Consider the following 44,246-nt stretch of genomic DNA (forward strand, 5'->3'; position numbering starts at 1 on the left):
GGGTAGTCGCAGGCAAAAGCTCAGGAACGAGAAAACGTAAAGCAGAACGAGTGGCGGCGCGAAAGCCGGGACCTGTAGATATCGTGCACACCATACTGACATCGGCAGTACCGCCACTTGCAGTTAGCAGAACAATTTAGCGGACGCCCAGAGGAGTTTCGGGATCAGACTAGATCGATATCGCGCGTTTGCGCGCGGCATCGATCTAGTAATCGCTATACCTCATCAGTGTCTTTAGCTGACCAGGCGAGCCGAGTGGGGATCGTAGACCACATCGGTAACCGACCCATCCCGAATGCGCTCAACCGCTTCGTCAATTACATGGAGAGGTACTAAAAACCACTCCCTTGGCTTGACCGGATGGCCGAAGCGATCTTCGATGGTCAAGTCGAGCTGAGCCCCACCGAACAGACGGTGGAAGATGTTTTCTAGCCTAGTGCGGTTCAGGTTATGCAGCTTGTAGGTGGCGACAACCTCAACGTCGGCCAGCAGATAGGTCGCATCTTTTTGCGCGTTAGCAATGCGCGTCTCCACTTTGCCGCCGGTCACGCCGATCTTGTGGATCAGCTCGCGGTGCTCGGCGACAAATGGGTGGCTAGACAGGCTCCGCAGCACATAAATTGTCCCGTTTTCAATATCGTCGGGCTCTGAAGCATTGCCAAACAACGGTCCCATGTCCGGATCGGTTACTCGCCGACCGGTTTCATCTTTGTAAAGCGCCCGTTGGAGCGAACGACGCAACAAGTTGCTTTCCGTTCCGTTGGCGTAGATGACACGCAGGCGTGCATCGCTTTCGCCATTGGGCGCCTTGATGGTTTCGCCGATTTCCGCCACGTAGGCCAACTGCCCGCCGACAATGAAGTAGTTCCCCGATTCAATGCTGGCATCGCGACCAAAGCGCAAGGTTTTGCGAACTTCATATTTCAGATCCCTTTCAGCCAGCTCGAACAGTGGTTGAAACCTGTCAAAATCCGCACATGGCGTACGATCGGCGATTTCCTCAGCTGCACGTTTTTCAGTGCTGGAGCGTACGTGACGAAGCACGGTGATGTCGTCCTGGTCTGCGGGTTCACCGCCAATACCCAGCTCGGCCAGCAAGGCGTCCTCATCTAGGTCATTCACATCCAGCGTTACGGTCCCGGTCAGTAGATCGGGGCCATCCAGCTCAGCCAGTAGTATTTGCGCTTCCGGTAATTTGCGCAGCTGATCCAGGCGTACGGCGTACAAACGCTCGAAAACATCACGGTCTTCACCATGCAGTGGCGCGCGACCGTGGGTCTGATAAAAGCGCAGAATGTCCTCGAAACCAGCGATGATGCGTTCTTCACGAGCGGTTCGAGTGACTGTTTTGAGAGAGGGAACCTCTACCCCTAGAGCATCCAGTAGGTCGTCATCATTCATGTTAGCGCTCCATCTTTAGCGGCTTCTTTTGTGGTGCCGAACGATTTGGAGGGTTCATACTCTTCAGGGTAGTAGCGAGAGAAGTAGTTTGCCGCATCCTGCTCAGCCCGGTCAGCAAACCTAGGGTTCTCCGGAAAAATGCTGGTAGGCATATACTTATTTAAAATATTGCTCTTCTGTTTGTGCAGCAGTGTGCGCTCACTATCTATTTTCTGAGCGTACATGCTTCCGTCCGCAACAGATTGCCACTTATGCTCAGCCTCAATAAATAAAAGCTCAAGATCTTTAAGCATCAACGAAAACGTTTTGAGACGATCCGCGTAGGGGAGTAAAGGGTAGATGACTGAGAGCACCTGTGAGCCTGCGATAATAGCACCCCAGAGCACAGCCAGTTCTTTCCAGACAACCCAAGCACCGATACTTGCGCTAGAAGTTATTGCTATGACTGCTTTAATGAGGCGCTCTTTTGCCTCAGCTTCAAGCAAGAGCCGCTGAACGAAACCAATATTGAACTTCAATTCATGAAGTTCTTTCCAAAATCGCTCTTGCGCCATCCTTTACATCCCCGACACCGACATTAATAAAACCAATCAAGCTAAAACAAGTCGCTAATAAGCTTTTCTGCTCGGCTATTTTTCCGTCTTTTTAGGCGCTGCTACTTTTGGCATAGTTGGTGTTTCTTTGGGTATTGGTAGCCCCTTTTGGCCTGCTAATGCCTGAGCACGATAACGTGTTAAAGCAGCTACACCTTCTGCCATGCGCTTTTCCCAGCCATCAGCGGAATTAATGTCTGGCAAGCGTCCACGCTCGTTCTTGAACTGCAACGCACGCTTCGCCAGGTCGCGTGCTTCGTCTTCCGGGATGCTAACCTTCTTGGCAGAAATGCTGGCTTGGACTTGACGCAGTGATCTTTCATCCATCGCTTTCGCCAGCACAGCATAGGCGGCATCGAAGGGATTGATGCGATCGATTAAATCAATGTCCAGCTCGCGCACGTTAACGAACTTACGCACACCATCCAACAGCGCCGTACTGCCCTGCACTGCATCGCCACCGTTTACATCGGCCTGGCCCAAGGCCAACTTGGCCTGCTGAGTAATGTTCATGGCGGCGATGGCGTGCTGGCGGATGGCTTCCTGATCGACGTCGCTCAAGTCTGGGTAACGCTCACGTACGATCTTGCCCATGCGCAACTGGGTCAGCTCTTCGGGCAGGGTATTTTCCTTGTCGAAAAGGCCGCGTTCCAGCACGGTTTTGTCCTGCAGGAAGTTGGTCACCACTTCATTCAAATCTTCCTTGCAGATGCGCGTTGCCTCTGCGCTTTGCGGCGTGATCAGCCCCTTTATCTCGACATGGTACTGGCCTGTGGTTTCATTTACACCCAAGTTGGTGCCGCCTGGTTGATAACCATCAGGCCCATAAGTGAAACCCTCTTTCGGTCCTGTATCTTTCGGGGTGAACTCATAGCGCGGGGCTAACACCTGTTCCATCAGCAAGCTGGCGGAAATGGCCTTGAGCATATCGTTCACCGCCTCAGCAACAGCGGCTTGATCGGCTGCGGGCTCTGCGATCAGGTTGGTGAAGCGTGAGCGCTCCTTACCCTCAGCATCACGCGTTGCACGGCCAATGATCTGCACAATTTCGGTCAGGCTGCTGCGGTAGCCAATGGTCAGTGCATGTTCACACCAGATCCAGTCAAAGCCTTCCTTCGCCATACCCAATGCGATGATCACATCCACGTGGTCGCGGTTGTTCTTCTGCGCCGGGTCTTTCAGCGCGCCGAGCACTTTGGAGCGTCTGGTCGCGTCGCTGTCATCCACCAGGTCGGCCACTTTCAGCGTGCAACCGTCCTTGGTTTTGATGAGGTGGAAGCCGGTCGCCGGGTCGACACCCTGCCAATCGCCCAGCGCACTCATGATTTCGTTGACCTCGCGCTCCTTGTCTTTGAGGCTTTCGCGGGCATTCACATTAGGGATATGGATGATGGTTTTCAGCACTGGGTCCAGCACCTTGGCGACGGCATCCACATACTTACCGGTGTAGAAGAAGTAGCCGATATCCAACGACTTGAGCCAGCGGTAGCCGTTAAGCTGCTCGTAGTAGGTGTAAGTCACCGTCTCAAACCTGGCTTCTTCCGCCGGGGCCAGCACGGCCTCGCTGTCGCCACGAAAATAAGAGCCAGTCATGGCCACCAAATGCACTTTATCGCGGCCGATAAACGCGCTTAGCTGGCCGCCCAACTTGTTGTCCGGGTTGGCTGAAACGTGGTGGAATTCGTCGATGGCAATCAGGCGATTGTCGAAGGCTTCGATACCTAGCTCTTCCACGGCAAAGCGGAAGGTGGCATGGGTGCAGACCAGTGTCTTGTCGGCGCTTTTCAGGAAAGCGCGTACGGATTCCACCTTGGATTTGGCCACACGCGGCTCATCGATGCCAGGAGCATTGCATAGGTTCCACTGTGGAGCCACTTGCCAGTCCCAGTAAAAACCAAACTTGCTCAGCGGCTCATCGGCGAAGCTGCCGCCAATGGAGCGCTCCGGTACCACGACAATTGCCTGTTGCAAGCCCTGGTTATGCAGCTTATCCAGCGCGATAAACATCAGGGCGCGGGACTTGCCTGATGCGGGGGGCGACTTGATCAGTAGGTACTGTTCGCCGCGCTTGGTATAGGCGCGTTCCTGCATGGTACGCATACCCAACTCATTGGCTTTGCTGGAAGCCCCGGTATGCGCCGTGGTGATGGATACCGATGGCACCGTGTAAGAGTTGGTTGGGTTGTGGTTCTGTTCGTTCATTGCGAGTCATCGTCCATGGATGCGTCATCACTTGCCAGTTCGCGCTCGATCTGTTCGATGCTGGGCAGGCTGGTTTGCAGCTCTGCCGGCAGGGACTCCACCAATTGGTATTCGGCCACACCGATGGGGCGGGCGTTATCACGCAGGGCGTATTCGGCCACTACCTTGTTCTTGCTCTTGCACAGCAGCAGACCGATGGTGGGGCCGTCCTGTGGGTGCTTGAGCTGGGCATCCACTGCAGTGAGGTAAAAACTCAACTGGCCCAGGTGCTCGGGCTTGAACTTGCCGGCCTTGAGTTCGATCACCACATAGCAGCGTAGCTTGAGGTGATAGAACAGTAGGTCGATAAAAAACTCGTCACCGCCCACATCCAGCAGCACTTGCTGACCGACGAAGGCAAAGCCTGCACCGAGTTCCAACAGGAACTCGGTGACATGCTTGACTAGAGCGTTTTCGATCTCACGCTCCTGCGCATCAAAGGTCAGGCCAAGGAAGTCGAAGCGGTAAGGATCTTTCAGCGACTCGCGGGCCAAGTCGGACTGCGGTTTGGGCAGATGGCTCTCGAAGTTACTGACTGCCTTGCCACTGCGCTCCAACAGACGAGCCTCGATCTGCATCACCAGAATGTTACGCGACCAGTTGTGCTCTATGGCCTTGGCGGCATACCAGCGGCGGGTTTCCGGGCCGGGCAACTTGTCCAGCAGCACCAAATTGTGACCCCAAGGCAATTGTGCAGCAGCCTGTTGCACAAACTCCGCGTCAGGCCACGCCTCGGCAAAGGCACGCATGTACTTGAGGTTGCGTGGCGAAAACCCATTCATATCGGGAAAGGCTGCGCGCAAATCCTGCGCCAAGCGCTCGATTACCTTGGCACCCCAGCCCTGCTGTGCTTGCCGGGTCAAAATATCGTGACCGATCTGCCAGTAGAGCTGCACCAGTTCGCGGTTCACCGCCAGCGTGGCGCGCTGCTGAGCATTATGGATGCGGCCTTTGAGGTCGGTCAGCCAGTCGCCGTAGCCTTCGGGTGGCATACTCAGGCTAACAGGGGTGTCGCTCATGCCTTTATCCCTCGTGGCTTTTTCGGCGCGGCCTTCGCTGCGTTTGCCGCCATCTTGGTGTAGAGGTCAAACAGCTTTTCCAGCCGCTCGGTGTCGTTCTTGAAGCGACGACCAATATAGATGCGCTCCAGCACTTCATCGTTGCGCTCGTGGGCACGGCGTAGGTTGTCCGGCATGCTGTCGGGGTTGTACAGATCGGCAATGGTGGCGGGGAAGTGCGCCTCTCGGGCCAACAGGATGTTTTCAGCGCAGGCGGTTAAGTCGGCCTTGTTTTGCTCTGTGAGCAGGGGGATCGGGAAGGTATTCCAACCGAGGGTGTTGGAGTAGCGAAAGTCTGTTTTCATTTTGCCACAAACAGTACCAATCCAAACCAGGTGCAAACGGGAAGCGATAAGGGCCATATTCCAAAGAGGTGCATCGTAAAGAGCAAAGGCTAAGTCTGTGACGATTGAGCCTCTGGGAAGTAATCCTACGGGAAGATATTCACGGGACTCCGACGAAACCTTCGGAACAATCGTTACGACTTCATTGCCTACTTGTTTAACCTCTTCAAACTTGTGAGGCCATGCGGCGCCTTTCTTAGTGGCAGCCTTTGGGCTTTTTAATCGAAAAGCAGCAACCGCATTTAATTTGCAACTGATGTCACGATTAGACTTAGCCTCTTGCTCTTGGCTGTCAGAAATCCACAAGCAGAAACGCACTTCACCTCGAATATACTCACTTGCACCATATACGCGCTTAAGAAATTTAACTACATCCACATTACCTTCTACTAGCCTTTGCTTTTCTTCCTCTGCGAAAAGCAAATTCCCACCTTCGACCGGCTTACCACCGGCATCCATCTGGCTTCTTTCATCGGCGGGGTACGTCTGTTTATCGACTATGACGTCTGCGCCGGATACCAAATAAGCATTGATTCTATCGACCTCTTTAACCGCCACCTCTCCATTGCTATTGGTCGAATAAATCCGCCGACTCCTCTCAGGGTCGTTAGAAATACAGACAATTACAACGGTCACACCTGCATTGTGACTTGCAAGATTTGCCCACTTAAATGAGGTGTATGTAAATACGATCTGGTAGTTTTTTGCAAAAATTAACGGCCAGAGAATCGGTACTTGCTGACCCTGACAAATGGAGTTGGTAGATACAAAAGCAGCTTTTGCCTTGGTTTTGACACCATAGTCGGCAGCTTTCATAAACCAGCCCGCCACATAGTCTAGCGATTTCCAGTTTTTTGTGCGGGAGGCAAAGATGGCTTCCAAATCTGCCTTCTGCTCATCAGTCTGCCAAGTTGAACCAAGATAAGGCGGATTACCACATATGTACGTCTCGCCACCTTCGTTCTCGAAATCGATTTCCGCCTGATTTAGTGGCGTGCCAAATAAGTCATCCGCAATTATCTTGACCGCCGTACCCGTAGGCCGGCAGACACTCAACCAATCCATTCGCAGCGCATTGCCACAAACAATCCAGTTCTGCGCATTCAGCGGTAAAAACTCCGCCAGAGCATCCTGCTGGCCGCGATAAAGCACATCGCATTGGAACTCGGCGATGATCAGCGCCAAGCGGGCAATCTCTGCCGGAAAGTCGCGCAACTCAATACCGCGAAAGTTGGTCAACGGAATTTCAGACCTGTTGTTGGCCTCGCCTCGGCGGCGATTGATCTCTGCCTCGATCTCGCGCATCTGCTTATAGGCGATGACTAAGAAGTTCCCGGAGCCGCAGGCTGGGTCAAATACGCGGATACGCGCCATACGTTTGCGGAGGTTGAGCAGCTTGGCTTTGTTGTCTCCTGCCACATCGAGCTGAGCACGCAAATCATCAAGGAACAGCGGATTCAGCACCTTGAGGATGTTGGGTACGCTGGTGTAGTGCATGCCCAGTGAGCCGCGCTCCTCATCATCGGCTACGGCTTGGATCATGCTGCCGAATATGTCTGGGTTGATTTTTTTCCAGTTCAGTTTGCCGGCGTGAAACAAGTAAGTGCGTGCCATGCGTGTGAAGCGCGGTGCCTCGGTACTGCCTGAAAACAGGCCGCCATTCACGTAGGGGAAGCTGTTGGCCCAGTTGGGCAAGCGAGGCTGAACAGTGGCTCGCTCGGCCAGCTTGATGTTCATAGCGCGGAAAATTTCAGACAGCACCTGATGGGTATTGGAGCCATCGCGTTCGCTGTACTGCTCAACCGTTTTGGTAAACAGGCCATCGCCATTAAAAATGTCGGTATCTTCAGCAAAAAAGCAGAACACCAGCCGCGCCATAAAATGGTTCATGTCGGCACGGCGTTCGTCTTTGGCCCAGTCAGGGTTCTCGTTCAGCAACTCGACGTATAGCTTGTTCAGGCGGCTGGTAGCGCGCACGTCGATGGGGTTGTCCTTGATCTCCTTAATGGTGGAGATACCGGCCAAGGGCAACAGGAAGCCGAAATGGTTGGGAAAGTCCGGGTAGTCGCAGGCGATGGTTTCACCCGTAATGAGCTCTTCGGACTCCAGCGTTTGCCCGTCTGTGGCAAGGATGAACTTTGCTTTGGCCTTTGTGGTAGCCGGGCTGGCGCGCAATGCCTTGAGCGTTTCGCCCACGCTACCAGATTCGCATGCGGCGATATGAATGTTATTGCGCAGTAGCACGCCGCCAGGCACGTCGGAAGCGTTGTTGTTGCCGGCACGCAAGCGTTTGAGGGCTGTTTCCTTATTGCCAAAAGCGGCCAGGAAGACAAACGGAAATTCCACCGCGTCAAAGGGCTCAAGGGCCAGGTCCGAAATAGCGGACTCAATTTCTACTGCATTCATGATTTACCACTGTCCAGATCGCGTATGAACGAGTACGGCGAATTAAGCCGTTAATTTTGCGGATGATGACTAGGCCACTTGAGTGCTTCAACCTTCGTGCCGGCCACGGCCTGACATGATAACCCCGATAGCCTCGAACAAGGTCGTATCGCGTATGGCGACAGCGGAACTACTAGAGCGGCGATGACCGCATTGCAGCTGGATCACAGCAGTGACAGAAGAAAAACCCATTTCTGAAATTTAGTGGGGATAGCACGTTTGGGCTATGCGCAGAGGGCAGTTCACTGCCAATCAGGGTAACGAAGCGTGCTGGTCAGATTGAATGAAAATGGGTGGACAAGTGGAGTGCAGTATTCCAATTGGTATTCCAACCAAAAATAAAAATCGATATTAATCTTATAAATCAATAGCATACTAAGCGGATTCAAATTACCCCGGCCCACCAATCGAGACACCAACGAAGCCCGCCCAGTGCGGGCTTTCTTGTTTCTGGCTATATCGCAAGTCCTCCAACAGTCTGAAGCAGGGACAGCCAAGGCACGGCGACTCAGTGAGTTTCGATGATCCCCGTCCAGGCTGAAACAGAACCCACGCTAACGATCAGTACTTGATGTCCCGAGCTGTGCGACGGGTATCCTGCTTGGTACTGCGCTTGTCCTGGCGACATTCTACGTTGCTCTTGTCATTGCCCTTTCTACAATCATCCTTGGTTTGCCGGGCAGTGGAGCGCCCTTCCTGCCTGGTATCGCGAGCTTCACGCCGTTGTTGACCCTGCTCGGTTGCGTAGACGGGTAGCGTCACCCACTGCACGCCAGCAGCGATGAGCAGCGTCGCCAGGGCTTTCAAGTAGTGCTTGCGAATCATGATTTTTCTCCAATCCCATATCGCTTGGTCGCTTCGTTCGCGCCCCCAGGAATTCAGCGAAAACGTGAGTTACATCGTACGCTCACAACTCACAAAAGCACTTTGTGGTACGTGAATTCTGACGATAGGGTCACATGGGCAGTCGCGCTAGGCTGTTATGTGCATGGTTGCAATATGGGCATCGGTAACGACTAAGCTTTGCAGCTGCCTGCCCGCGAAGAGGCCAGCGAGACCCTCCAGAATATTTTGCATCCACGGTCGCCCCTATCACTGCCATCCCCTCGGAGAAGCCCATGCGCCAAGCCCTCCTGATCATCGACGTACAACCCGGCTTCGCCCCGCCGCAGTGGCTGATCGACGGTATCCAGGCGCTCATCGGCACCCTGCCCAGTGTTGCCACGGTCGAGCGCCATGACGAATCCATAACCCCCTTCGAAAAACAGCTCGGCTGGCACCCCGCGCCGGACGATGACAGCCTGATCCCGGCCGACCGCATCTTTATCAAGCACGGCTATGCGCCCACACCAGAAACCATCGACTACCTGAAAAGCCTCAACGTCGAACGCGTGCTGGTGTGCGGCCTGCAGACCGAAACCTGTTGCCTGGCGGCGGGGTTTGCGCTGTTTGATGCGGGTTTGCAGCCGACGTTGATCACGGATTTGACGGTGGGGTCTTCGCTGGACCGGACGGGCGGGTTGGGGGTCAGGCTTTGGGAGCATCATTTCAAGCACACGGTGAGATCGAGTGACCTGTGATCGGTGCAACGACTTCACCGCGTCCTAGGACATTTCCCGCAAAACGCGTCGCCTTTCATGAACTGGCGGATGCAACTTCTCGACGATAGCCTTCAGGGGTCGCTGCACATCAGCGACCGGCTTTGACAGGCTGAAAACCGGGGCAGCTCCTATAAACAGACCAGGATCTCCATCATGAAAAGACACAGCCCCACCCCGCAAGACTCTTCACCCGATACAACTACCGAAACACCCAACTTATCCAACCTCTCCAAAACCACCGAACCCACCATCAGCGCCCGCCTCCGCAACCCCAATCACCTCGATCCCATCAGCCACGTATTCACCCTCCGCCCAAACATCGACACACCGTCCCTGCTCACCCACGCCAGTGAAACCCTCGCCTCACTCAACGTCATGAGCACTGACCTTGCTTGCGAGCTTGAGAGTTCGCGTCGCAACATCGCCCTGGCGATCCAGCAGTTGGCCGTGCTGGCGCAATTGCTGGTGAACCGGGCACTGGACAACATTGCGCCACTCGACGAAGTGGAGGCTTGAGATGGATCGATACATGCCGATGACCGGCATCGACTGCACCATCGCCTCGCTGCTGATCGACACCGAAGCACCGCTGGATGTGCTGCACGAAACAGCCGCTTATCGCATTCGAACCGCGACGCAATTGCTGGAGAGTTTCGCGGCTGACGAGGGTGCTTACAGCGAACTGGCGCGGGTGCTGGTCACGTCCCTGCGCGATGGTTGCGATTTGCTGGATGTGGTTGGACGGCGGTTGCGGATGCAGGTTTGATCCTTGAAAAATGGACGGTCTCATTGAGGTCGTCCAACTCCAGAGCCGCGATCATCAAGCACGCAGCCGCTTAACCCCAACCCCCACCAATATCCCCAACACAATCGACACCAACGGCACCGCCCCCACCCAGGTCAGCGTCGGAAACACCAACAAAATCTGCGAGTCATTCCCACCCAGCATCATCGATGCACCGGTCCCCATCAACACGCCCGCGAGCAAATGCCTGCCCGCTGTCATCGCTGCAAACCGCTGATAGTTGAACGTGCGGCGATGCAAGGTGTAACAGAGCATGCCCAGCATCAGCATGGCGAACACCGTCACACGCTGGGTGGTCAATGATGTGTCGCCCGGGCTCCAGAACCTTTGCGAGAGATCGTAGAAGAATACGCTGGGCGTCCACAGCGGTTCGAAGGTGTAGAGGGCACTGGTCAAAGCCCCCAGGAGCAGGCTCGACAGCACCAGGTGTCTGTCGCCGTGAATCCGCATCAGGAACAGCAAAATCAGCAACACGATGCCAATGACCAGCCAGTAATGACGGCTGGTGATCATCGGCATTTGCAGCGCCCGGTGTTCGGGCAGCATGTTCAGGTGATGCCACAGTACGATGCCCAGCACCCAGCCGAGGACGGTGAAGACCTTGTTGAGGTTGCCGCTGGCGAGCTTGGTGAGGGTGCCGACGCTGCACCCGTCGTTGAGCACCGAGGCGAGGCCGAACAAGAGCCCGCCACCGACCAGCGACAAGTAGCCGACCTCGGGAATGAACAACGGCTGGCTGACGCCAGACAAGGCGTAGAGCGGTGCGAGCAACAAACCGAACAGACCGCAACTGACCAGCGACACGAACAGGGTCGGCCGGCGTTTGAGCAGCAGCCCCATGGCATTGACCAGGCACATGCCCATGCGCTGGGACACCCAGCCAATGAGGAACGCCAGCAGCAGTGAAACCGGCAATGAAAACACGGGGCTCCTTGTTTCCGGGTGATGGCAGCGAGTCGATGCCTGACAGACAGATTAGTCGCTGGGCAAACACTTCGGATGAACCCGCAAAGCCCTTCTACACTCATTTCGCAATCGCCCTACAACCCCTGTCGAATAGGCCCCCATGACCACCCTCACCGACCGTTTGAAGCAAGGCAAGGATGCGCGCAAGAAGTGTTCCCGCAGTTCGCAAGCAGCCTTGGGCAATGTCGACCGCGACCCAATACCGCTGATCAAGGCGTCGAGTGAAGGACGCGTCAAATCGCTGGTGGAGTTGCGTTACGGACGCATGCTGGTGTCACCTTTCACCTTCTATCGCGGCAATGCGCTGCTGCAGGCCCACGATCTGGCGGGCACCTCGAACATGGGGCTGGTATCGCCGATTTGCGGCGATTGCCACCTGATGAATTTCGGTGGTTTCGCAACGCCTGAACGCAACCTGCTGTTCAGCGTCAACGACTTCGATGAAGCCCATCCCGGGCCGTGGGAGTGGGATTTGAAACGCCTGGTCGCGAGCTTCCTGGTGGCCGCCCGCGACTTGCGCCATGGGGAATCCGTTGAGGAAACGATCTGCCACGAAGTGGTGCACGCCTATCAGCAGACCATGCTGGAGTGCGCCGAACAGAGTGCGCTGGAAACCTGGTACGAATCCATCAGCTATGACGACCTGCTGGCGCAGGCCAACAAAAGCACCCTGGACCATGTGGAACGCGCCATCGCCAAAGCCGAACGTCGCACCCACGCCGAACTGCTGCCAAAAATCAGCGAACGCGACGCCCATGGCCGTCTGATCATTCGCGATGACCTGCCGGAAATTTTCCATCTGCACAAAAACACCACGCTGCTGGACGCCGATGACGACTGGTTACGCCTCTCGGACTGGCGTCCGCTCTACGACACCTTCATGCGCGACTATCGCGGCACCCTGCAAGCGGACCGCCGTGATCTGGTGTCGCGTTTTCACGTTCAGGACATGGCGTTCAAAGTGGTGGGCGTGGGCAGTGTCGGCACCCGTTGCCTGGTGGCGCTGCTGACCGACGATCAGGAGTTCCCGCTATTCCTGCAATTCAAGGAGGCACGACGCTCGGTGCTCGCCGGCTACGTGAAGACCAGGTCGCGGATACGGCATGAGGGGCAACGGGTGGTCGACGGCCAGCGGTTGATGCAATCGGCCAGCGACCTGTTCCTCGGCTGGACCACCGGCCCCAGCGGGCGACATTTCTATGTGCGGCAATTGCGCGACATGAAAATCTCCGCCGAACTCGAGACCTTCGATGGCGACGCATTCGCCGCCTATGGCCGGCTCTGCGGCCGGGCCCTGGCTCGCGCCCATGCCAAGTCTTCCGGGCACGCGGCGGTGATCAGCGGCTACATCGGCAAGAGCGACGCACTGGCCGATGCGCTCTATAAATATGCCCAAGGCTATACCGAGCACAACGAGCGCGATTTCGAGCAGTTCCAGCAAGCCTGCCGCAAGGGCCGCTTGCGTGCCCGGTCGGAAGCCGACTTTGCCGCGGATCATTTGCCGTAGCGGTGTCGCAAGCTCTGGTACGGGGCATTGAGCGAGATGAATTTTTCTTCACCCCACCACCCCGCGCGAGCCTGTACATTTCGCTCGCTCATTCAAGAAACTACGGTTTGCCCGCTCTCCCGCGGGCTTTTTTTTGCCTGCGGGTTTGCGCCCATCACTGTGCCACCTGCGCGACGCTCCCTGGCGATGGCTCGGGTAGCAAACAGCCTTTGGCCATCCACTGGCAGTCTCTGACCCAGCGATAGCCGGACTCCAGATCGCCGCGGTCGTTGTAATACCCCAGCCTGAGTTGAGTGGCACTCAGATCGAGTTTGGCAAAACCAGCCCGCGAGTCAGTAAAGGTGCTATCCGGTGTTGGCGTTTGCAAGGCAGACAGCCTCTTGCCACCCGCCCCGGAAATCACCCAAGCGGGTTCGCCTGCACGCAACAGCAATTGCTGGTTGTGATCATGACCCGACAAAAGCAGATCGACGTGGTTGCGTTGCAACACTGGCAAGAGCCATGTGAGCAGATTCGACTCCTCGTCATGCTTGCCTTGATTGCGCACCGGGTGATGGGACGCGGCTATTCGCCATACCGGTGCCGGTCCGGGTGCCTGGTACGCCTGATCGATCAAGTCGATTTGCTGCTGCAAACTCTCACGTGGCGCCGAGGTGTCGAGGAACACCATCCGCACCAATGGCCGCCCGTCAACGTCACCGAAATCCTTGACGTAGAAATTCGCCGGCATCTGCCAACGGCCCGATCCCTTGTGCTGTTGGCCGTACTCGATCTCGTATTTTTGCGACACCGGGTAATCGTGGTTGCCCAGCACCGCGTAGAACGGCACATGGCTGAGCCAATGGCCCCGATAGACACGCTCGAATCGGGTTTCCCAGTGGAGATCGTGGGTGCTGGTCAATGGCTTGCCATAGAAGTTGTCGCCGAGGAAAACCACCATGTCCAGGCGCCCCTCCCTGGACGCAACCCACTCCATGGCTTGTCCCACCCGCCACTGTTGCAAGTCGCCGCTACCCTGATCGCCCACCGCGATCATCGACACCGATGCAGGGTCCAGACCGCTCAACGGAACGTACGGCGATGGTGGCGTAAACAGCCAGTAACCACCGGTCGCCAATAAAAGAGCGAAGGCAATGCCCGAGCCAAGTACGATCCTTCGGAGCACCAAACGTTTTGCAGAAATCGAGGTGGAATTTGTGCGTTTCACTCAGGGACTCACTGGGCCTGGAAAGCCAGACAGGGTGGCGAAATGAAGATCAATCTACCCCCCCAATAGATCACAGCATTTGTTCACGATTTGTTAAGAAATCGTTCTTTAGACTTTTTCCAGCCTGTTTTTTCGGCCTTCCTTTTCCGGTAGCCAGAAGTCATGTCGTGCACTGTGTTGCCTGCGGCTTTTCAGCGAACCGTTTCTGGAAAAAGTGCCTCTGAGCCTGTGGCTTGATGCTGAGCCTGCTGCACCGTTGATCGCAGTCGCACACAAACCCTGAGCTTTCTGAAGGTTTCCCCGGGCAAAAAAAAACCCGCAGCCCTTTCGGGTTGCGGGTTTTTCAGTTCAACGCCAACTCAATTCACAGGTTGAGTCTGAGTCGCCGGTACCGGTTGTTGCGCTTTGGAGAGCACCGGCTGTTCCAGCCTCGCTCGTCCGTAAAACGCCAGCGCCGTCAGTAAACACGCCAGCCACACGAAGATCCCGGCCCAGAAGGTGTGGGACATGTAGTGCCAGCCTTGCAGCACCCGCGTTGTACCGTAGATGAAGCCGAGGGTCAGCGAGCCGTACATGATCGCTTTCGAATAGCGCCAGCGATAACGGCGAGCCACGAAGTACAACGCCAGCATGGTGAAACCGCCCGATGCGTGTCCGCCCGGCCAGCAGCGACCGTTACCGGCGACTTTCAGCAGGTCGAAATTCTCATACCACTCAACGTGCTCCTTTTTGCCGCCGTACTGGGTGGTCTCGATCGGGCAATACACGCTGGTGTGGCCCTTGAGGTAGTGAATCACCCCGGTGCTGATGGAGAACGCGAACACCACGTAGAGAAAATCGCGACGGTGCCGGGTGGCAAAGCGCAGCACCGGTGCGACTTTGATTTTTTCCAGGAAGGCGATGATTTTCGAGTGCTTTTCAGCCTTCAGGCGCGGCCAGAGAAATGACAGCAAGGCACCGATAATCGCGATCTCGCCCGTCCAGTTCGGGATGATCCGCGCCCATTTATGGGTAATTTTTTCGAACAGATGGACATGGTCCAACGGGAACGTCTGCGTCACCGGATCAAAAAAGTAATTATTGAAGGCGATGTCGATGCTGGTCATGTCGAACATCAGAAACACCACGACCGCGCAGGCCAGCGGAATACCGAAGTTCACCCAGTAAAAGCGGTAGCGAGAAGCGGTCAGCATTGTGAATCCTGATTCAGAAAGATGAAGGAAAAGCTCAACGAGTGGTCACCGAGCTCCAGTCGGAAGCTTCGATGAAGCCAAGCATGCGCGGAGTCTGCGGGGTTTCGGCGGAAATAAACAGTGAGGCGCCGTAACCCAGCGTCGATGCCGGCAACTTGAGGTCTTTTTCCAGTTGCTCCATGCACTCGCTGTGAGTGACAAGAATCAGATTGCGCCCGGCCACTTTGTGCGCCAGGGAGTCGCGCAACATGGTGCCCTTGCAACTGATCAGCCAGTTTTCACCCGTGCCAACCTTGTTGAACATGAAGTTGGCGGTCTGCGCTGTACGCAATATCGGGCTGTTGTAGATATCAGCCTTGTCCAGGCCCAGGTGCTTGAACTGTGCCCCGAGGCTCTCGGCAACACTGCGAGAGCGCTCGGTAATGCCATCGTTGCCGATCAGGCAAGGCGCCGAGGAGTGATCGCAGCGCTCGACGTGACGCACCAGCACGATCATGTCGCCCTTGGCCCATCCCGTCATCAAAGCCTGTGCACCGGCTACATTGCCGTGAGCCAGGTCCGGTGCGGTGGCGGGACGCAACAAAAATACGGTCAGAGGGATGACCAGCAGCGCCGAGGCCAACACCACGGCGGCATTGCGATAGCGAGCATAGCGGTTCAGATCGATCGAGCGTTTTTTCCCGAAAAGACTCAGTCTCAATTCCACATCAAGCCGCCTCACCGGCACACAACACCTCATTAGATCCCGAAAGGCTAAAGAAACGTGCGTTGCCGGCGGGTGAAAGACATGTGAAAAAAAGCTTAAAGCATTGCAAAAACCTTGTTACAGAATCCGCCATACAAAAACCTTTCAGCTCCCGGGATTGCTGCCGATACATCCTGCTTACACAGCTTGGCGGCTTCCAAAAAAAACAATCTTCCAGCCAACCGACGATAAAGAAGTACCAAGTTCCTGGAGGAATGTGATGAATAGCTGGTTCGGCAACATCAGCGTGAACCTGAAACTGGGCCTGGGGTTTGGCCTGGTCCTGGCACTGACCTGCGTCCTCGCCCTGACCGGCTGGACCAGCCTGGGCGGGTTGATTGACCGTAGCAACTGGATGAGCGACATCACCCAGCTCAACGCCGGCCTGGCCAAGCTGCGCGTGGTGCGCCTGCAATACATGCTGACCAACGGCGACGAAACCGCCGCACAGAGCGTGCAGACCACCCTCGACGCCTTCTCGGCCCAGCAGCAAGCCCTGCTGGCGAAGTTCAAGAGCCCGGAAAACCTCAAGCTGCTGCGAGAGCAAGGCGCCGTCATCGACGCCTACAAGACGTCCCTGGGCAAGATGCGCAGCGCCTATCGCGCCGGCAACAGCGCCCGCGACGCCATGAGTGCCAACGCCGAAACCGCCAACACGCTGATCAATGACATCAATACCCGCGTGCAGCAAATGCCGTTGAGCGACCAGCGCTTCGAACAGTTCCAGGCCATCACCGCGGCCAAGGAAGCGTTCCTGTTGTCCCGCTACGAAGTGCGCGGCTACACCGCCAGTACCAATGCCGAGACCGAGCAAAAAGCCGTCAACCAACTGGACGCCGCCATCGCCAGCCTGAAACCGCTGAACGTGCATTTCGCCGATTCCCAACAAGACGCCCTGCGTCAGCTGGAAACTGCGCTGGGCAACTACCGCAACGCCTTGCAGGCCTACAAGGCCGCCAGCAATGACGCGGTGCAATCGCGCAAGGAAATGACCGACCAGGGCGCCGCCATCGTGTCCCAGAGCGATCAGCTGTACCAGATCCAGCTCGACCGCCGTGACGCCGAAAGCGCCCAGGCACGCACCCTGCAAATGATCAGCACCTTGCTGGCGTTGCTGGTGGGCATCATTGCCGCCGTGGTCATCACCCGCCAGATCACCCGCCCCTTGCGCGAAACCCTGGCGGTGGTCGATCGCATCGCCAGCGGTGACCTGTCCCACAATGTGCTGGTCACCCGTCGCGACGAACTCGGCGTGTTGCAGCAAGGCATCGCGCGAATGGGCGTGACCCTGCGCGACTTGATCAGCGGTATCCGCGACGGCGTGACCCAGATCGCCAGCGCCGCTGAAGAGCTGTCGGCCGTGACCGAGCAGACCAGCGCCGGGGTCAACAGCCAGAAAGTCGAGACCGATCAGGTGGCCACCGCCATGCACGAGATGACAGCCACCGTGCAGGAAGTCGCGCGCAACGCCGAAGAAGCCTCGCAAGCCGCTGCGGCGGCGGACGGCGAAGCCCGTGAAGGTGACAAGGTGGTCAACGAAGCCATCGCCCAGATCGAGCGTCTGGCCAGCGAAGTGGTGCGCTCCACCGAGGCCATGAGCGTGCTGCAACAGGAAAGCGACAAGATCGGCAGCGTCATGGATGTGATCAAGTCCGTCGCCGAGCAGACCAACCTGCTGGCGCTCAATGCCGCCATCGAAGCGGCCCGTGCCGGTGAAGCCGGTCGTGGTTTTGCCGTGGTGGCCGACGAGGTCCGCGGCCTGGCCCAGCGCACGCAGAAATCCACCGAGGAAATCGAGGGCCTGGTAGCCGGCCTGCAGAACGGCACGCAACAAGTGTCGGCGGTGATGAACAACAGCCGCGTCCTCACCGACAGCAGCGTGGCCCTGACCCGCAAGGCCGGCGAGTCACTGGAGAACATCACCCGCACGGTGTCCAGCATCCAGTCGATGAACCAGCAGATCGCCGCCGCTGCCGAACAGCAAAGCGCCGTGGCCGAAGAGATCAGCCGCAGCATCATCAACGTGCGCGACGTGTCTGAACAGACTGCTGCTGCGAGTGATGAAACGGCTGCGTCGAGTGTTGAACTGGCGCGGTTGGGCAATCAGTTGCAGATGATGGTGAGTCACTTCAGAGTCTAGGCTGAACACTTCAGCGAGTTGCCAGGAAGCCCTTTGAATAAAGGGCTTCTCTCATTTCAGGCAGTCGAACTGCTTATTTGGCGAAGTTTTCGATCTTTACCTGGCCTTCAGGAAAGGTGGCGATGATTTCCAACTCGCCACCCATCGCACGGATGTAGTTGCGCAATGTGCTGATGTACATATCTGTGCGACGTTCCATTTTCGAGATCGCCGCCTGGTTGACGTGAAGTGCTTTGGCCAGTGTTTCCTGGCTCAACGCTTGCGCCTGACGAAGCTCGTGCAGCGGCATTTCTTCTCTTAGTTTATTGTGCAAGGCCTCGACACGTGCTTGAGACTCGGGAGAGCGACGTGCCACTAAATCAGCAAATTTCTTAGCCATTGTCATAGCCCTCTTTCTTTAATGTTTCCAAGTGCTCGTCGTACAAGCGTTCGGCCAACGGAACATGAACCTGATACCAACGTTCCTGTCCGGTTTTGTCACCGCCTATCAGCAGGATCGCGCAACGCCGTGGATCAAAGGCATACAGCACACGGAGCGGTTTGCCGGCGTGTTGCACTCGTAGCTCACGAAGATTGCCATGCCGCGAGCCTTTGATATCACTCGTGTATGGAAAGCCCAAGTGCGGTCCGTCATCCCCCAACAACATGACCGTGGCCTGCACCGAGTCCTGCTCGGCTTCATTGAGTTGATCCCACCAGGTCTCAAACTCATCCGTGTATTCAACGTCCCACTTCATACAAATATGCCACCCAAGGAATATAACCTCAAGGGAATGACTGTACGAATTTCAGCCGACCTCCGACTACCCTTGAGCCCCCACGCAATTGTTAGTGATGATTGCTGGTGGAACCTGGATATCGTCGAGTTCTAGAGGGGGCGCGAGTGCTGGCGCAACACTGGATGGCGTTGCAGGTGGGTGGCATCAGCCTGGATATGGGCAAGGCCAGTTCCCACGCAATGCGTGGGAATGAATCAATGGCTGGCTAAACCTCAGACACAAATCGCATTGGTAAACACCAACCGATTGCCAAACGGATCACTGATGGTCATATCCTGGCTACCCCATGGCATGGCCTGGATCTGTGGAGGCGCAAACGCATACGACTTGGCCAGCAATTGCTCCTGGAAGGCTTCCAGTTCATCGGTCTCGATGCGCAAGGCCGAACCCGGCGTACTGTCGCCGTTGTGTTCGGACAGGTGCAGCACGCACTCACCCCGCGAGACTTGCAGGTACAACGGGAGGCTGGCTTCGAAACGATGCTGCCAGTCGATCTTGAAACCGAGGAAGTCGACGTAGAACTCCACTGCCTTGGCTTCGTCGAAAATGCGCAGGATCGGAGTGGTTTTGCCGAAGCTCATCGGGTTGCTCCCTGTAGAAGCGAGCCTGCTCGCGATGGTCGTTAACGATAACGCGTTTTGACTGGCTAAACGCGGCGCCTTTGACTCCATCGTCGGATCGCCGCCCGGAGCAGGCTCGCTCCTACATGATTGAACAGCGTTAGGTAGTCGGGTTTGATATCAGTCCTTCGGCGCGAAAATGCCATCCTTTAGCCTCAAAGTGCCATCACTGTGACGCAGTCCTCGAAACTCACTGAAAACCCGTGCGCAAATCCCCTTCCCGGGCCAGGAACCGCCCTTCCCTGCGCCCGTTGGCCTGGCCATCGCGGTAGCTCAACACACCATTGACCCATACGCCCTCGATACCTTGCGCCGCCCGCTGCGGGTCGTTGAAATCGGCGACATCACGGATGGTCGCCGGATCGAACAACACCAGGTCGGCCCAATGGCCTTCGCGTATTTCACCGCGCTCCTTCAAACCGAAGCGTGCCGCCGACAGCCCGGTCATTTTGTGCACGGCGGTGTGCAACGGGAACAGTCCTACATCACGACTGAAATGTCCGAGCACCCGGGGGAATGCGCCCCACAAGCGTGGGTGCGGAAACGGGTCTTCCGGCAAGCCGTCGGAGCCGACCATCGACAGCGGATGCGCGAGGATTCTGCGGACATCCGCCTCATCCATTCCGTAGTACACCGCACCGGCCGGTTGCAGTTGGCGAGCGGCCTCCAGCAACGGCACATTCCATTCGGCGGCAATGTCCATCAGGTCGCGGCCGCCCATCTCCGGGTGCGGCGTCGACCAGGTGATGGTGATGCGATGGGCATCGGTCACCTGCTTGAGGTCCAGGGTCGAAGAGCTCGCGGCGTATGGATAACAGTCGCAACCCACCGGGTGAGTCTTCGCCGCCTCTTCGAGGGATGCCAGCAGCTGCGGACTACGCCCCCAGTTACCGGCGCCGGCGCATTTGAGGTGGGAAATGATCACCGGGCTTTGCGCATGGCGACCGATCTTGAACGCCTCGTCCATGGCCTCCAGCACCGGTTCGAACTCGCTGCGCAAATGGGTGGTGTAGACCGCCCCGAACGCGGTCAACTCTTCAGTCAGCTGCATCACTTCCTCGGTGGACGCCGAGAAGGCGCTGGCATAGGCAAGGCCGGTGGACAGGCCCAAGGCGCCAGCCTCAAGGCTTTCGCGCAATTGCTCACGCATCGCGCTGATTTCGTCCACTGTGGCTGTGCGGAACAGGTCGTCCAGATGATTGCTGCGCAACGCTGTGTGGCCGACCAACGCAGCAACGTTCAGCGTGGTGTTCGCCGCTTCGACGGCCGCGCGGTAGTCGTGGAAGGTCGGATATACGAACGCAGCGGCCGTGCCCAGCAGGTTCATCGGGTCCGGCGGATCGCCGCGCAAAATCACCGGTGACGCACTGATCCCGCAGTTGCCGACGATGACCGTGGTCACGCCCTGGCTGAGCTTGGGCAGCATCTGCGGCTGACGGATCACCACGGTGTCGTCATGGGTGTGCACGTCGATGAAACCCGGCGCCAGCACATGGCCCTGCGCGTCGATTTCCTCGCTGGCGTGGGCATCGCGCAAGTCGCCGATACGCTCGATGCGCCCGTTGAGAATGGCCACGTCGGCGGGGTATCCGGGGCTGTTGCTGCCGTCGATGATCAGGGCGTTGCGGATCAGCGTGTCGTACTGCATGTCAGTCTCCCAGCGGCAAGTGATCGTCGCCGCCGCGGTATTCGTCGAGGGCGAGTTTGATCCGCCGCAGACGTTCTTGATTGTCTTCAGGATTGGCCAGGGCCAGCTCGGTGGCGAGCACGTCGATGGCCAGCAGCATGCCGTAGCGCGCTGCCGTGGGTTTGTAGATGAACGAGGTTTCGGCGCTTTGCAGGGGCAGGACGATGTCGGCCAGTTGCGCCAGCGGCGAGTCTGCCCGGGTGATGGCCAGAATGCGTGCGCCGTAGTTGCGCGCCAGCTCCACCGTTTCAATCAGCTCCGGGGTGATCCCGGTCAGCGAACAGACAATCACCACCTGTTCGGCACTGAGGCTGGCGGCGGTGACGCGCATCATCACCACATCGTGGCACACCGCGATCGGATAGCCGAGGCGCACCAGGCGCACCTGCAGTTCATCGCTGCACAGGGTCGAGCAGCCGCCCATGCCGAAAGCGTGAATCATCCGCGCCTTGCCCAGCAGTTTCACCGCATCGGCGAAACGTGACTCATCGAACGCTGCCAGGTGTTGGCGCAAGGTCGACTCGATGTCGCCCACGATCTGCCCGTAGAACGCCGACTGCTCGGGCGTGCCCGCCGGGTCGAGAAACCGGCTGCCGACGCCGCTGGCCTGGGCCAGTTGCAAGCGCAAGTCACGCAGGTCCTTACAGCCGACCGTGCGGGCGAACCGCGACAGCGTGGCGCTGCTGACCTCCGCCCGCAGCGCCAGTTCATCGAGGCTGGCGGAGGCGGCAAATCCTACGTCGTCGAGCATCAGGCGGGCGATGCGTCCTTCACCGGCGCTGAAGGAATCCTGACGGGCGCGGATCTGGTAGAGGATGTCCATGCAAGTGGCTCCGGCTAAATCAGGTAAGAAAGGCCAATGGTCAGGCCGAAGGCGACGACCGAGATCAACGTCTCGAGCACGGTCCAGGTCTTGAAGGTTTGGGCAACGGTCATGTTGAAGTATTCCTTGATCAACCAGAAACCGCCGTCATTGACGTGGGAAAAGATAACCGACCCGGCGCCAGTCGCCAGCACCAGTAGCTCCGGATGGGGATAACCCAGACCAATGGCCACTGGCGCGACCACGCCTGACGCGGTGGTCATGGCCACAGTGGCAGAACCGGTGGCGATGCGCATCAACGCGGCAAACAGCCAGCCCATCAACAGCGGCGACAAATGAAACTCGTGGGCCAGGCCGACGATCTGGTCGGTGACGCCGGCGTCCACCAGAATCCGGTTCAAGCCACCACCGGCGCCCACCAGCAGCGTGATGCTCGCGGTCGGCGCCAGGCATTCGTTGGTGAACTTGAGGATCGATTCACGGTTGAAACCCTGGGCCAGGCCGAGAGTCCAGAAACTCAGCAATGTGGCCAGCAACAGCGCGATCACCGAGTTACCGATGAACAGCAGGAACTGGTTGAAACCTGTGCCCGGTGTGGAAATCAGGTTAGCCCAGCCGCCAATCAGCATCAGCACCACCGGCAACAGAATGGTTGCCATGGTGATGCCGAAACCCGGCAGGCTGTCGCGCGGTTCACGCTCAAGGAACTGGCGTTCCAGCGGGTTTTCCGCCGGCAACTGAATGCGCGGCACAATGAATTTGGCGTACAGGGGACCTGCGATGATCGCCGTCGGAATGCCGATCAGGATCGCGTACATCAACGTCTGCCCCACCGACGCCTGATACACCTGCACCGCCAGCATCGCCGCCGGGTGCGGCGGCACCAGCGCATGCACCACCGAAAGCCCGGCGACCATCGGCAAGCCGACCATCAGGATCGAGACGCCCACGCGCCGCGCCACGGTGAACGCAATCGGCACCAGCAAGACGAAACCGACTTCGAAGAACAGCGGCAGCCCCACCAGAAACGCGATGCACACCATCGCCCAATGCGCGTTCTTCTCGCCGAAACGGTCGATCAAGGTCCGCGCCACCTGCTCGGCTCCACCGGACTCGGCCATCATCTTGCCGAGCATCGTGCCCAGCGCCACCACCAGCGCGATGTGCCCCAGGGTCTTGCCGACCCCAGCCTCGTACGCCCCCACCACGCCGGACGGCGGCATCCCGGCGACCAGCGCCAGGCCGATGGAAATCAGGGTGATGACAATGAACGGGTTGAGCCGGTAACGGGCGATCAGAACGATCAGTGCGATGATGGCAACAGCGGCATACACCAGCAGCCAATAGCCGAAGGACAGGGTCATGCGGTACTCCTCGAGAGGGTCACGTCGAAATATTTGTGAAACTCTTAAAACATTTCGGAAGGTGATTTTCAAACGAGGTGAAAGTAATTTTCGTGCAGAGGTAAGGCGCGTCGTACAGAGGTATGAGTTGTCGCAAATAATGAAAATCAGGCAGGCGGATTTTCATCGCGCCTGCCTGATTGATTTCAGTCGTGCTGCATCCGGGCGCGCTTGAGCAATTTCTTGCAACGCTCGGACAAATGCTGCACCCGCAGGTGCTTGCCGGCCTTGGCATAGCGCTCGCGCAAGGTGCCCAGCGCGGCGATGGCCGAGTAGTCGACAAAGCTCAGGTGCTGGCAATCAAGTGTCACTTGCGCCGGGTCATTGGCCGGATCGAACTGATTGAGAAAGGGTGTGGTCGAGGCGAAGAACAGCGTGCCATGCACCCGGTACAGCTTGCTGCCGTCAGTTTCCAGATGACTGTCGGCATACAACTGTCGGGCCTGCTGCCAGGCAAAGTTCAGTGCCGCGATGATGATCCCGCAGAGCACCGCCATTGCCAAGTCGGTGAAAACGGTAATCACCGTCACCGCGATGATCACCAGCACGTCGTTCAACGGCACCTTGTTCAGTACCCGCAACGAGGCCCAGGCGAAGGTCTGTTGCGACACCACGAACATCACCCCTACCAGCGCGGCCAGCGGGATGCGCTCGATCAGCGGCGACAGAAACAGGATGAACAACAGGATCGACACCCCGGCCACCACACCGGACAAACGCCCGCGCCCGCCGGAACTGAGGTTGATCATAGTCTGGCCGATCATCGCGCAACCGCCCATGCCGCCGAGCGCACCGGACACCACATTCGCCGCCCCCAGCGCCACGCACTCGCGATCCGGGTAGCCACGGCTTTCGGTGATTTCGTCGGTGAGGTTCAGGGTCAACAGGGTTTCCAGCAACCCGACCAGCGCCATCAGGATCGCGTAGGGCGCGATGATGCGCAGGGTGTCCAGGTTCCACGCAATGTCCGGCAGAGCCAGCGTCGGCAAGCCACCGGCAATGTGCGCCATATCGCCCAGGGTGCGGGTCGGCAGGCCAAGCAGGTACACCGCCAGGCCCACGCCGAGAATCGCCACCAGCGCCGGCGGCACCGTACGGGTCAGGCGCGGCAGCACATAGACAACCATCATGGTCACCGCGACCAGCCCGATCATCATGTACAGCGGCGTACCGCTCAACCAGGCCTCCCCGCTCTTGAAGTGCTCCAGTTGCGCCAGGGCAATGATGATCGCCAGGCCGTTGACGAAGCCGAGCATCACTGGGTGCGGCACCATGCGCACCAGTTTGCCGAGTTTGAGCAGCCCGAACGCCATCATGATCAACCCGCCCAGCAACACCGTGGCCAGCAGATACTGCACGCCGTGTTGCACCACCAGCGCGACGATCACCACGGCCATCGAGCCGGCCGCGCCGGACACCATGCCCGGTCGCCCGCCGAACAGCGCGGTCAGGGTGCAGATGATGAACGCGCCATAGAGGCCCATCAGCGGATTCAGGTGGGCCACCAGCGCGAAAGCGATGCACTCGGGCAACAGGGCGAAGGAGGTGGTAAGCCCGGCCAGGACATCGGCGCGTAGACGTTTTGCTTTCATGGGGAACCGCACACAGGGAGAGACGAAAAAGAGCGTGCGGATGTTACGGAATTGGGGGCCGACCGGCCATCATCTGTGTCATCGAAAAAGTCTTCGCGAGCAAGCCCGCTCCCACATTCGATCGCATTCCTTCTGACGGAGCGCGATCAATTGTGGGAGCGGGCTTGCTCCGGGCGGCGTTCCGACGAAGAACGATGACGCGGTTTTAAGCGAACTCACACCATCTCGTCGCGAATCCACTCCACCACCGACGTGCGCTTCGGCACCCACCCCAACAATTCCCGCGCATGCTTGCCGCGCACCCGGCTGTTGGAACCCAAACCATAGTTGGCCATCTCATAGCCCCACTCGGCTTCCGCATCCTTGAGCGCCCAGTCCTGCGGCTCGCCCAGGTTCAGCGCCTGGGCCATGGCGGTGGTCATGTCGATGAACGACGCTTCACCGCTTTCGACGAAGTAGAAGGTGCCCGGTACGTTTTCAGTCAGCGCCAGCAGGTACAGTGCAACCACGTCCTCGATGTGCACATTGGACCAGATGTTCTGACCCGGGCCGACATGACGCACCACACCACTTTTACCCGCCTGTTTCAGCAGGCGTGGCAACTGCACACTGTCACGATGGACGCCCAGGCTGTGGCCGTAGATCAGCGTGTTACAGATCACGGCCGAGTTCACCCCATCCATGGCCGCCGCCAGGATCAGGTTGTCGATGGCCACGCGCGCCGCCTTGTCGACTGTCGGTTTCGGCAGGTTGTCTTCGAAGTAGATGACATCACTGGATTTACCACCCGAGGCATCACCGACGATGCTCGAACCGCTGGTGTGCAGGAACACTTTGCCAGCACCGCGCAAGGCATCGAGCAAGGCTTCCACCGCGCCACGATGATCGCTGCTGGCGGCGTTGATCACCGCGTCGGCAGCAAGCGCCTGATCGGCCAACAGGGCGCAGTCGTCCAGCGTACCGATTACCGGGGTGATGCCCAGTGCACGCAGTTCATCGGCTTGTTCGGCGCTGCGCACCAGACCGGTGACGTTGTGGCCGGCCTGGACCAGGCCCGTGGCGATGGAACCGCCGATAAAACCGGCGGCACCGGTAACGAATACATTCATGGAGAAACTCCCTGCATTGATCAGTGATGCAAGGAGTATCAAGGAGCGATCACTGCCGAAAAATGCCCTCTGACCCAATTCACTTTTGCGCAGGAATCACGAATCAGCCCTTGAAGTCTGCGCTCGCATAATCCACCAACTTGCCCTGGATAAAGTCCAGGAAGCATTGAATCCGCAGGGCCAGTTGCGAGTTACGGTAGTACACCGCGTTGATCGGCTGGCGATAACCGCTGTTGAATTCGGCCAGCAACACTTTCAAGCGCCCGGCACGAATGTCTTCGATGGTCATGAAATGCGACAGGCTGGCGATGCCCTGGCCGTCCAGTGCGAGATGGCGGATGGTCTCGCCGCTCGATGCGCTGATCGACGCCTGGATCGGCCAGCGATCGCCATGCACATAACGCAGCGGCCATTGGTTGAGGCCTTCGTTCTGGGTGAACCCCAGCAGCGTATGGTGGGCCAGGTCAGCCACCGCTTGCGGTGTGCCGTGCTTTTCCAGGTAGGCCGGGCTGGCGACGATGTGCAGCGGGCTGCAACCCAGGGAGCGGGCATGCAGCGTCGAGTCGGTCAGGGTGCCGATGCGGATGGCGATGTCGGTGCTCTGTTCCAGCAGGTCGATGATCAAATCGTTGCTGTTGAGTTCGAGCTGGATGTCGGGGTAGAGCCGGCGGAATTCATCGATGTAAGGCACGATGGCGTGCAGCATGAAAGGTGATGCCGCGTTGATCCGCAGCCGCCCGGACGGTGTTTGCTGGCGCGAGGACAGGCGCTCTTCGAGCTCATCCATCTGATCGAGAATGCGCTTGGCGTGTTCGAAGAAGTACTTGCCCTCCTCGGTCAGGTCCATGCGCCGCGTGGTGCGATTGATCAACGTGGTGTCGAGCTTGGCCTCCAGCCGCGACAGCGTACGACTGACCGCCGAAGGCGTTTGCCCGACCTGCTCGGCCGCCGCGGAAATCGACCCGCATTCAATCACGCAGACGAAAACCTGCAATTCATCGGATCTGGCTTTCACGTGTGTCCCTTATCGATAGTCCTGACCGGTTCTTCCAAGCTGAGAAGAACCCTTGCTCCCGCTCGGCGGCGAAGCCGTCGTAAATGGTTTGATGCAGACAACTTGAACCACCGAGCAGGCTGGTTTTGGGTCCGCTTCGCGCACCAGCGGGAGCAAGCTCCCTCGCCACAAAAGCCCGCACACAGACTCAGGCTTTCGATAGTAGCTGACAGTTACGCCTTCAGGCCAAACACCTCAGCCAAATGCTGCTCATAGCGCGCCACGTCACCTTCGATGTTCGGACGCTTCATCACGTCCACGCAGAGGAACGTCGGTAAACCGGTCATGCCCAGGAACTCGTTGGCCTTGTGGAACGGGAAGTACACCGCGTCCACACCTTTGGCTTCGAAGAAATCGGTCGGGTCGTCGAAGGCTTGCTGCGGAGCGTTCCAGGTCAGCGACAGCATGTACTGCTTGCCGTGAATCAGGCCGCCGCTGCCGTACTTCTGCGACGCGTCCGAACGGGTGCGACCGTCGCTGGCATAGAGGCTGCCATGGCCTTCGGTGAAGACTTCATCGATGTACTTTTTCACGGTCCATGGCGCGCCCATCCACCAGCCGGGCATCTGGTAAATGATCACGTCGGCCCAGAGGAACTTGGCCACTTCTTCAGCGATGTCGTAGCCCTCGTCGATGAAAGTGGTTTTGACATCCATACCACCGCGATCCAGCACGCTCAGCGCGGCCTCGTGCAGGGTGGCGTTGTAGCGGCCGTCGGAGTGTGCAAATTTTTTGCCGCCATTGAGCAACAGGACTTTTTTCATGGGAGGTCTCGGGAAGGTCGGGAATCGGATGGCGGCAGAGTACCGATCGACCTCGCACGGAGTAAGCGTCGATTTGGCAAAATTCATTTGACCTACAAGCACGAATCAACAGGCGATTGTTGCCTTAGACTGGCGCCAGTTCTGACTTGAGGAGAGATGTAGATGAGTGAAATCCAGGGTTTTATCCTGCACGCCAAGACCCGCGCGGAAAAATCCGACGCCTTCGAAGCGTTTTTCAGCGGCCACGTGCAAGCGAGCCGAGCCGAACCCGGTTGCATCGAATACCACATGTTGCGCGACAAACAGGACCCGACCCTGTTCATCTTCTACGAGATCTGGCAATCCCAGGCCCACCTCGACGTGCACTCGAACCTGCCGCACATGAAGCAGTTTCTCGCGCAGCGTGATGAATACCTGGAACGGGACTTCGAGATCCGCGCCATCGAGATGATCAGCCCGTCGTCCGCTAACCGCTGATCAGCAAATGGCCGCCGAGCACACCTAGGCCAACGAAAAACACGCGCTTGAACCACGGGGCGCTGATCCGCTGGCGCAGCGATTGCCCCAGCCACATGCCGAGCATGGCCGGGATCAGCGCCAACAGCGATGCGCTCAACTCGCCCCCGCCAAGCGCACCACGCCATAGCAATCCACCGGCCAGCGCGAGGGTCGAGACGGTGAACGACAGGCCCAGCGCCTGCACCAGCTCGTCCTTGCTCAAACCCAGCGCTTGCAGATAGGGCACCGCCGGAATCACGAACACGCCGGTGGCCGAAGTGATGACGCCTGTCAGCACGCCGCACAGCGGACCGAGCCAGCGTTCGCTGCGCTGCCCCACACGCACAGTCGGCAGGAACAAACCGCTCAGCGCATACAGCAACAATGCCGCCCCCAACCCCCGCACCACCCAATGGCCACCGCTCATGCCGATCCACAGCGTACCTGCCCCGGTGCCGATGAAAATCGCCAGCAACATCGGCCACAGCCGTTTGACCAGCCCCGACAGATGCCCGCCGAATGCCAGTTGCCAGACGTTGGTCAGGGTCGCCGGAATGATCAGCAGCGCCGCAGCCTGCGTCGGCGCCATAGCCAGGCCGAGCAGGCCCATGGCAACGGTCGGTAGGCCGAGGCCGATCACGCCCTTGATCATGCCGGCCAGCACAAAGGTGCCGATGACCAGCAACGAAAGGGTTAAGCCGAGATTCTGATAAAACGCAGAGAGTGTGTTCATGGGTCCATGGTGAGCCCGCGGGGGGGCGATTGAAAATCTGCCATATACTGAGGTTGTCTCTTGCTTTGACAGAGGCTGAGTATTTCGCTGAAGCGACTGACCTCTTCGCGGGCAAGCCCGCTCCCACAGGTGACCGAGTTCTCGCAGAAGAAATGCGATCCCCTGTGGGAGCGGGCTTGCTCGCGATGGCGGCCTCCCAGACAACAAAAATCCGGGGATGACAATGCACTTCGACCTGACCGACCTGCGCCTGTACCTGAATATCCTCGACACCGGCAACATCACCGCCGGCGCCGCACGCAGTCATCTATCTCTGGCAGCGGCCAGTGCACGCATCCGTGCCATGGAGTCGTCGTTGGGCACCGAGTTTCTCGAACGGGGTCGCCGTGGCGTCACGCCCACAGCCGCAGGCAAAGTCTTGGCGCAACACGCCCGGGTTCTGCTGCAACAGGCCGAACGCCTGCAACAGGAACTGGCCGAGTACGCCCAGGGTGTCAAAGGCCAGGTGCGGCTGCTGTGCAACACCACGGCGATCACCGAGTACCTGCCAGAGTTGCTCGCAGATTTCCTGCACAGCCATCCCAACCTCGACATCGACCTGCAGGAACTGCCCAGCACCCGCATCACCCACGCCCTGCGCCAGGGGGCGGCGGACCTCGGCATCGTGTCCGACGCGGTGGACACCGATGACCTGCAGACCCAAGCGTTCCGCGATGATCCGCTGGTGCTGATCATGCCCCGGGAACATCCCCTGGCTCATGCGACCTCAGTGAGCTTCACCGACACGCTGCATCACGACTACGTCGGCCTGAATGCCAACAGCGCGTTGGCGGTGTACCTGGAAGAGCAGGCACTGCATGCCGGCCTGCGCATGCAAATTCGCATCCGTGCCGATGGCTTCGATGGCGTGATGCGCATGGTCGCCCGAGGGGCGGGACTGGCGATTGTGCCCTTGGCGGCGGTCGATCGGTGGTCCAACGAACCGTCTTTCAAGAGCCTCTGCCTGCAAGAGCCCTGGGCACAGCGCAGGCTCTTGATCTGCGCCCGCGATTTCGCCGCGCTGCCCGGCTACGCCAAGGCGTTGCTGCAAGCGTTGGCCTAGCCAGAAGATTGAGCAGGGAGCGCGTTTCTGGACACCTCAGTGTCGACCACAGACAACTAATCGCTGGACAGGCGCTATAGGGTGCGACTTCAGTTCTTGAGCCCACTGCCCGGAGTCATCATGACCGCACCGATTACCGTTCTTCGCGACACCCACCCGCTGCCCGTGCTCGACGCCTGCAAATGGGAAAAACTCGAAGGCGACCCGCACACCGTCAACCTCAATGCCTACACGAGCGAAGACGGCAGCAAGATCATGGGCACCTGGATCTGCACACCAGGCAAGTGGTACGTGGAATACGTGAAGTGGGAGTACTGCCATTTCCAGGAAGGCTACTGCGTCATCACTCCGGAAGGCATGGCGCCGATCCACCTGCGCGCCGGCGACATTTTCGTCGTTGAGCCGGGGATGAAAGGCACCTGGGAAGTGGTGGAAACCGTGCGCAAATACTTCGTGTTTGCCTGATACAAAAAAACCGGGGGATCACCCGACGTGATCTCCCGGTCAAAAATGCTATAGGTAAACGCCGTACCCTGTGGGAGCGAGCTTGTGTGGCGAGGGGGCTTGCCCCCGTTCGGTTGCGCAGCAACCGCAAAACCAGAAAATGCGATGTACCTGACAGAGCTCGGTTGCAGGATAAGGGTCCGCTACGCGAACCAACGGGGCGGTGCGGCGTTCCGACAAGCCCCCTCACCACAACAGCTCTCACCACATTCAATGAATCGCTTTACTGCGGCTTGCGATAACCATTGATGATCGCCGAGAAGTCCTGCCCACCCTCCCCACGCAAACTCATCGCCTGATACAACTGCTGGGCCACCGCGCCGAGTACCACCGGCTGGTGCGCCTGACGCGCCGCTTCAGTGGCCAGCCCCAGATCCTTGAGCATCAGTTCGGCACCGAAACCACCGGTGTAACCGCGCGACGCCGGCGCCGTTTCAACGATACCCGGCCACGGGTTGTACATCTCCGAGCTCCAGCAACGCCCGGTGGAGCTGTTGATGATGCCCGCCAGCACCTTGGTGTCGATGCCCAATGCATCGCCAAGCGCCATGGCTTCGCTGACGCCCACCATGGAAATCCCCAGCAGCAGGTTGTTGCATATTTTAGCGATTTGCCCGGTGCCGACCTCACCACAATGGACGATGTTGCGGCCCATCTGCGCCAGTACCGGTTGCAGGGTGGCGAATAGTTCGGGAGTGGCACCGACCATGAAGGTCAGCGTCCCGGCGGCTGCACCACCGGTGCCGCCAGAGACCGGTGCATCGGCCATGGCCACGCCCTGTTTGGCAGCGGCGGTGGCTACGTCCCGCGCGGTCTGCGGATCGATGGTGCTGCAATCCACGGCCGGTACACCTTTGCCAATACCGGCGAGCACGCCGTCTTCGCCCAGCCACACACTGCGTACATGCACCGCGGCAGGCAGCATGGTGATGACCAGTTCGGCGCCCTCTGCCGCTTCACGGGCCGATGCGCTGATACTGCCGCCCAGTTGTTCCAGCTCCGCCAGCACGGCTTTGTTCAGGTCCACCAGGCGCAGTGCATGGCCGGCCTTGATCAGGTTGCGCGCCATCGGCGCGCCCATGTTGCCCAGACCGATAAAAGCGATTTTCATGTCCGGCTCCTTAACGCAGGTTGATGGTGGTGTTCACACCGTCGTTGACGCTGTCGTCATCGAACCAGCGACTGGTGACGGTCTTGGTCTGAGTGTAGAACTGCACCACTTGCTTGCCGTACGGGCCGAGGTCACCGAGCTTGGAACCGCGCGAACCGGTGAAGCTGAAGAATGGAACCGGCACCGGAATCGGGATGTTGATACCGACCTGGCCGACGTCGATTTCGTTCTGGAACTTACGCGCCGCCGCGCCGCTCTGGGTGAACAGGCCCGTGCCGTTGCCGAACGGGTTGGCGTTGACCAGGGCGATGGCCTCGTCGAGCGTATTAACTTCCAGCACTACCAGCACCGGGCCGAAGATTTCCTGGGTGTAGATCTGCATGTCGGTGGTCACGCCGGAGAACAGGGTCGGGCCGACAAAGTTGCCCTTCTCGTAACCGGGAACCGAGATCTCGCGACCGTCCAGTTCCAGTTTCGCGCCTTCCTTGATGCCGCTTTCGATCAGGTCGAGAATCCGCGCCTTGGCCTTTTTCGAGATCACCGGGCCGACATCGGTACCCGGCTCACTGCCGGCATTGACCTTGAGCTTTTGCGCCAGCGCCTTCAGATCCGGCAGCCATTGCTTGGCCGCACCCACCAGCACCACCACCGAGGTGGCCATGCAGCGTTGACCGGCAGCACCGAAACCGGCACCCACCAGCGCATTCAGCGCTTGTTCGCGATTGGCGTCCGGCAGCACCACGGCGTGGTTCTTGGCGCCCATCATCGATTGCACACGCTTGCCGTGTTTGCCGGCCAGGTCATAGACATGAGTACCGACGGCGGTTGAACCGACGAAGGAAACCGCCTTGATGTCCTTGTGGGTGCAGAGCCCGTCCACCACGTCCTTGCCGCCATGCACGACGTTGAGCACGCCGGCCGGAATACCCGCTTCAATCGCCAGCTCCACCAGCAGCATGGTCGACATCGGGTCCTGTTCGGACGGCTTGAGCACGAAGGTGTTGCCGCAGGCGATGGCCATCGGGAACATCCACAGCGGAATCATCGCCGGGAAGTTGAACGGGGTAATGCCGGCGCACACGCCGATGGGCTGGCGCAGGGTGTAGGTGTCGACGCCACCGGCGACGTTTTCAGCGAATTCGCCCATTTGCAGGCTGCCGATGGAGCAGGCGTGCTCGACCACTTCCAGCCCACGGAAAATGTCGCCTTCGGCGTCGGCAATGGTCTTGCCCTGCTCTGCACTGAGGACCGCGGCGATGCGTTTGGAGTGCTCGCGAATCAGCGCCTGGAGCTTGAGCATGATGCGCATGCGGGCGCCGATCGGGGTCAGCTTCCAGGTCTGGAAAGCACGATGAGCGGCACTGATGGCAGCATCGACTTCTTCGGCGGTGGCAAACGGCACTTTGGCCAGCACTTGCTGGGTCGCCGGGTTGATGATGTCGTGCCATTCGGTGGTCTTGGATTCGACCCACTGACCGTCGATCAACAGTTTGACCTTTTGCACGGTGGTTTCGTTGGGCGTGAGCGATGCGTTCATGTGGGTCTCCAGATCTTTGTTTTTATCTTGGGAGCCAAGGCGAGAAAGTCGCCTTGAGATGAGGCGTGTGCCGCGAATTGGTTAACGGACTGTTTTTGGAGTATAGATGTGCAAACTTCTAATAAGAACGCACATAAAAACCGGTCCAACATGCAAAAAAACATCACCTCCCTCGGCTCATTGAACTGGGATGACCTCAAGTTTTTCCTCGAAGTCGCCCGCACCCGCAAGGCCAGCACCGCGGCCAAGCGCCTGGCGGTGGACTACACCACGGTGTCGCGACGCATCAGTTCCCTGGAAACCGCGTTGGGTACTTTGCTGTTCGAAAAATCCCGGACCAACGGCTTTGTCCTGACCGCCGAAGGCCAGCGGTTGATGGGGTATGCCGAGTCGATCGAAAGTACCTTGCACATGGCGTGCGAGCAGGTTTCCGGATCCGGCGTGGCGCTGTCCGGTCATGTGCGCATGGGCTGCACCGAAGGCTTCGGCAGCTTTTTCATCACGCCGCAACTCAGCCACTTCGTCGACACCTATCCGGCCATTTCGGTGGATATCCTGCCGCTGCCGCACTTCATCAGCCTGTCCAAGCGCGAGGCCGACATCGTCATCGCCCTGGAGCGTCCGGAGCATGGCCCGTACGTCTGCTGCAAACTGTGCGACTACCGATTGCAGCTGTACGCGACCCAGGATTATCTGGACAACCACCCGCCGATCCACCGCCCGGCGGACTTGGCCAAACATTCGTTTATCAGTTACGTCGACGACCTGGCGTTCAGCTCGGAGCTGTTGTACCTGGCCAACGTATTGCCCGGTGCCAGTGCCAACCTGCGCAGCACCAGCGTGATCGCGCAGTTCGTGGCGGCGCAGCAAGGACGCTCACTGGCGATCCTGCCGTGCTTCCTCGCCACTCAGGACCCGCGCTTGCTGCCGGTGTTGCCGCAGGAAATCAATATCACCCGACAATTCTGGATGTACTGCCGCGAAGACCTGCGCAAGCTCAAGCGGATCACCCTGTTGTGGGATTACATCCGCGAGGTCACCGAGCAGAATCAGGGCCTGCTGATGGGAGAAAGCCGGGAGATGCTGTTTGCCGATTACTGACCTTTCAGCTTGTCGGCTCGCTGGCTTCCTTTAGCTCCAGCATCAGCCCGCTCAAGCGTTTGACCCGGCGTTTCACCGCCTCTTCAAACACGCCTGCACGCGACTCGATCAAGCTGAACCAGTCCTTGGCCCGGGTAATTCCGGTGTAGATCAGTTCCTTGGTGAGTACCGGATTCAAGGCATCGGGAAGAATCAGCGCGGTATGCGCGAACTCCGAGCCCTGGGATTTATGCACGGTCATGGCGTACACGGTTTCGACATCATTCAGGCGGCTGGGCAGGACAAATCGCACGCCACCCTGGCCATCATTGCGTGGGAATGCCACGCGCAAAACCTGTTTTCCAGCCCCGTGGCCTTCCTGCTCCGGGAGCTTGAGGGCAATGCCGATATCGCCGTTCATCAAACCCAGCCCGTAATCGTTGCGGGTCATCAGGACAGGGCGACCTTCGTACCACTGCTGGTCGCTGTCGATCAGGCGCGCCCTGAGCAATGCCTCCGTCACCCGCTGGTTCAAGCCCTCGACACCCCACGGCCCCTTGCGCACGGCACATAACAACTGGAATGCGTCGAAGGCCTGCAACACTTGTCGAGCCCAATCAATCCAGCGCGAATCTTCCAGCGGACTGTCCAACGGCGGCCGCTGATTGCGCAACACGCTCAGGTAATGTCGATACCCCTGCGGCCCCTCACCATGGCCGTCGAGAAGCAAGCGTTCCAGCGCCCGATCCTGCTCCCCCTTGAGGGACAGGCAATACACATCGTCATGGCTGCGCGCCGACAACAACTTGCGGGCTTCTTCAGGTTGCTGCTGGTTGACCCAGCGAGCCAGTTGGCCAATGCCGCTACCTTCACCGAATCGCCGGGAATGGCGCAACATCACGACCTGTTGGGCCAATGGATGAGTGCCCTGCGCGTCCTCCTGCAACCCGCTGGCCTGCAGGTTTTCGCCACTGACGGTTTCCAGCCACTGGCGCGTCTGCGGGCTGTACCAGCCAGCCTCCGCGTCGCGACAAAGATCCCCCAATACCGCACCGGCTTCTACCGAAGCCAGTTGATCCTTGTCACCCAACAGCACGAGGCGTGCATGGGCCGGTAAGGCTTCGAGCAGGTTGGCCATCATTTCCAGGTCGATCATCGAGGCCTCGTCCACCACCAACACATCCAGCGGCAGGCGATTGCCCGCGTGATGCCGGAAATGACGAGTCCCGGGCCGGCTGCCGAGCAGGCGGTGAACGGTGGTGACGTCGGAGGGGATCTTGTCTCGTATGTCTTGGGTGACCTTCAAGGTCCGGACTTGCTGGCTGATGGATTCAGTCAGACGCGCCGCGGCCTTGCCGGTCGGTGCGGCGAGGCGGATGCGCAGGGGCATGCCGGCCTCGACCGCCGGCGCCTGGAGCAACGCCAGCAAGCGCACGACGGTGGTGGTCTTGCCGGTTCCCGGCCCCCCCGTGACGATGCTGAAGGCGCTGCGCGTCGCCAGGGCGCAGGCCAGCTTCTGCCAGTCGATCACCTCACCGGAGCGGGCAGGACCAAACAAACCGGTGAGGCGCTGGAGCAAGTCATTCGGCGTGGATTCGTGTTCCGTCAAACGCTCGCGCAACGAAAGGTCGATCCGCCGCTCGTAGGCCCAATAGCGGCGCAGGTACAAGCGCTTGCCCGATAAAACCATAGGCCGGTCGCGCACGTTGTCACGACTGTCAGCGGCCAGTGCGACCAGGTTGCTGGCGGCCAGCACCTTGCACCAATGAGCACCGTCCAGCGATCCCAGCAATTGCGAGGGCAACAGCATCGTGCCGCCTTGCACGTCACCTTCGGGTGGTAACGACAGGGCGAAATCCGGTTCTTTCAGCGTTTCGAACAGGTCGAGGCAGACATGCCCGTGGCCCAATTGGTGGCTGGTCAGCGCGGCTGCCAGCAAGACCAGTGGATCATCCTCCGGAGCCAGTTCATGCAGAAACGCCACAAAGGCTTTGTCCAGCGCGCGCAACCAGCCACGCTCGACCCAGCGCGTGAGCAACAACAGCAAGTCGTCGGCACGACTCAGCGGCGCCAAATCGGCCAGGCTTTCGGCGGCCAGCGATGTGGGCAACAAATCGGCGAATGTGCGATTCATAACAGTACTCCCTGTTCCCAGGCGGGCTCGGCCTTGGGTTCTGGCTTGCCCTGGAACAGTCTGTCCAGACGCTCGATCAGCTCTCTTGGCGGCTGGGCGAAAAACACCCCCTGGCTGGCCGCACGCGTCCCCCGCAAAAACAGGTACAACGCACCGCCGACATGCCGGTCGTAGTCGTAATCGGCGAGCCGCGCCTTGAGCTGGCGGTGCAGGGCCAACAGGTACAACACGTATTGCAGGTCATAACGGTTGTCGAGAATCGATTGTTCCATGGCCTGCGCGGTGTAGGCCGCATCATCGACGCCGAGCCAGTTGGATTTGTAGTCGGCAACGTAGTAGCGGCCGTCATGTTCGAACGTCAGGTCGATGAAGCCCTTGAACATGCCGTTGAGCAACACCGGTTCGGCGGCGACCCGGGCCACGCCGTTATGGGTGTATTGGCACACCAGCGCATCGAGCTTGAGCACATCGACCTTATGGCTGGCGAACCAGAACTCCATCTCGACCTGATACTGCGTCAACTGGCTGAATACCACCGGTGCCTGACCGGCGCCCAGTTGCAACGGCGACTTGAGCAGATGCTGCAGCCAGTCACTCAAGGTGCTGATCCAGCCCTCCCAGCCTCGACGGTTGCAGCGACGGGCAATGGCGTCGATCACCTCTTGTGGTGCCGCATCAAAACCCTCGCCCCCCGCCCATTCGAGCAAGCCATGGAGGAAGGTGCCGGGGTTCGGGCCGCGCGGGAAGCGATGGATATCGCCGCCACCGGCCACCACTTCCCTGGGGGCCAGCGGGTCAAGGCGTTCGTCATCGAACAGTTTTTGCGCCTGCGGGCTCTCCGGCGCCTCGTCCGTGCCGACACTCAGGGTGTCGCCAATGCGCAATGCGCTGTAGGAAGCAATCCACCAGTTTTCACTGGCCTTGCGTTTCGGAACCAGCGGAACCAGCAGCGCTGCGTCGTTTTGCGGTGGCCGGTAATGCTCTGCTGTTGCTTCAGGCATCTCGGCATAGGCCAGCGCCGGGCAGTCCTGTTGCAGGTCCCGCAACCAAAGCTGCAACGCAGGGGAGTCGGCCAACGGTGCACCGCCGCCCAACAGATAACCCAATGCCGACAGATGCAGCACCGAGCCATTGTTGTTGCCGCGCTTGAGGTCGGCCACCCCCAGCCAGCAGGCGTGTTGCGCCCGGGTCAGGGCGACATAGAGCAAGCGCAGATCCTCGGCCAGACGCTCATCGTCAGCTAGGGCAATCAATTCTGTCGTCGGCTTCAACGTGACCTGGGCATTGCCGGATTCATCGTGGTAGTGCAACGGCAGGCGGCTGCCATCCACCGGTTTCGCCGAGCAAATGAACGGCAGGAACACCAAGGGGTACTCAAGGCCTTTGGACTTGTGAATGGTCACGACCTTGACCAATTGCTCATCACTTTCCAGACGCAAGATCTGCTCTTCGCCAGCCTGCCCGGACAACGACAGATGCTCGGACAAATGCCGGATCAGGGCTTGCTCGCCATCGAGTTCGGCGGCGGCTTGTTGCAGTAGTTCAAAAAGGTGCAGAAGGTTGGTCAACACGCGCTCGCCGTCACTGCGGGCGATCAACGCCTGGGGCAGGCGGAAGTCGTGCAGCAGGCGTCGCAGCATCGGCAGTACGCCCTGTTTGCGCCAGACTTCGCGATAGCCACGGAACTGCATGACCCGGGATTCCCAGGCCAACTCGTCCTGATTCAGCCGCTCCAGTTCCGTCAACGAAAGGTTCAACGTGATGCTGGCCAACGCGGCTCGCAGCGGTCGCTCGACATCCGGCTCGGCGCAGGCCTTGAGCCAGGTCAGCACGTCATGCGCCTCCTGGGCGGCGAACACCGAGTCCTTGTCCGACAGGTAAACACTGCGCACGCCACGGGCGGCCAATTGCGCACGAACCGCCTGCGCTTCCTTGCCGTCGCGAACCAGGATGGCGATGTCCGCCGGCAGCAGGCCCCTGAAGGCTTTGCCGTCCTGGGTGAACCCCGCTTGCCCCTGCTGCCCGCCGTTGAGCAATGCCGTGATTTCACTGGCGCAGGCCGCCGCCAGGTGTTGCCGGTACACCGCACCGGACAACGGTTGTTCGGCCGGCAAGTGCCAGATGTTCAAGGCCGGGATTGCCTGGTCATTGATGCGCAAGACTTCTTTGCGGCCTTGGGAGGCAACCGGCGTGAACGGAACTGGGTTGTCGCCATTCTTCTCCCGAAAGAGGAAAGCGCCGCGTCCTGACTCCCGGGCTTCGGCGCGCTCGAACACATGGTTCACCGCGTTGACCATGCCATGGCTCGAGCGGAAGTTGGTGCCCAGGGTGTGCAGGCGGCCGGTGGTGGCCTGGCGGGCGCGCAGGTAAGTATGGATGTCGGCACCGCGAAAAGCGTAGATCGCCTGTTTCGGGTCGCCGATCAGGAACAGACCGCACTCGGGGCTGTTCTCTTCAATGCGGTAGATGCTCTCGAAGATTCGGTATTGCACCGGGTCGGTGTCCTGGAACTCATCGATCAGGGCGACCGGAAACTGTTCACGAATCAGGGTTGCCAGTCGTTCGCCGCCATCGGACTGCAAGGCCGCATCAAGGCGCAGCAACATGTCGTCAAAACCCATTTCCGCGCGGCGGCGTTTCTCTTCCTCGAATCGCGCCCCGACCCAGCGGGCCGCATGTTGCAGTACGGGGGCATCAGGCGTTGGCAACCCATCGAGACAGGCCTTGAGGCCGGCCATCGCATCGAGCCCCGGATGTCGAGGAGCCTCACCTTTCCAGGCTTCAGCCATGCCATCCGGGGTCAGGCGAGTGAAACCGGTGCTGATATCCAGTTGCTCGAAGGATTCGTCTTCGGCCCAGGCTTTGATCTTTTCAAACCAGGGCTCGAAATAGCGTGCCTGCATCTTGCGACCGTCGACCGCCTTGCCGGCAACGCCCTGGTGACAGATCGCAAGCAACTCGTCCGCCCACTGCAGCCAGGGCTTCTTGAGTTCGATCAGGTCCGCCCGTCGCTCTTGCAAGCATTGCGAAATCACTTCGGCGGGCTCTTTCCCTTCATGCGCATCCCGCTCGCTGGCGAACAGTGCACGAATCCGCGGCAGCAGCGCCGCCGGCCCGCCCCAATTGCTGCGCACCCAATTCAAGGCGTCACCTTGCATCGGGTAACAGAACAGCCGCCAGTAATCGCGCAGGACTTCCCCCAGCAAGTCGCTGTGGTCGGTTTCCAGGGTCTGGGTAAACAGGCTGCCGCTGTCGAACGCATGCTCGCGCAACATGCGCTGGCACCAACTGTGGATGGTCGACACCGCCGCCTCGTCCATCCACTGGGCGGCGATATCCAGGCGGTTTGCGCACCCCGGCCATTGCTCGGGCAGGTACTGATCACGCAACTCGGCAATCAGGCTGTCGGGGGCTGGTGTTTCATCGCGGAAATATCGCGCGGCCTCGGCGAGCCGCGTGCGAATGCGCTCGCGCAACTCTTTGGTCGCAGCGTCGGTGAACGTCACGACGAGGATCTGCGGCGGCAACAGTTCACGTCCGAAGCCACTGTCCTCCCCGCCATTGCCCAGCACCAGGCGCAGGTACAACGCGGAAATGGTGAACGTCTTGCCGGTCCCGGCGCTGGCTTCGATCAGTTGACTGCCGCGCAGCGGGAATGCCAGGGCCAGAGGTGTCTTCTTGCTCATCAGCGCGACTCCTCGCTGGACAGTGAACGCCAGGGTGCTTCAAGAAGCGGGCGATAGAGCGCGTCACACCACTGGGGAAACGTCTCGTCGGCGACCAAGGCATCGTAATCGGCGAATTGACGCGCGAGTGCCGGGCTTTCGCGGCGCTCTCCGTCCATCGTCTGCCCATCACCTTCATAGGCCTTGCGCGCAGCGGCCTCGGCTTTGACCGGGTCGGTTTGCCCCAGCCACGCGAAGGCTGTCTTGACCGCGATCGGCAGAGGCTGGCGCATCCCCGACTGCCAGGCCATCAACAGGTCACCGAGAATTGTCTGCGCAGTGGACTGGTCCAGTGGACCGAGCAACAGGCTGTCGTCGCTGGCCACCAATGCGGTGGTCAGCGCCATGCCACTGGCACAAGCCATCAGATGATTGACCCAGGGGCGCGTCAGTCGATGCCATTTGCGCGACTTGATCGAGCCGATACTGTTGGGGATCGTTGTGACAGACAACAAACCGCCATCAGCACGCTGATGCAGGCCGCTGAGCCAGCCCTCGATGTGCAGGCCCTGCAGCTCAAGACTGACGGGCAACGCGCTGCTGAGCGGTGTTGGCCACAACGCCAGGAGCTGTTGGTGGCGTTGCAGCAAGTCAGGTAATGGCTCGATCAACTCGCGTTGCAGGCACTCACCGAATCCGGCCATGGGCAGCAGCCCGCTGTTCTGCAAACGTTTCGCCTGATCCTCCAATGCCTGTCCGGTATTTCCCGGATCTGCCAGCGCCGCTTCGAGCAAACGGTCGCTGAGGCTGTAACGCTGCAACGCATCCAGGACAAAAGGCTCTTCATCGGCCAACGGCACTTCGGCCGCCTCGAAGAAGACCTTCAGTCGCTGGGTGAAAAAGTGCCGTACCGGATTGCGCAGGAAATCCTGCAGTTGACCGAGACTGAGTGGTTCGTCCTGAACGTGGGGGCCGAGCACTTCGGCGCTTGCCTGTTGCTCTGTCGCTTGATGAAGGACCTGCCATTCGGTGGCGTAGCTGAACGACTCATCCCCTTCGTGAAAGTAGCGAGCACTGAAGGGTTGCAATGGGTGTTCGCGGGTCATGGCTTCCAGCAGATCCTCGTCGCCTTGCAGCAATCGCCAACCGCTGGCCAAGTGATCACGCAACTGGCCGATCAGCACCGAAGCAGGCCGCTCGCTGTTGTCGCGGATGCTGCGGCCCACCCAACTGATGTAGAGCTGGTCCCTTGCCGACAGCAAGGCTTCCAGCAACAGGTAGCGGTCATCTTCGCGCCGGGAGCGGTCGCCCGGACGGTAATCACTGCCCATCAGATCGAAATCCAGCGGCGGTTGCGCGCGCGGATAATCGCCGTCATTCATGCCCAGCAGGCACACCAGTTTGAACGGGATCGCGCGCATGGGCATCAAGGTGCAGAAGTTGACCGCACCGGCCAGAAAACGCTGGGACAAACGGCCCTGATCCAGACCTGCAAGCCAGGCTTCACGGACGACAGTCAGCGGCAACTCATCCTGCAACCCGACGGATTCGCAGGTCTCGAGCCAGGTCTCACGCAGCTCTTCGAGCTGGGCCAGCAAGTAGTCATCGTGTTCGTTACCGGCAAGGAAGAACAACTGCACCAATGCCTGCAAGCGCAAGCCCCATTGCCCCGGCGATGCAGGCTGAGAGAGTTCGTGGTGAGCCACTTCCAGCGCGTCCAGCAACGCAACCAGCGGACCGATGAGCGCAGCGTCCAGACCACCGATCTCGTCGTAGGGTTCGATACCCGCATAAGCATCGGCGCCGCCAACGGCATAACCGAGCAACATCCGTCGCAAGCCGAAACGCCAGCTGTTTTGCTCAAGTTCATCAGGCAGCCCGAGCCCGGCACGTTGCTCGGCATTCATGCCCCAGCGAATGCCGGCACCTTCGATCCAGCGGTGCAGCGTCGGCAGGTCACGCTCCTCGACAGCAAAGCGAGCGCGCAGTGCCGGGACGTCCAGCAGATCGAGAATCTCACTGACGGGGAATCGGCTGTCAGGCAGCTTGAGCAGGTGCTCGACTGCAATCAGCAATGGATCGCGACCACGCTGGCCCTGGTCAGCCAGGGTAAACGGAATGAAGCGTGGATCCTGGCGGTCAAGCTGACCAAACACGGCACGAATATGCGGTGCGTAGCTGTCGATGTCCGGAACCATCACGATAATGTCCCGGGGCCGCAGTGTCGGCTCGGCGCTGAAGCGCGCGAGCAGTTGATCGTGGAGGATCTCGACTTCTCGCTGGGCGCTGTGGGCGATGTGAAAACGGATCGATTCGTCCTGCTCAAGATCGATAGCCGGCCAACGCTCCCTTGTCTCGTTGAGAGGGCGCAGCTCAAGGATGTCGTCCTGCAACTGGTTGAGCACGTTCAGCGGCTGACCGTCACTGAACAGGTCGATGCGCCCGTCGCGGAATGCTGAACGATAGCTGTTGGGATCGTCATAACTGTCGAGCAGGTTGATGTAGTCCCGCCCCTGCTTGCCCCATGCGGCCAGCAGCGGGTGGGCATGCTGGTGGAGGGTTTGCGGATCGATCACTACCGGCATGCCGCTCTTGCGGGCCTGACGCTTGTATTGATGCCGCAACAGGTCTTTATCGGCGACGATGTCCGCCCAATGGTGACGACACGGGTTATGGACGCACAGCAGAACCTGACTGAATCGTGCCAGTCCCGCCAGTGCTTCCAGGGCTTGAGCAGGCAGGGAAGAAATCCCGAAAACGATCACTCGCGAGGGTAATCCCTTGGGGGCTGTTTCGAGATGGTTGATACGTTCGACGAACCGCTGATGGACACCGGCACGGCTTTGCGCCATGCCTTCTGCTCCCACATCCAGCAAGAGTGCGCGCCATAGCTCTGCTTGCCAGCAATTGGCCGGGGTCAGGGGTTTGGCTTCGCCCCTGGCGCTTCTTGTTTGATGGCGACCTTGCGCCCAGTCTTCGAGCCAGTCAGCTCGGTACACCTGGTATTGGTCGAACAGATCCGCCAGACGCTCAGCCAGTTGATAGCGTTTGCGCAGGTCGGTGTCATGGGTCAGGAAACGCTGCAGCGGCTCGAAGTGCGGTTGGTTGATCAACTGCGGCAGCAGGCGCATCAGGCGCCAGGTCAGCGGGGCTTTATCGAGCAGGGACTTGACCGGAATTTCGTCGCGGCCAAGGACCATGCGATAGAGCTGCCACATGAAGCTGCCGGGCAACTGCACGTCGATGGCGGCAGCGATGCCGCAGCCTCCCATGTCGTCTTCTTCAGAATCTTCCGCCAGTGCCAGCTTCAGCCATTGGGCAATGCCATTGCTTTGCACCAACGCGATTTCATTCTCCAGGGGAGCCAGCGGGTAGCGGCGCATCCAGCTGACCACCAGGCTGCGCAACTCGTCCAGGCGGTTGCCGTGAACCACCATAAAACCAGCACTGAGGGACGTCGCGTCCGGCATAAAGGCTTCCTTGGAAAACACAAATCGAGGGACGACTTTAGCATTGAAGGCGACTTGCTGTAGGAGTGAGCTTGCTCCGAGCGGCGTTCCGAGGATGGTCGTCAACGCTGACGCTAACTTGCTGATGCCCCGCGCCGTCCTGAAGCCCATCGCGAGCTCGCTCCTACACGGCGGACAAAAACAAAACCCCTACCTGCATACGCAGATAGGGGTTTCGGAATTTAATCTTGACGATGACCTACTCTCACATGGGGAAACCCCACACTACCATCGGCGATGCATCGTTTCACTGCTGAGTTCGGGATGGGATCAGGTGGTTCCAACGCTCTATGGTC

At 59.2% G+C, this 44,246-nt stretch carries 35 protein-coding genes and 1 rRNA gene; 9 read left to right on the top strand and 27 right to left on the bottom strand.

The window, feature by feature from the left end; genetic code table 11:
• Positions 1-234 precede the first annotated feature (234 nt).
• The 6 genes from KGA85_RS23875 to KGA85_RS23900 form a co-directional block, all read right to left on the bottom strand.
• Positions 235-1,401, bottom strand: a complete 1,167-nt coding sequence (locus KGA85_RS23875; RefSeq protein ID WP_223543430.1) for a GIY-YIG nuclease family protein — start codon at positions 1,399-1,401, stop codon at positions 235-237.
• On the bottom strand, positions 1,398-1,955 hold the full coding sequence (locus KGA85_RS23880) for a hypothetical protein (protein ID WP_223543431.1): 558 nt from the start codon (positions 1,953-1,955) through the stop codon (positions 1,398-1,400). The genes KGA85_RS23875 and KGA85_RS23880 overlap by 4 nt, the downstream gene beginning before the upstream one ends.
• A 75-nt stretch (positions 1,956-2,030) precedes the next feature.
• Positions 2,031-4,196, bottom strand: a complete 2,166-nt coding sequence (locus tag KGA85_RS23885; protein ID WP_223543432.1) for a DEAD/DEAH box helicase — start codon at positions 4,194-4,196, stop codon at positions 2,031-2,033.
• The gene (locus KGA85_RS23890) at positions 4,193-5,254 is read right to left on the bottom strand and encodes a YhcG family protein (protein WP_003197627.1); all 1,062 of its coding nucleotides are present in this window, start codon (positions 5,252-5,254) and stop codon (positions 4,193-4,195) included. The genes KGA85_RS23885 and KGA85_RS23890 overlap by 4 nt, the downstream gene beginning before the upstream one ends.
• Positions 5,251-8,043 carry a class I SAM-dependent DNA methyltransferase gene (locus KGA85_RS23895; RefSeq protein ID WP_223543433.1) on the bottom strand — a complete coding sequence of 931 codons (2,793 nt, stop codon included), beginning with the start codon at positions 8,041-8,043 and terminating at the stop codon, positions 5,251-5,253. Before KGA85_RS23895 ends, KGA85_RS23890 begins: the two co-directional genes overlap by 4 nt.
• 600 nt (positions 8,044-8,643) lie before the next feature.
• Positions 8,644-8,907, bottom strand: a complete 264-nt coding sequence (locus KGA85_RS23900) for a hypothetical protein (RefSeq protein WP_223454221.1) — start codon at positions 8,905-8,907, stop codon at positions 8,644-8,646.
• Positions 8,908-9,200: 293 nt separating this feature from the next.
• On the opposite strand from KGA85_RS23900, the gene KGA85_RS23905 reads away from it, so the two are divergent.
• From KGA85_RS23905 to KGA85_RS23915, 3 genes are all read left to right on the top strand, one after another.
• Complete coding sequence (locus tag KGA85_RS23905; protein ID WP_223454223.1) at positions 9,201-9,662, top strand: isochorismatase family protein; 462 nt, start codon at positions 9,201-9,203, stop codon at positions 9,660-9,662.
• Between the two features lie 174 nt (positions 9,663-9,836).
• The gene (locus KGA85_RS23910; protein ID WP_223533425.1) at positions 9,837-10,199 is read left to right on the top strand and encodes a DUF6124 family protein; all 363 of its coding nucleotides are present in this window, start codon (positions 9,837-9,839) and stop codon (positions 10,197-10,199) included.
• A 1-nt stretch (position 10,200) separates the two neighbouring features.
• Complete coding sequence (locus KGA85_RS23915; RefSeq protein WP_223454225.1) at positions 10,201-10,449, top strand: hypothetical protein; 249 nt, start codon at positions 10,201-10,203, stop codon at positions 10,447-10,449.
• 54 nt (positions 10,450-10,503) lie between these two features.
• Here the strand turns inward: KGA85_RS23915 and KGA85_RS23920 are convergent, their stop codons facing one another.
• The gene (locus KGA85_RS23920; RefSeq protein WP_223537639.1) at positions 10,504-11,412 is read right to left on the bottom strand and encodes a YeeE/YedE thiosulfate transporter family protein; all 909 of its coding nucleotides are present in this window, start codon (positions 11,410-11,412) and stop codon (positions 10,504-10,506) included.
• A 142-nt stretch (positions 11,413-11,554) separates the two neighbouring features.
• Between KGA85_RS23920 and KGA85_RS23925 the strand changes: the two genes are divergently transcribed.
• A complete protein-coding gene (locus KGA85_RS23925) occupies positions 11,555-12,961 on the top strand; it encodes a DUF2252 domain-containing protein (protein ID WP_223459874.1) in 1,407 nt (468 codons plus the stop codon).
• 154 nt (positions 12,962-13,115) lie between these two features.
• Here KGA85_RS23925 and KGA85_RS23930 read toward each other — a convergent pair whose 3' ends face one another.
• The 3 genes from KGA85_RS23930 to KGA85_RS23940 form a co-directional block, all read right to left on the bottom strand.
• Positions 13,116-14,126, bottom strand: a complete 1,011-nt coding sequence (locus tag KGA85_RS23930) for a metallophosphoesterase (RefSeq protein ID WP_223459876.1) — start codon at positions 14,124-14,126, stop codon at positions 13,116-13,118.
• Between the two features lie 401 nt (positions 14,127-14,527).
• Positions 14,528-15,361, bottom strand: coding sequence for a phosphatase PAP2 family protein (locus KGA85_RS23935; RefSeq protein WP_223459878.1), 834 nt, complete (start codon positions 15,359-15,361; stop codon positions 14,528-14,530).
• Between the two features lie 34 nt (positions 15,362-15,395).
• Positions 15,396-16,067 carry a histidine phosphatase family protein gene (locus KGA85_RS23940; protein WP_223533875.1) on the bottom strand — a complete coding sequence of 224 codons (672 nt, stop codon included), beginning with the start codon at positions 16,065-16,067 and terminating at the stop codon, positions 15,396-15,398.
• Positions 16,068-16,326: 259 nt separating this feature from the next.
• Here KGA85_RS23940 and KGA85_RS23945 point away from each other — a divergent pair, with 259 nt between their 5' ends.
• On the top strand, positions 16,327-18,246 hold the full coding sequence (locus tag KGA85_RS23945; protein ID WP_223533874.1) for a methyl-accepting chemotaxis protein: 1,920 nt from the start codon (positions 16,327-16,329) through the stop codon (positions 18,244-18,246).
• 73 nt (positions 18,247-18,319) lie between these two features.
• On the opposite strand, the gene KGA85_RS23950 is transcribed toward KGA85_RS23945, so the two are convergent.
• The 10 genes from KGA85_RS23950 to KGA85_RS23995 form a co-directional block, all read right to left on the bottom strand.
• The gene (locus KGA85_RS23950) at positions 18,320-18,625 is read right to left on the bottom strand and encodes an XRE family transcriptional regulator (protein WP_223459884.1); all 306 of its coding nucleotides are present in this window, start codon (positions 18,623-18,625) and stop codon (positions 18,320-18,322) included.
• Positions 18,618-18,983, bottom strand: coding sequence for a type II toxin-antitoxin system RelE/ParE family toxin (locus KGA85_RS23955; RefSeq protein WP_223459886.1), 366 nt, complete (start codon positions 18,981-18,983; stop codon positions 18,618-18,620). The genes KGA85_RS23950 and KGA85_RS23955 overlap by 8 nt, the downstream gene beginning before the upstream one ends.
• A 254-nt stretch (positions 18,984-19,237) precedes the next feature.
• Positions 19,238-19,606: a glyoxalase superfamily protein gene (locus KGA85_RS23960; RefSeq protein ID WP_223459888.1), complete on the bottom strand. Its 369-nt coding sequence runs from the start codon at positions 19,604-19,606 to the stop codon at positions 19,238-19,240.
• Between the two features lie 229 nt (positions 19,607-19,835).
• Positions 19,836-21,293, bottom strand: coding sequence for an N-acyl-D-amino-acid deacylase family protein (locus KGA85_RS23965; RefSeq protein WP_223459890.1), 1,458 nt, complete (start codon positions 21,291-21,293; stop codon positions 19,836-19,838).
• A 1-nt stretch (position 21,294) separates the two neighbouring features.
• Complete coding sequence (locus tag KGA85_RS23970; protein WP_223459892.1) at positions 21,295-22,155, bottom strand: MurR/RpiR family transcriptional regulator; 861 nt, start codon at positions 22,153-22,155, stop codon at positions 21,295-21,297.
• A 14-nt stretch (positions 22,156-22,169) separates the two neighbouring features.
• A complete protein-coding gene (locus tag KGA85_RS23975) occupies positions 22,170-23,519 on the bottom strand; it encodes a GntP family permease (RefSeq protein WP_223459894.1) in 1,350 nt (449 codons plus the stop codon).
• A 185-nt stretch (positions 23,520-23,704) separates the two neighbouring features.
• Positions 23,705-25,150 (bottom strand): SulP family inorganic anion transporter, encoded by a 1,446-nt coding sequence (locus KGA85_RS23980; protein WP_223459895.1) that lies wholly within the window; start codon positions 25,148-25,150, stop codon positions 23,705-23,707.
• Positions 25,151-25,365: 215 nt separating this feature from the next.
• Positions 25,366-26,259: an NAD-dependent epimerase/dehydratase family protein gene (locus tag KGA85_RS23985; protein WP_223459897.1), complete on the bottom strand. Its 894-nt coding sequence runs from the start codon at positions 26,257-26,259 to the stop codon at positions 25,366-25,368.
• A 103-nt stretch (positions 26,260-26,362) separates the two neighbouring features.
• Complete coding sequence (locus KGA85_RS23990) at positions 26,363-27,274, bottom strand: LysR family transcriptional regulator (RefSeq protein ID WP_223448192.1); 912 nt, start codon at positions 27,272-27,274, stop codon at positions 26,363-26,365.
• A gap of 212 nt (positions 27,275-27,486) precedes the next feature.
• Entirely contained in the window at positions 27,487-28,077 is a 591-nt protein-coding gene (locus tag KGA85_RS23995) for an NAD(P)H-dependent oxidoreductase (RefSeq protein WP_223459898.1), read from the bottom strand.
• A 162-nt stretch (positions 28,078-28,239) separates the two neighbouring features.
• Here KGA85_RS23995 and KGA85_RS24000 point away from each other — a divergent pair, with 162 nt between their 5' ends.
• Complete coding sequence (locus tag KGA85_RS24000; RefSeq protein WP_223459900.1) at positions 28,240-28,554, top strand: putative quinol monooxygenase; 315 nt, start codon at positions 28,240-28,242, stop codon at positions 28,552-28,554.
• On the opposite strand, the gene KGA85_RS24005 is transcribed toward KGA85_RS24000, so the two are convergent.
• Positions 28,544-29,308 carry a sulfite exporter TauE/SafE family protein gene (locus KGA85_RS24005; protein WP_223459902.1) on the bottom strand — a complete coding sequence of 255 codons (765 nt, stop codon included), beginning with the start codon at positions 29,306-29,308 and terminating at the stop codon, positions 28,544-28,546. The genes KGA85_RS24000 and KGA85_RS24005 overlap by 11 nt on opposite strands.
• Positions 29,309-29,531: 223 nt before the next feature.
• Between KGA85_RS24005 and KGA85_RS24010 the strand changes: the two genes are divergently transcribed.
• Positions 29,532-30,410, top strand: coding sequence for a LysR substrate-binding domain-containing protein (locus KGA85_RS24010; RefSeq protein ID WP_223543436.1), 879 nt, complete (start codon positions 29,532-29,534; stop codon positions 30,408-30,410).
• A 120-nt stretch (positions 30,411-30,530) separates the two neighbouring features.
• Positions 30,531-30,875, top strand: a complete 345-nt coding sequence (locus tag KGA85_RS24015) for a cupin domain-containing protein (RefSeq protein WP_028624747.1) — start codon at positions 30,531-30,533, stop codon at positions 30,873-30,875.
• Between the two features lie 262 nt (positions 30,876-31,137).
• On the opposite strand, the gene mmsB is transcribed toward KGA85_RS24015, so the two are convergent.
• Together mmsB and KGA85_RS24025 are read right to left on the bottom strand one after the other, a co-directional pair.
• Positions 31,138-32,025: a 3-hydroxyisobutyrate dehydrogenase gene (gene mmsB / locus KGA85_RS24020; RefSeq protein ID WP_008047570.1), complete on the bottom strand. Its 888-nt coding sequence runs from the start codon at positions 32,023-32,025 to the stop codon at positions 31,138-31,140.
• A 10-nt stretch (positions 32,026-32,035) separates the two neighbouring features.
• A complete protein-coding gene (locus KGA85_RS24025) occupies positions 32,036-33,562 on the bottom strand; it encodes a CoA-acylating methylmalonate-semialdehyde dehydrogenase (protein ID WP_046038615.1) in 1,527 nt (508 codons plus the stop codon).
• 150 nt (positions 33,563-33,712) lie between these two features.
• Here KGA85_RS24025 and KGA85_RS24030 point away from each other — a divergent pair, with 150 nt between their 5' ends.
• Entirely contained in the window at positions 33,713-34,663 is a 951-nt protein-coding gene (locus KGA85_RS24030; RefSeq protein WP_223459903.1) for a LysR family transcriptional regulator, read from the top strand.
• Positions 34,664-34,667: 4 nt separating this feature from the next.
• Here KGA85_RS24030 and recD read toward each other — a convergent pair whose 3' ends face one another.
• The 4 genes from recD to rrf form a co-directional block, all read right to left on the bottom strand.
• Positions 34,668-36,776 (bottom strand): exodeoxyribonuclease V subunit alpha, encoded by a 2,109-nt coding sequence (recD, locus tag KGA85_RS24035; RefSeq protein WP_223459905.1) that lies wholly within the window; start codon positions 36,774-36,776, stop codon positions 34,668-34,670.
• On the bottom strand, positions 36,773-40,462 hold the full coding sequence (recB, locus tag KGA85_RS24040; protein WP_223543434.1) for an exodeoxyribonuclease V subunit beta: 3,690 nt from the start codon (positions 40,460-40,462) through the stop codon (positions 36,773-36,775). The genes recD and recB overlap by 4 nt, the downstream gene beginning before the upstream one ends.
• Positions 40,462-43,911: an exodeoxyribonuclease V subunit gamma gene (gene recC, locus KGA85_RS24045; RefSeq protein WP_223543435.1), complete on the bottom strand. Its 3,450-nt coding sequence runs from the start codon at positions 43,909-43,911 to the stop codon at positions 40,462-40,464. The genes recB and recC overlap by 1 nt, the downstream gene beginning before the upstream one ends.
• A 225-nt stretch (positions 43,912-44,136) precedes the next feature.
• Positions 44,137-44,246: ribosomal RNA gene (gene rrf, locus KGA85_RS24050) — 5S ribosomal RNA — on the bottom strand; the annotation flags it as partial.

Source organism: Pseudomonas sp. GL-B-12 (genome assembly GCF_019955895.1).
In the GTDB taxonomy this organism is placed as follows: domain Bacteria; phylum Pseudomonadota; class Gammaproteobacteria; order Pseudomonadales; family Pseudomonadaceae; genus Aquipseudomonas.

What these genes read in the sequence shown, in the direction of transcription:
- KGA85_RS23875 (WP_223543430.1), bottom strand. Translation starts at nt 1,401, where the DNA reads ATGAATGATGACGACCTACTGGATGCTCTAGGGGTAGAGGTTCCCTCT.
- KGA85_RS24010 (WP_223543436.1), top strand. Translation starts at nt 29,532, where the DNA reads ATGCACTTCGACCTGACCGACCTGCGCCTGTACCTGAATATCCTCGAC.
- recD (WP_223459905.1), bottom strand. Translation starts at nt 36,776, where the DNA reads ATGAATCGCACATTCGCCGATTTGTTGCCCACATCGCTGGCCGCCGAA.
- KGA85_RS24030 (WP_223459903.1), top strand. Translation starts at nt 33,713, where the DNA reads ATGCAAAAAAACATCACCTCCCTCGGCTCATTGAACTGGGATGACCTC.
- KGA85_RS23895 (WP_223543433.1), bottom strand. Translation starts at nt 8,043, where the DNA reads ATGAATGCAGTAGAAATTGAGTCCGCTATTTCGGACCTGGCCCTTGAG.
- KGA85_RS23970 (WP_223459892.1), bottom strand. Translation starts at nt 22,155, where the DNA reads ATGGACATCCTCTACCAGATCCGCGCCCGTCAGGATTCCTTCAGCGCC.
- KGA85_RS23925 (WP_223459874.1), top strand. Translation starts at nt 11,555, where the DNA reads ATGACCACCCTCACCGACCGTTTGAAGCAAGGCAAGGATGCGCGCAAG.
- KGA85_RS23910 (WP_223533425.1), top strand. Translation starts at nt 9,837, where the DNA reads ATGAAAAGACACAGCCCCACCCCGCAAGACTCTTCACCCGATACAACT.
- KGA85_RS23885 (WP_223543432.1), bottom strand. Translation starts at nt 4,196, where the DNA reads ATGAACGAACAGAACCACAACCCAACCAACTCTTACACGGTGCCATCG.
- KGA85_RS24015 (WP_028624747.1), top strand. Translation starts at nt 30,531, where the DNA reads ATGACCGCACCGATTACCGTTCTTCGCGACACCCACCCGCTGCCCGTG.
- recC (WP_223543435.1), bottom strand. Translation starts at nt 43,911, where the DNA reads ATGCCGGACGCGACGTCCCTCAGTGCTGGTTTTATGGTGGTTCACGGC.
- KGA85_RS23890 (WP_003197627.1), bottom strand. Translation starts at nt 5,254, where the DNA reads ATGAGCGACACCCCTGTTAGCCTGAGTATGCCACCCGAAGGCTACGGC.
- recB (WP_223543434.1), bottom strand. Translation starts at nt 40,462, where the DNA reads ATGAGCAAGAAGACACCTCTGGCCCTGGCATTCCCGCTGCGCGGCAGT.
- KGA85_RS23880 (WP_223543431.1), bottom strand. Translation starts at nt 1,955, where the DNA reads ATGGCGCAAGAGCGATTTTGGAAAGAACTTCATGAATTGAAGTTCAAT.
- KGA85_RS23965 (WP_223459890.1), bottom strand. Translation starts at nt 21,293, where the DNA reads ATGCAGTACGACACGCTGATCCGCAACGCCCTGATCATCGACGGCAGC.
- KGA85_RS23900 (WP_223454221.1), bottom strand. Translation starts at nt 8,907, where the DNA reads ATGATTCGCAAGCACTACTTGAAAGCCCTGGCGACGCTGCTCATCGCT.
- KGA85_RS23980 (WP_223459895.1), bottom strand. Translation starts at nt 25,150, where the DNA reads ATGAAAGCAAAACGTCTACGCGCCGATGTCCTGGCCGGGCTTACCACC.
- KGA85_RS23915 (WP_223454225.1), top strand. Translation starts at nt 10,201, where the DNA reads ATGGATCGATACATGCCGATGACCGGCATCGACTGCACCATCGCCTCG.
- KGA85_RS23905 (WP_223454223.1), top strand. Translation starts at nt 9,201, where the DNA reads ATGCGCCAAGCCCTCCTGATCATCGACGTACAACCCGGCTTCGCCCCG.
- KGA85_RS23985 (WP_223459897.1), bottom strand. Translation starts at nt 26,259, where the DNA reads ATGAATGTATTCGTTACCGGTGCCGCCGGTTTTATCGGCGGTTCCATC.
- mmsB (WP_008047570.1), bottom strand. Translation starts at nt 32,025, where the DNA reads ATGAAAATCGCTTTTATCGGTCTGGGCAACATGGGCGCGCCGATGGCG.
- KGA85_RS23935 (WP_223459878.1), bottom strand. Translation starts at nt 15,361, where the DNA reads ATGCTGACCGCTTCTCGCTACCGCTTTTACTGGGTGAACTTCGGTATT.
- KGA85_RS23995 (WP_223459898.1), bottom strand. Translation starts at nt 28,077, where the DNA reads ATGAAAAAAGTCCTGTTGCTCAATGGCGGCAAAAAATTTGCACACTCC.
- KGA85_RS23975 (WP_223459894.1), bottom strand. Translation starts at nt 23,519, where the DNA reads ATGACCCTGTCCTTCGGCTATTGGCTGCTGGTGTATGCCGCTGTTGCC.
- KGA85_RS23960 (WP_223459888.1), bottom strand. Translation starts at nt 19,606, where the DNA reads ATGAGCTTCGGCAAAACCACTCCGATCCTGCGCATTTTCGACGAAGCC.
- KGA85_RS24025 (WP_046038615.1), bottom strand. Translation starts at nt 33,562, where the DNA reads ATGAACGCATCGCTCACGCCCAACGAAACCACCGTGCAAAAGGTCAAA.
- KGA85_RS23945 (WP_223533874.1), top strand. Translation starts at nt 16,327, where the DNA reads ATGAATAGCTGGTTCGGCAACATCAGCGTGAACCTGAAACTGGGCCTG.
- KGA85_RS23955 (WP_223459886.1), bottom strand. Translation starts at nt 18,983, where the DNA reads ATGAAGTGGGACGTTGAATACACGGATGAGTTTGAGACCTGGTGGGAT.
- KGA85_RS24005 (WP_223459902.1), bottom strand. Translation starts at nt 29,308, where the DNA reads ATGAACACACTCTCTGCGTTTTATCAGAATCTCGGCTTAACCCTTTCG.
- KGA85_RS24000 (WP_223459900.1), top strand. Translation starts at nt 28,240, where the DNA reads ATGAGTGAAATCCAGGGTTTTATCCTGCACGCCAAGACCCGCGCGGAA.
- KGA85_RS23950 (WP_223459884.1), bottom strand. Translation starts at nt 18,625, where the DNA reads ATGGCTAAGAAATTTGCTGATTTAGTGGCACGTCGCTCTCCCGAGTCT.